The sequence below is a fragment of the Shimia sp. Alg240-R146 genome (genome assembly GCF_947331465.1).
Lineage (GTDB): Bacteria > Pseudomonadota > Alphaproteobacteria > Rhodobacterales > Rhodobacteraceae > Shimia.
Map to the genome: position 1 here is coordinate 1 of NZ_CAMZOK010000001.1, position 55,227 is coordinate 55,227.

Annotated in this window: 59 protein-coding genes and 1 tRNA gene (1 of these 60 only partly in view); 28 read left to right on the top strand and 32 right to left on the bottom strand. The window is 57.3% G+C overall.

Translation table 11 applies throughout. The annotated features are described in order from the left end of the window. Nucleotides 1–389 precede the first annotated feature (389 nt). From msrQ to PG871_RS00020, 4 genes are all read right to left on the bottom strand, one after another. Nucleotides 390–995, bottom strand: coding sequence for a protein-methionine-sulfoxide reductase heme-binding subunit MsrQ (gene msrQ / locus PG871_RS00005; protein ID WP_270724967.1), 606 nt, complete (start codon nucleotides 993–995; stop codon nucleotides 390–392). A gap of 4 nt (nucleotides 996–999) precedes the next feature. Continuing rightward, the gene (locus tag PG871_RS00010; RefSeq protein WP_270724968.1) at nucleotides 1,000–1,230 is read right to left on the bottom strand and encodes a GDCCVxC domain-containing (seleno)protein; all 231 of its coding nucleotides are present in this window, start codon (nucleotides 1,228–1,230) and stop codon (nucleotides 1,000–1,002) included. A gap of 2 nt (nucleotides 1,231–1,232) precedes the next feature. Next, a complete protein-coding gene (gene msrP / locus PG871_RS00015; protein WP_270724969.1) occupies nucleotides 1,233–2,135 on the bottom strand; it encodes a protein-methionine-sulfoxide reductase catalytic subunit MsrP in 903 nt (300 codons plus the stop codon). A gap of 115 nt (nucleotides 2,136–2,250) precedes the next feature. Next, nucleotides 2,251–3,735, bottom strand: a complete 1,485-nt coding sequence (locus PG871_RS00020) for an FMN-binding glutamate synthase family protein (RefSeq protein ID WP_270728620.1) — start codon at nucleotides 3,733–3,735, stop codon at nucleotides 2,251–2,253. A gap of 321 nt (nucleotides 3,736–4,056) precedes the next feature. On the opposite strand from PG871_RS00020, the gene PG871_RS00025 reads away from it, so the two are divergent. Continuing rightward, the gene (locus PG871_RS00025; protein ID WP_270724970.1) at nucleotides 4,057–4,815 is read left to right on the top strand and encodes a hypothetical protein; all 759 of its coding nucleotides are present in this window, start codon (nucleotides 4,057–4,059) and stop codon (nucleotides 4,813–4,815) included. 64 nt (nucleotides 4,816–4,879) lie between these two features. Here the strand turns inward: PG871_RS00025 and adhP are convergent, their stop codons facing one another. The 3 genes from adhP to clpB form a co-directional block, all read right to left on the bottom strand. Further along, the gene (adhP, locus tag PG871_RS00030) at nucleotides 4,880–5,899 is read right to left on the bottom strand and encodes an alcohol dehydrogenase AdhP (RefSeq protein WP_270724971.1); all 1,020 of its coding nucleotides are present in this window, start codon (nucleotides 5,897–5,899) and stop codon (nucleotides 4,880–4,882) included. A gap of 213 nt (nucleotides 5,900–6,112) precedes the next feature. After that, nucleotides 6,113–6,595, bottom strand: a complete 483-nt coding sequence (locus PG871_RS00035; protein WP_270724972.1) for an RICIN domain-containing protein — start codon at nucleotides 6,593–6,595, stop codon at nucleotides 6,113–6,115. Between the two features lie 211 nt (nucleotides 6,596–6,806). Continuing rightward, a complete protein-coding gene (gene clpB, locus PG871_RS00040) occupies nucleotides 6,807–9,422 on the bottom strand; it encodes an ATP-dependent chaperone ClpB (protein ID WP_270724973.1) in 2,616 nt (871 codons plus the stop codon). 269 nt (nucleotides 9,423–9,691) lie between these two features. Here clpB and PG871_RS00045 point away from each other — a divergent pair, with 269 nt between their 5' ends. The 3 genes from PG871_RS00045 to pyrF all read left to right on the top strand — a co-directional run bounded on the left by PG871_RS00045 (nucleotide 9,692) and on the right by pyrF (nucleotide 11,490). Then, on the top strand, nucleotides 9,692–9,952 hold the full coding sequence (locus PG871_RS00045; RefSeq protein ID WP_270724974.1) for a hypothetical protein: 261 nt from the start codon (nucleotides 9,692–9,694) through the stop codon (nucleotides 9,950–9,952). A 45-nt stretch (nucleotides 9,953–9,997) separates the two neighbouring features. Beyond that, the gene (locus PG871_RS00050; RefSeq protein ID WP_270724975.1) at nucleotides 9,998–10,699 is read left to right on the top strand and encodes a methyltransferase; all 702 of its coding nucleotides are present in this window, start codon (nucleotides 9,998–10,000) and stop codon (nucleotides 10,697–10,699) included. A gap of 71 nt (nucleotides 10,700–10,770) precedes the next feature. Beyond that, a complete protein-coding gene (gene pyrF, locus PG871_RS00055) occupies nucleotides 10,771–11,490 on the top strand; it encodes an orotidine-5'-phosphate decarboxylase (protein ID WP_270724976.1) in 720 nt (239 codons plus the stop codon). A gap of 9 nt (nucleotides 11,491–11,499) precedes the next feature. Here the strand turns inward: pyrF and PG871_RS00060 are convergent, their stop codons facing one another. Beyond that, on the bottom strand, nucleotides 11,500–11,931 hold the full coding sequence (locus tag PG871_RS00060) for an NUDIX hydrolase (protein WP_270724977.1): 432 nt from the start codon (nucleotides 11,929–11,931) through the stop codon (nucleotides 11,500–11,502). Between the two features lie 25 nt (nucleotides 11,932–11,956). On the opposite strand from PG871_RS00060, the gene PG871_RS00065 reads away from it, so the two are divergent. Both PG871_RS00065 and PG871_RS00070 read left to right on the top strand, forming a co-directional pair. Further along, nucleotides 11,957–13,210 carry a DNA polymerase IV gene (locus tag PG871_RS00065; protein ID WP_270724978.1) on the top strand — a complete coding sequence of 418 codons (1,254 nt, stop codon included), beginning with the start codon at nucleotides 11,957–11,959 and terminating at the stop codon, nucleotides 13,208–13,210. A 9-nt stretch (nucleotides 13,211–13,219) separates the two neighbouring features. Continuing rightward, nucleotides 13,220–13,684, top strand: coding sequence for a GNAT family N-acetyltransferase (locus PG871_RS00070; protein ID WP_270724979.1), 465 nt, complete (start codon nucleotides 13,220–13,222; stop codon nucleotides 13,682–13,684). Nucleotides 13,685–13,702: 18 nt separating this feature from the next. Here PG871_RS00070 and PG871_RS00075 read toward each other — a convergent pair whose 3' ends face one another. After that, nucleotides 13,703–14,653, bottom strand: a complete 951-nt coding sequence (locus tag PG871_RS00075; RefSeq protein ID WP_270724980.1) for a cation transporter — start codon at nucleotides 14,651–14,653, stop codon at nucleotides 13,703–13,705. An 86-nt stretch (nucleotides 14,654–14,739) separates the two neighbouring features. After that, nucleotides 14,740–15,606 (bottom strand): N-formylglutamate amidohydrolase, encoded by an 867-nt coding sequence (locus PG871_RS00080; protein WP_270724981.1) that lies wholly within the window; start codon nucleotides 15,604–15,606, stop codon nucleotides 14,740–14,742. A 144-nt stretch (nucleotides 15,607–15,750) separates the two neighbouring features. On the opposite strand from PG871_RS00080, the gene PG871_RS00085 reads away from it, so the two are divergent. Beyond that, nucleotides 15,751–15,825, top strand: a tRNA-Val gene (locus PG871_RS00085). 79 nt (nucleotides 15,826–15,904) lie between these two features. Then, entirely contained in the window at nucleotides 15,905–16,030 is a 126-nt protein-coding gene (gene ykgO / locus PG871_RS00090; RefSeq protein ID WP_054004448.1) for a type B 50S ribosomal protein L36, read from the top strand. 79 nt (nucleotides 16,031–16,109) lie between these two features. Here ykgO and PG871_RS00095 read toward each other — a convergent pair whose 3' ends face one another. The 11 genes from PG871_RS00095 to PG871_RS00145 form a co-directional block, all read right to left on the bottom strand. After that, a complete protein-coding gene (locus tag PG871_RS00095; protein ID WP_270724982.1) occupies nucleotides 16,110–16,409 on the bottom strand; it encodes a hypothetical protein in 300 nt (99 codons plus the stop codon). 80 nt (nucleotides 16,410–16,489) lie between these two features. After that, on the bottom strand, nucleotides 16,490–16,783 hold the full coding sequence (locus PG871_RS00100) for a hypothetical protein (protein ID WP_270724983.1): 294 nt from the start codon (nucleotides 16,781–16,783) through the stop codon (nucleotides 16,490–16,492). 162 nt (nucleotides 16,784–16,945) lie between these two features. After that, complete coding sequence (locus PG871_RS00105; RefSeq protein WP_270724984.1) at nucleotides 16,946–17,371, bottom strand: hypothetical protein; 426 nt, start codon at nucleotides 17,369–17,371, stop codon at nucleotides 16,946–16,948. A gap of 350 nt (nucleotides 17,372–17,721) precedes the next feature. Continuing rightward, complete coding sequence (locus tag PG871_RS00110) at nucleotides 17,722–18,942, bottom strand: phenylacetate--CoA ligase family protein (RefSeq protein ID WP_270724985.1); 1,221 nt, start codon at nucleotides 18,940–18,942, stop codon at nucleotides 17,722–17,724. Nucleotides 18,943–19,083: 141 nt separating this feature from the next. Further along, the gene (locus PG871_RS00115) at nucleotides 19,084–19,902 is read right to left on the bottom strand and encodes an ABC transporter ATP-binding protein (protein ID WP_270724986.1); all 819 of its coding nucleotides are present in this window, start codon (nucleotides 19,900–19,902) and stop codon (nucleotides 19,084–19,086) included. Nucleotides 19,903–19,975: 73 nt separating this feature from the next. Then, nucleotides 19,976–21,259, bottom strand: a complete 1,284-nt coding sequence (locus PG871_RS00120; protein ID WP_270724987.1) for an ABC transporter substrate-binding protein — start codon at nucleotides 21,257–21,259, stop codon at nucleotides 19,976–19,978. 75 nt (nucleotides 21,260–21,334) lie between these two features. Next, complete coding sequence (locus tag PG871_RS00125; RefSeq protein WP_270724988.1) at nucleotides 21,335–22,411, bottom strand: branched-chain amino acid ABC transporter permease; 1,077 nt, start codon at nucleotides 22,409–22,411, stop codon at nucleotides 21,335–21,337. After that, entirely contained in the window at nucleotides 22,411–22,668 is a 258-nt protein-coding gene (locus PG871_RS00130) for a hypothetical protein (RefSeq protein WP_270724989.1), read from the bottom strand. Before PG871_RS00130 ends, PG871_RS00125 begins: the two co-directional genes overlap by 1 nt. A 5-nt stretch (nucleotides 22,669–22,673) precedes the next feature. Then, a complete protein-coding gene (locus PG871_RS00135; RefSeq protein WP_270724990.1) occupies nucleotides 22,674–23,702 on the bottom strand; it encodes a branched-chain amino acid ABC transporter permease in 1,029 nt (342 codons plus the stop codon). A gap of 41 nt (nucleotides 23,703–23,743) precedes the next feature. Then, nucleotides 23,744–24,559 carry an ABC transporter ATP-binding protein gene (locus tag PG871_RS00140; protein WP_270724991.1) on the bottom strand — a complete coding sequence of 272 codons (816 nt, stop codon included), beginning with the start codon at nucleotides 24,557–24,559 and terminating at the stop codon, nucleotides 23,744–23,746. After that, a complete protein-coding gene (locus tag PG871_RS00145) occupies nucleotides 24,556–26,526 on the bottom strand; it encodes an AMP-binding protein (protein WP_270724992.1) in 1,971 nt (656 codons plus the stop codon). Before PG871_RS00145 ends, PG871_RS00140 begins: the two co-directional genes overlap by 4 nt. Nucleotides 26,527–26,723: 197 nt before the next feature. Between PG871_RS00145 and PG871_RS00150 the strand changes: the two genes are divergently transcribed. The 3 genes from PG871_RS00150 to PG871_RS00160 all read left to right on the top strand — a co-directional run bounded on the left by PG871_RS00150 (nucleotide 26,724) and on the right by PG871_RS00160 (nucleotide 29,901). Further along, on the top strand, nucleotides 26,724–28,637 hold the full coding sequence (locus PG871_RS00150; protein WP_270724993.1) for a PAS-domain containing protein: 1,914 nt from the start codon (nucleotides 26,724–26,726) through the stop codon (nucleotides 28,635–28,637). Between the two features lie 7 nt (nucleotides 28,638–28,644). Then, on the top strand, nucleotides 28,645–29,355 hold the full coding sequence (locus tag PG871_RS00155) for a response regulator transcription factor (protein ID WP_270724994.1): 711 nt from the start codon (nucleotides 28,645–28,647) through the stop codon (nucleotides 29,353–29,355). A 153-nt stretch (nucleotides 29,356–29,508) separates the two neighbouring features. After that, nucleotides 29,509–29,901, top strand: a complete 393-nt coding sequence (locus PG871_RS00160; protein ID WP_270728624.1) for an MAPEG family protein — start codon at nucleotides 29,509–29,511, stop codon at nucleotides 29,899–29,901. A 115-nt stretch (nucleotides 29,902–30,016) separates the two neighbouring features. On the opposite strand, the gene PG871_RS00165 is transcribed toward PG871_RS00160, so the two are convergent. After that, entirely contained in the window at nucleotides 30,017–30,889 is an 873-nt protein-coding gene (locus PG871_RS00165; protein ID WP_270724995.1) for a LysR family transcriptional regulator, read from the bottom strand. Nucleotides 30,890–30,989: 100 nt separating this feature from the next. Between PG871_RS00165 and PG871_RS00170 the strand changes: the two genes are divergently transcribed. Next, nucleotides 30,990–31,271, top strand: coding sequence for a DUF1330 domain-containing protein (locus PG871_RS00170; protein ID WP_270724996.1), 282 nt, complete (start codon nucleotides 30,990–30,992; stop codon nucleotides 31,269–31,271). Between the two features lie 70 nt (nucleotides 31,272–31,341). Further along, nucleotides 31,342–31,569 (top strand): WGR domain-containing protein, encoded by a 228-nt coding sequence (locus tag PG871_RS00175; RefSeq protein WP_054004397.1) that lies wholly within the window; start codon nucleotides 31,342–31,344, stop codon nucleotides 31,567–31,569. On the opposite strand, the gene PG871_RS00180 is transcribed toward PG871_RS00175, so the two are convergent. Further along, entirely contained in the window at nucleotides 31,566–32,765 is a 1,200-nt protein-coding gene (locus PG871_RS00180; RefSeq protein WP_270724997.1) for a hydantoinase/carbamoylase family amidase, read from the bottom strand. The two genes, PG871_RS00175 and PG871_RS00180, sit on opposite strands and share 4 nt — an antisense overlap. 174 nt (nucleotides 32,766–32,939) lie before the next feature. Between PG871_RS00180 and PG871_RS00185 the strand changes: the two genes are divergently transcribed. After that, complete coding sequence (locus PG871_RS00185; protein WP_270724998.1) at nucleotides 32,940–33,599, top strand: histidine phosphatase family protein; 660 nt, start codon at nucleotides 32,940–32,942, stop codon at nucleotides 33,597–33,599. Between the two features lie 127 nt (nucleotides 33,600–33,726). After that, nucleotides 33,727–34,923, top strand: coding sequence for a tetratricopeptide repeat protein (locus tag PG871_RS00190; RefSeq protein WP_270724999.1), 1,197 nt, complete (start codon nucleotides 33,727–33,729; stop codon nucleotides 34,921–34,923). Nucleotides 34,924–34,946: 23 nt separating this feature from the next. Here the strand turns inward: PG871_RS00190 and PG871_RS00195 are convergent, their stop codons facing one another. After that, nucleotides 34,947–35,126 (bottom strand): zinc-finger domain-containing protein, encoded by a 180-nt coding sequence (locus PG871_RS00195; RefSeq protein ID WP_270725000.1) that lies wholly within the window; start codon nucleotides 35,124–35,126, stop codon nucleotides 34,947–34,949. A 108-nt stretch (nucleotides 35,127–35,234) separates the two neighbouring features. Between PG871_RS00195 and PG871_RS00200 the strand changes: the two genes are divergently transcribed. After that, the gene (locus PG871_RS00200; RefSeq protein ID WP_270725001.1) at nucleotides 35,235–36,167 is read left to right on the top strand and encodes an ABC transporter ATP-binding protein; all 933 of its coding nucleotides are present in this window, start codon (nucleotides 35,235–35,237) and stop codon (nucleotides 36,165–36,167) included. A 25-nt stretch (nucleotides 36,168–36,192) separates the two neighbouring features. Here the strand turns inward: PG871_RS00200 and PG871_RS00205 are convergent, their stop codons facing one another. Then, entirely contained in the window at nucleotides 36,193–36,654 is a 462-nt protein-coding gene (locus PG871_RS00205) for a DUF1203 domain-containing protein (RefSeq protein ID WP_270725002.1), read from the bottom strand. A 95-nt stretch (nucleotides 36,655–36,749) separates the two neighbouring features. Then, the gene (locus PG871_RS00210) at nucleotides 36,750–37,382 is read right to left on the bottom strand and encodes a TetR/AcrR family transcriptional regulator (protein ID WP_270725003.1); all 633 of its coding nucleotides are present in this window, start codon (nucleotides 37,380–37,382) and stop codon (nucleotides 36,750–36,752) included. A gap of 162 nt (nucleotides 37,383–37,544) precedes the next feature. On the opposite strand from PG871_RS00210, the gene PG871_RS00215 reads away from it, so the two are divergent. The 8 genes from PG871_RS00215 to PG871_RS00250 all read left to right on the top strand — a co-directional run bounded on the left by PG871_RS00215 (nucleotide 37,545) and on the right by PG871_RS00250 (nucleotide 46,616). Next, on the top strand, nucleotides 37,545–38,726 hold the full coding sequence (locus PG871_RS00215) for an acyl-CoA dehydrogenase family protein (RefSeq protein ID WP_270725004.1): 1,182 nt from the start codon (nucleotides 37,545–37,547) through the stop codon (nucleotides 38,724–38,726). Nucleotides 38,727–38,736: 10 nt separating this feature from the next. After that, nucleotides 38,737–39,852, top strand: coding sequence for an acyl-CoA dehydrogenase family protein (locus PG871_RS00220; RefSeq protein ID WP_270725005.1), 1,116 nt, complete (start codon nucleotides 38,737–38,739; stop codon nucleotides 39,850–39,852). Nucleotides 39,853–40,001: 149 nt separating this feature from the next. Continuing rightward, nucleotides 40,002–40,877, top strand: a complete 876-nt coding sequence (locus tag PG871_RS00225; RefSeq protein WP_270725006.1) for a branched-chain amino acid ABC transporter permease — start codon at nucleotides 40,002–40,004, stop codon at nucleotides 40,875–40,877. Nucleotides 40,878–40,882: 5 nt separating this feature from the next. Then, nucleotides 40,883–41,968, top strand: coding sequence for a branched-chain amino acid ABC transporter permease (locus tag PG871_RS00230; protein WP_270725007.1), 1,086 nt, complete (start codon nucleotides 40,883–40,885; stop codon nucleotides 41,966–41,968). Beyond that, entirely contained in the window at nucleotides 41,965–42,735 is a 771-nt protein-coding gene (locus PG871_RS00235; RefSeq protein WP_270725008.1) for an ABC transporter ATP-binding protein, read from the top strand. Before PG871_RS00230 ends, PG871_RS00235 begins: the two co-directional genes overlap by 4 nt. Continuing rightward, nucleotides 42,735–43,508, top strand: coding sequence for an ABC transporter ATP-binding protein (locus PG871_RS00240; protein ID WP_270725009.1), 774 nt, complete (start codon nucleotides 42,735–42,737; stop codon nucleotides 43,506–43,508). The genes PG871_RS00235 and PG871_RS00240 overlap by 1 nt, the downstream gene beginning before the upstream one ends. 22 nt (nucleotides 43,509–43,530) lie before the next feature. Next, a complete protein-coding gene (locus PG871_RS00245) occupies nucleotides 43,531–45,414 on the top strand; it encodes an AMP-dependent synthetase/ligase (protein WP_270725010.1) in 1,884 nt (627 codons plus the stop codon). Between the two features lie 47 nt (nucleotides 45,415–45,461). Continuing rightward, on the top strand, nucleotides 45,462–46,616 hold the full coding sequence (locus PG871_RS00250; protein ID WP_270725011.1) for an ABC transporter substrate-binding protein: 1,155 nt from the start codon (nucleotides 45,462–45,464) through the stop codon (nucleotides 46,614–46,616). Between the two features lie 90 nt (nucleotides 46,617–46,706). Here the strand turns inward: PG871_RS00250 and PG871_RS00255 are convergent, their stop codons facing one another. Next, nucleotides 46,707–47,525 (bottom strand): sulfotransferase family protein, encoded by an 819-nt coding sequence (locus PG871_RS00255; protein WP_270725012.1) that lies wholly within the window; start codon nucleotides 47,523–47,525, stop codon nucleotides 46,707–46,709. Between the two features lie 146 nt (nucleotides 47,526–47,671). On the opposite strand from PG871_RS00255, the gene PG871_RS00260 reads away from it, so the two are divergent. Further along, a complete protein-coding gene (locus tag PG871_RS00260; RefSeq protein ID WP_270725013.1) occupies nucleotides 47,672–49,249 on the top strand; it encodes a DUF5928 domain-containing protein in 1,578 nt (525 codons plus the stop codon). Between the two features lie 84 nt (nucleotides 49,250–49,333). On the opposite strand, the gene PG871_RS00265 is transcribed toward PG871_RS00260, so the two are convergent. The 5 genes from PG871_RS00265 to PG871_RS00285 form a co-directional block, all read right to left on the bottom strand. Then, nucleotides 49,334–50,320: an adenosine kinase gene (locus PG871_RS00265; protein ID WP_270725014.1), complete on the bottom strand. Its 987-nt coding sequence runs from the start codon at nucleotides 50,318–50,320 to the stop codon at nucleotides 49,334–49,336. Further along, entirely contained in the window at nucleotides 50,317–50,961 is a 645-nt protein-coding gene (gene nth, locus PG871_RS00270; RefSeq protein WP_054004380.1) for an endonuclease III, read from the bottom strand. Before nth ends, PG871_RS00265 begins: the two co-directional genes overlap by 4 nt. A 49-nt stretch (nucleotides 50,962–51,010) precedes the next feature. Further along, on the bottom strand, nucleotides 51,011–51,784 hold the full coding sequence (locus tag PG871_RS00275; protein ID WP_270725015.1) for an ion transporter: 774 nt from the start codon (nucleotides 51,782–51,784) through the stop codon (nucleotides 51,011–51,013). Between the two features lie 88 nt (nucleotides 51,785–51,872). Continuing rightward, complete coding sequence (locus PG871_RS00280; RefSeq protein WP_270725016.1) at nucleotides 51,873–52,721, bottom strand: sterol desaturase family protein; 849 nt, start codon at nucleotides 52,719–52,721, stop codon at nucleotides 51,873–51,875. Further along, nucleotides 52,718–53,263: a TetR/AcrR family transcriptional regulator gene (locus PG871_RS00285; protein ID WP_270725017.1), complete on the bottom strand. Its 546-nt coding sequence runs from the start codon at nucleotides 53,261–53,263 to the stop codon at nucleotides 52,718–52,720. The genes PG871_RS00280 and PG871_RS00285 overlap by 4 nt, the downstream gene beginning before the upstream one ends. Nucleotides 53,264–53,404: 141 nt before the next feature. Here PG871_RS00285 and PG871_RS00290 point away from each other — a divergent pair, with 141 nt between their 5' ends. The 3 genes from PG871_RS00290 to PG871_RS00300 all read left to right on the top strand — a co-directional run. Next, nucleotides 53,405–54,262, top strand: a complete 858-nt coding sequence (locus PG871_RS00290; protein WP_270725018.1) for a bifunctional helix-turn-helix domain-containing protein/methylated-DNA--[protein]-cysteine S-methyltransferase — start codon at nucleotides 53,405–53,407, stop codon at nucleotides 54,260–54,262. 126 nt (nucleotides 54,263–54,388) lie between these two features. Further along, nucleotides 54,389–55,042 carry an OmpA family protein gene (locus PG871_RS00295; protein WP_270725019.1) on the top strand — a complete coding sequence of 218 codons (654 nt, stop codon included), beginning with the start codon at nucleotides 54,389–54,391 and terminating at the stop codon, nucleotides 55,040–55,042. A 90-nt stretch (nucleotides 55,043–55,132) separates the two neighbouring features. Then, a protein-coding gene (locus tag PG871_RS00300) for an NADPH-dependent FMN reductase (protein WP_270725020.1) crosses the window boundary here: on the top strand, nucleotides 55,133–55,227 show its 5' end (the start). Its footprint extends 445 nt past the window's final position; only the first 95 of its 540 coding nucleotides appear in the window; it begins with the start codon at nucleotides 55,133–55,135; the stop codon falls past the right edge of the window.

Here is a 55,227-nt window from a genome sequence, read left to right on the forward strand (position 1 = left end):
TTGTGCGCCTCAGCGCCGCCGGTGAGGGGGGTTCTACGGTTAGTTCACGATACCCGCAAGCGCTTTTTTGAAGTTTTCTGCGGTTTTTTGACAATTTCTTGAATATTGTTTAAAAACAAATAGTTACGGCTGCAATTTTTTGCTTAGCTCTCGCAAATTCCGGAATTGGTTGCGTTAACCATTTGCGAAATGGCCGGTTTCTTGAGTTATCCACAGACATCTTCGCAGAAAGCCGGTGTTTGCGCTGACAAAAACCTCGGAATCGCGGTGAATCGGCCCCGATTCCGAGTCGGGAGCGGAATCATCTCCCCGAATCCGAGTCGCGAGAAGGCTGCAAACCCCACATCTGCATTCCATCGGTATCGCGTCGGCATCGCGTCGGTGTGGTTTCAGCTGGTGCGGGTCTGACGGGAGCGACGCGGCACCATGCGCCATGCCAAAAGTCCGACAACTACACCGACATATATAAGAGGCTCATACTGAAAGCCGCGCGATTGCATCAGGTAGTGTGCGACACCCAGCAGCGCAGCCGGATAGGTAAGCTTGTGCAGCTTGCGCCACCGTGCGCCAAGTTTGCGAACCGACCACGTGTTCGATGTTAGGGCCAGCGGTATCAGCAGAAGCAGCCCCGCCATACCAACCGTCACATAAGGTCGTTTGAGAATGTCGGCCCAGACCTGAGACAGGATCTGAACGTCCAGCACCAGCCAGACCATGAAGTGCAACAATATGTAGAAGAAGGCGACCACGCCGATCACCCGACGAAGCGGCAATAGAGAAACACCGGACAAAGACCGAAGTGGCGTGACGATCAGGCCAAGTACAATCAGTTGAAGGCCGGTCTTGCCAAGCGCGTGCTCCATCGCTTTGACGGGATCAACGCCAAGGCCGCCAGTCAGACCACTGTACAACAGCCCTACCGGATAGATTGCCGCCGTTACATATAGTGCCCATTTCGGAATGCGGCGGATCAAAGTGTTGATCTGGTCTTTCATAAAATCAGTTGGCCTGTTCTTCTCCGGCGTTGCAATCTTCGCCCTTCTGCACTGGCGGGCATGGCGCGGTGCCGTAGGAACAGAAAACGCAGCAATCGCCGGGCAAGGGCTTTAGGAGTGCCTCGCACTTTGGGCACTCCAGAAAAAATTGGCACGCGTCCTCGGGCATCTGGTGCGCCTCTTCGTGGCCGCACTCAGGGCAAGTCACATTGGATATGAGGATCAGATGGCCCATGTTCAGTAGTTTTTGGCAAGGTCCATGCCCTCGTAAAGGCTAGCGACCTCTTCTTCATACCCGTTCATCATCAAAGTGGGGATGCGCTTGGCAAAGAGACCGCCGCCAATAGGGCGCTCGGAAGCTTGCGACCAGCGCGGGTGGCTGACCTCGGGGTTCACGTTGGAATAAAAACCATACTCCGAAGCGGCCGCTTTGTTCCAGCTGGTGGGTGGCTCTTTGTCTGTCAGCGTGATGCGCACAATCGACTTGATGGATTTGAACCCGTATTTCCAAGGCACCACCAAACGAAGAGGCGCACCATTCTGTTTGGGGATGTCCTTGCCATAGATGCCCGTCGCCATAATCGTCAGCGGATGATTGGCTTCGTCCAGACGCAGGCCCTCGACATAAGGCCAGTCAAGAAACGGCGCTTGTTGCCCGATCATTTCATGCGGACGATAGAGCGTTTCAAAGGCGACGTATTTGGCAGAGGATTGCACACCCGCCAGATCAAGCAGATCCTTAAGCTCAAATCCGTTCCAAGGCACCACCATCGACCACGCCTCTACACAGCGGAATCGATAGATGCGCTCTTCGACGGTCATCTTGGACATGATGTCGGCGAAGTCATAGTCGCCGGGATTGTCGACCATGCCATCAATCTTGATCGTCCAAGGGGCGGTTGTCAGACGGTGGGCATGTCTGGCGGGGTCTTCTTTGCCGGTGCCGAATTCATAGAAGTTGTTGTATTGGCTAATGACGTCCAGATCTGTCGGCGTCAGATCAGCAGCGGCCTGTGCCTTGGGCGCAATGGCCGCGAGACCCAAGCCTGCCATGCCCGCCATAATCTGGCGGCGGTTCAGAAAGGCGGACCGAGGGGTCACGTCGTCATGTGTCAGTGTATTTTTCCAGCGATGCGCCATTGGTGTCTCCTATACCCTTGCCTGTTCTTAGCGTGACGGGATGGCGCTGCGCCACACACTTGGTCTCACGATGGTGTGGGGCAATTGAAATGTTTCGGCTGTCGGGCGTGGTCCGTCACCCCTGCCCCGGCCTTGGGAATATCTCGTTCATCGGTACAGACCGCCCGTTGGGCTGCACAAGCCTCACATGGCGGCGGCGCAATTCGCGCGGCTCGGACACGCCCACGGAATGGGCGATGATTTCGACTTCTTTTATGACCGCTTTGGCGTACCGTGCGACGCGGGTGTATTTGCGTTCCACCACCAGACCTTTTTGAAAGCGCGGATCATGGGTGGTGATGCCGGTGGGGCAGGTGTTTTTGTTGCATTTAAGCGCTTGAATACAGCCCAGCGCGAACATGAAGCCGCGCGCAGAGGTCACAAAATCCGCGCCCGCCGCCAAAGCCCACGCAATGTCGCCGGGATTGACCAGTTTGCCGGATGCGATGAGCCGGATGCGATCATTGAGGCCAAATTCTTCACGCAGGTTGGCCACCAAGGGCAGGGCCTCGCGCACCGGCATGCCCACAAGATCAATCAGCGGCATTGGCGCGGCACCTGTGCCACCTTCGCCGCCATCAAGCGTGATAAAATCAGGCGCTGCATCCGCGCCGCGCCGCGCAATGGTGTCAAAGAACTGCCGCATGGTTTCCTCGGACCCGACGACAGTTTTGATCCCTACGGGTTTGCCGGTGACCTCGCGAATATGGGTGATCATGTCTAGGAGATGATCAAAGGTGTCGATCTCTCGGTGGCGGTTGGGGGAAATGCCGTCTTGGCCGACCTGCAGGCCACGAATGGCCGCGATCTCTTCGTTGACTTTTTCGCCCGGAAGGATGCCGCCTTTGCCGGGCTTGGCGCCCTGGGCCATTTTGATTTCAAACATGCGCACGGAATCATGAGCCGCCATCTCGCGCAGCTTGTCGTCGGACAGGTTGCCATCCGCATCGCGTACGCCAAATTTGGCGGTGCCGATCTGATAGACAATGTCGCAACCGCCTTCGAGGTGGAACGGCGACAGGCCGCCCTCGCCGGTATTGAGCCAGACGCCGGCCTCCTTGGCGCCGCGCGACAGAGATTGCACCGCCGGTTTGGAAATCGCGCCATAGCTCATGCCGGAGATGTTGAAAATTGACGGCGCAAGGAAAGGCACGCGCGCGGTGGGACCGATCTGAAGCGGTTCGGTGCTGGCGTATTGATCATCCAGCGGCGGAAACGGGTCGTTCACAAAGATCGGCGTGCCGGGCACAGCCAAGTTGCGCGTGGACCCGAAGGCAACGGTGTTGCCTTTGCCCTCACCCGCGCGGGTGACCCACTCACGTTGGGCGCGGTTAAACGGCAACTCTTCGCGGTCCATGGCAAAGAAGTATTGCCGGAAGAATTCACCAAGTTCGGAAAACAGGTGCCGGAAGCGGCCAATAACCGGATAGTTGCGCCGGATGGCGTCGCCGGTTTGGCTGCGGTCGATAACAAAGAGTACGGCCGCAACGGCAATCAGCAGACCGAAGACCAGAACAAACAGCAGGCCGAGGAAATTGACGACGTCAAAGGCAGTTTCCATGGTGGTGTCCATCGGCGATCTCCGGTTTGGCTTGTTTGGGCGAGAGTGGAACGCGCAAGGCCTGAGGGCAAGTCACGAATGGGTAACTGCGACGTTGGGCAAATGTAGCAGGTTGGTCCGCCTGGCCGATGGCTTAATCAATATGGGCACCGCAAATGAGCCCCCCTACGCGTTGTGATTACCGAAAACTCCGCTTTGAGGCCTAACGCAACCGTGCGAAGGCTGGCATGCGCTGGTTCGGGCGGCTACTGTTCGGGGCGACACTCGGACAACGCCAACTGGTCCGGTTGGAACGTCACCGGTTGCGAGGATTTCAGGCACATGCGGCAACGTATTGCGGATTACACCTGTCTTTTGACCTGTTTGCGTGGCGGAACGGCGCCGTTGGTCAGCTTTGTGCATGTCCCTAAGGCAGCTGGCAGCTCGATCAACTCCCATCTGCAACACTGGTCGTCTCGGGGGCTGACACATGTAGAGCGGTTTGAGTCTGGCCATCGCATATTTGACCGCGCAATGGCACGAGCGGATTGGATTAGCGGCCACTTGTCCTGGGAAAAGATGCAAGGGCTGACGCAACGTGTCGCACCGGGGCGGCAAGTGCGATGGTTTGGCGCGATGCGCGATCCCGTTGATCACGTGGCGGCGCATTACAATTGGATGATCGAAATACGTGCCCGCGGAGAGCGGTTTTATGCACCGCACTCTTCAGGGATAAAGGCGGCGTCGGACAGCATCCGCAAGACGGACCACACCGACCCCGGGGCCGTCGTGGCGGCAGTCGCCTCAACCCCCGCGCTTTTCGCTAATCTGCAAAGCCGTTTCCTGATCGGAGACGATATCGCCCCCGACCATGCGGAAGCCGAACGCCGATTGGCAGGGTATGAGCTGATTGTGCCGATCGCGGATTTGGAACAGTTGGCGCAGGTGATGACCGGCAAACGACCGCGGGCAAACACACGGGCCAACGTCAGCCGGTGGCATTTTGATCGGGCTGTGTTTCAGGATCCGCAGGTGCAAAACTTCCTGCGTGAGTTTAACGCTCGGGACGAAGCACTCTTTGACAGAATCAGTGCGCGATGACGGGCCTTCGCTTCACAGCACGGCCGCGTTGGTAGCACGCGGCCGTTTCGCAACTTTCCGGAACTTAACCGATCTCCATCACCACGCGGCCATTTATCTGGCCTTTGACCATGCGATCGAAAATGTCGTTCACGTTGTCCAAAGGTTCTGTTGTGTAATGCGCGGCCACCTTGCCCTCGGCGGCAAACTGCAGCGATTCCGCCAAGTCCATACGCGTACCAACGATAGACCCTCGGATGGTTTTGCGGTTCAGCACCGTGTCAAAGATCGACAGCGGGAAGTTCTCGGGTGGCAGACCCACAAGGCTCATTGTGCCGCCGCGCCCCAACATACCAACGCCTTGCTCAAAAGACTTACCCGCAACAGCGGTGACCAGCACACCTTCGGCACCGCCGCCTTTTTGCACTTCGGCAACCGGATCGGTCTTGAGTGCGTTGATGGTCATATCCGCGCCGAGTTCCGTAGCGAGCTTTAGCTTGTCATCGCTGATGTCCACGGCAATGACATGCAGCCCCATCGCCTTGGCGTATTGCACCGCCATGTGGCCCAAACCACCTATGCCGGAAATCACTACGGTCTGCCCCGGGCGGGCCTCGGTTTCTTTCAGCCCTTTGTAAACGGTCACACCGGCGCATAGCACCGGCGCGGCAGGGGCAAAGCCGACGTTGTCCGGCAGATGGCCCACGTAATTCGGGTCTGCCAAGACATAGTCAGCAAAGCCGCCATTCACGCTGTAGCCCGTGTTTTGCTGACTGGTGCAAAGCGTTTCCCAACCGCTCATGCAATGTTTGCAGCAGCCGCATGCGGAATAGAGCCACGGGATGCCCACCCGATCGCCCTCTTTCACATTCGTCACTCCGGCGCCAACTTCGGCCACGGTGCCGACGCCTTCGTGACCGGGAATGAAGGGCGGCTGAGGTTTGACCGGCCAATCGCCATGCGCGGCGTGCAGATCGGTGTGGCACACGCCGCTGGCGGCGACCTTCACGACAATCTGGCCGGGGCCAACTTCGGGTTTTTCAACTTCGCAGATATCCAGCGGCTTGCCAAATTCGCGCACCACCGCAGCTTTCATCATGGGCATGACCCGTCTCCTTCACCAAGGGTCCGGCGCACTCTGCGCGGACCAGACGAAAAGCGCGTTTCGTTTCCTGTTTGAAAGATAGTCCCAACCATCGACGGTTGCTATGCGTGGGCTGACATACCCGCATTGCGTGGCACATCATCGCCAGTTTCCGGCAAACGGCCGCCTGATTTTTAGCGCAAACGATCGCTCAAAACTAAATATCGGAACTCTTTAGAGGCCGGTGCGCACGGCCCAAGTTTGATGGGTGGCCAAATCGGCATCACACGTCTGCAAGGTCATCGCCTTGATCTGGTTTTGCTTACTGCGTCCAAAACGAGTGTCTTCTCCAACCGTCAGGCAAAGTTCTTGTGCCGAGGCCGGAGTGATGACCCCGTCACCGGAGAAGACAAAGCTTTGCTTCGAAGAACCGTCGCAAGCCGCAAGCGAAACTGTGGCCCCGACTTCGACACCGTCGATCTGCGCGCAGACATCAAACTTCGGCATGTAAAGCTGACCGTCAGCGAAACGGTCCGTCTCAAAGATCTGGTCCACAAGAAGCCCGCCCAAGGGGCTGTAGCATGTGTGCCCCTGCAATCCATTGGCGGGGTCAGCCGAGGCGCCCTTGCCACCGGCGATATCGACGCAATAGCCGCTCTGAATGTTGTCGAGCATATCAACCAGATAGATTTCGACCTCTTCGGCCGAGGCGGACACTGAGACGAGCGAAAACGCAAGAGTTGCGCCGGTTAGGGGAAGGAGAGACTGGTTCTTGGAATGCATTCCAATTCAAAAAGCTACCAAACAAAAAACAGCACAAGGTTCGCACTGTTTAGCCTGAAACGCACGGCTTTTGAATTTCCGTCGCAAAGATCCAAACAAAAGGCGGGGAATGCCCCCGCCTTTGCCGTCAGTCAAAGTGTTTGGATTAATGCACCACTGCATCGTCCGGTTTCGGATTGTCGGTCGAGCCGACTCGATCCCCGATCAGCAAGCCTTGTGCCCCAGCGGTGACAGGGATGGTATCCCCGTCTTTGATGTCCCCAGCCAAAAGCGCTTCGGCCAATGGGTTTTGCAGGGCGCGTTGAATGACGCGCTTCAAAGGGCGGGCACCGAACACCGGATCGTAGCCTTCATCGGCCAGCCATTTTTTGGCGCCGTCATCCAGTTCGAGACCGATCTTGCGACCTGCAAGACGTTTCTTGAGCAGTCCAAGCTGGATTGTGACGATGCCGTCCATATCTGCCCGTGCGAGACGGTCAAAGATGATGGTTTCGTCCAGACGGTTCAGGAACTCGGGACGGAAATGCGCGCGCACGGCGTCCATCACGTCGCGACGGGCGTCAGATGCATCCGCGCCTTCGGGCAACTGGCTGAGCGCTTGCGCGCCAAGGTTGGACGTCAGGATGATCAGCGTTTGTTTGAAGTCCACGGTGCGGCCCTGACCATCGGTCAAAACGCCATCATCAAGCACTTGCAGAAGCACGTTGAACACATCGGGGTGTGCTTTTTCGACCTCGTCAAACAGCACCACCTGATAGGGGCGACGGCGCACGGCCTCGGTCAAAACACCACCTTCGTCATAGCCAACATAGCCGGGAGGCGCGCCGATCAGACGAGCGACGGCGTGCTTTTCCATGAACTCGGACATGTCGATGCGCACCATGGCGTTGTCGTCGTCAAACAAAAATTCGGCGACGGCTTTGGTCAGCTCGGTCTTGCCGACGCCGGTTGGACCCAAGAACAGGAACGACCCAAGAGGGCGGTTTTCATCATTGAGGCCCGCACGCGCGCGGCGCACGGCGTTGGAAAGGGCAGTCACGGCGGAATGCTGACCAATCACGCGGCGGTGCAGGTCGTCCTCCATGCGCAACAGCTTTTCACGTTCGCCTTCGAGCATTTTTGTGGTCGGAATGCCGGTCCAACGCTCGACAACCTGCGCGATCTGTTCAGGGCGCACGGCCTCTTCAACCGTCATTTCGCCTTCTGCGGCTTCGGCGTCCTCCAGCTTTTTCTCCAGATCGGGAATCACGCCGTAGGACAGCTCACCTGCGCGGGCGAGATTGCCCGCACGTTTGGCGATGTCCAGATCCGCGCGGGCCTGATCCAGCGATTCCTTAATGTCACGCGCCGAGGCCAACTTGTCACGGCCCGCCTGCCATTTGGCGGTCATTTCGGCGGATTTATCCTGCAGATCGGCGAGGTCTTTTTGCAGCGTTTCCAGACGATCTTTGGAAGCCGCGTCATCCTCAAGCTTGAGCGCCTCTTCCTCGATCTGCAATTGCAGGATCTGGCGGTCAAGTGCATCGAGTTCTTCGGGTTTACTGTCCACTTCCATGCGCAGGCGCGACGCCGCCTCGTCCACAAGGTCGATGGCTTTGTCGGGCAGGAAGCGGTCAGTGATGTAGCGGTGGCTTAGGGTAGACGCCGCAACCAGCGCGGAGTCAGAGATCCGCACACCGTGGTGCAGTTCGTATTTCTCCTTGATGCCACGCAGGATCGAGATGGTGTCCTCGACTGTGGGTTCTTCGACGACAACCGGCTGGAAACGCCGCGCGAGAGCTGCGTCTTTTTCCACGTATTTACGGTATTCATCCAGCGTGGTTGCACCAATACAATGCAGCTCACCCCGGGCCAGCGCCGGTTTGATCAGGTTGGCGGCATCCATTGCGCCGTCGGTTTTACCCGCGCCAACCAGCGTGTGCATTTCATCGATAAAGAGGATGATCTCGCCGGCTGCTTCGGTGACTTCGGTCAGAACCGCCTTGAGACGTTCTTCGAACTCACCGCGGTATTTGGCACCGGCAATCAGCGCGCCCATGTCGAGCGCCAGGAGTTTTTTGTTCTTGAGCGATTCCGGCACGTCACCGTTGATGATGCGCAGGGCCATGCCTTCGGCAATCGCGGTTTTACCCACGCCCGGTTCGCCGATCAGAACGGGGTTGTTCTTGGTGCGGCGCGACAGAACCTGCATCGCGCGGCGGATTTCATCGTCGCGGCCAATGATCGGGTCGATTTTGCCCTCGGCGGCGCGATCCGTCAGATCCTGCGCGTATTTCTTCAGCGCGTCATAGCCCTCTTCGGCGGAGGCGGAATCAGCGGTGCGGCCTTTGCGAATGTCGTTGATAGCGGTGTTCAGCGCCTGCGCGGTCACGTCGCCCGAGACAAGAGCGTCTTTGGCTTTGGATTTTACCATCACCAGCGCCATAAGGATGCGCTCGACAGGTACAAAACTGTCGCCAGCTTTCTTGGCGATGGCCTCGGCCTCGCCCAGCACTTTGCCGGTGGCGCTGTCCAGATAGGGTTGACCGGTGTCGCCCGACACTTGCGGCAATTTGGTGATCGCGGCATCCACAGCTTCGCGCACACGAACGGGATCACCGCCGGCGCGTTTGATCAGGTTGGCTGCCAGCCCCTGTTCGTCGTCCATCAATGCTTTGAGAAGGTGTTCCGGGGCCAGCCGCTGATGGCTTTCCCGCATTGCAATGGTCTGTGCCGCCTGAACGAAACCACGCGACCGTTCCGTGAACTTGCTCAAGTCCATGGGTTTTCTCCTTTTTCCAAGCGCCCTTATATTGGAACGCCCGCTTGGCGGCACGTCCCGTTTGTGGGCCTCATGAGGAATGTGGGGAAGCCTGCCACCGGTTTCAAGAAACATCCCAAATGTTTGCGCGCACATTGTGTCAGGGCCCGGCCCCGCAAGGCAAAAGGGGGGGGGAACAAATGGCTTAAAGAAACCTTAACTCACGACCATTTTCGCCCCATTTCTGGATCAGTGTAACCAGTGACGCAGTGTATAAAAGGGGCCGCACCATGTATGTGACCGACATTCAAATCTCCAATCCGACGTATCGCCAGACCCTTGGCGAATTGTCTGCCGTTGTTTCGCTGAGCAGCGAAGAACGTGACGTGCAATTGCATTGTAACGTGCCCGCAGCCGAACAGCGCCGCGAAGGCGAAGGACGTCTGGCATTGATCCGCGAAGCTTTGCGCCAGATCAGCCGGATGCCGGAAATGCGCACTGGCCGCGAAAAATTGTCGTTTGCACCCGGGTTGATGCCACTCGACAGCTGATTTGTGAGACTGGACAGTGCGCGTTCAAGCAGTGACACTGGCAAAATGAGCACACTGTCCGATATCCGCGCGAGATCGAAATGGCGCGACATTCTTGAAGGCCAGCCGCAACATCTGGGGCTGGCTATTTTGTTGTCTGTGGGCGCCTGTTCCCTGCTGAGCCGTCCGGAAGATGCCCGCCGCTTTCTGTTGCTGACATCCGCAGACTGGGCCATCGTGTCGATTGCTCTCGCACTGTTTCATCAGGTTCTGGTCGCGGCGGTTTTCCGTCTGCAGCTTCATCGCGGCGTTCTTTCACGGCTATTTGGCGAGCGTGACCTGGCGACCTGGACCAAGGTATTTATGCCCTTCCTTATTGTCCGGCCGCTAACGATTATTGTGGCAGGCTGGGCCGACACCACATCGCTCAACGAACCCCGATGGGCAGAATGGTTGGTCGGCGCGGTGTTGCTTGGGCTGGCGGTGTGGGTGATGCATTCTGTGTTCACACATTTTACAATCCGCCGCGCAGTGGGCGGAGATCATTTCCGCGACGAGATCGCGGCCATGCCAATCGTGCGCGAAGGGGCGTTCAAATACACCAGCAACGCCATGTACGGTGTGGCGTTTTTGGGGCTATGGGGCATCGCACTGTTGTTTGACAGTTGGAACGCGCTGGTGGTGGCGTTTTTTCAGCACTGCTATATCTGGGTGCACATGTATTGCACCGAAAAGCCCGACATGGAGTGGATCTACGGCAAGCGCTGAGGGTTGCGGGTTGATCTTGAGGGCAGTATTGATCCGGCAATTTGCCCCACAGCCCGTATCGGAGAACCCCAATGACCGCAGATGACCGCCTGATCGTCGCCCTTGATGTGCCCAATGCCCTTGAGGGGTTGAAGTTGGCCGAGACCCTTGGGGACACCGTGTCGTTTTACAAAATCGGACTGGGCATGTTGACCACCGGCGGGTTGGCGTTGGCCAATGAGTTGAAGGCGGAACACGGCAAACGCATCTTTCTGGACATGAAGCTGTTTGACATCGGCGCCACGGTTGAGGCCGCGGTGCGGGGGCTGGCGCAGTTCGATCTGGATTTTCTGACGGTGCATGGCGATCCGCATGTGGTGCAGGCCGCCAAACAGGGCGCGGCGGGCAGTGATATGAAAATCCTCGGGGTCACGATTTTGACGTCTCTGGACCGCGAAGATCTGGATGGGTGCCTGATCAAGGACGGCGCAGTTCAGGATCTGGTGATCGAACGCGCCGGACTGGCGCTTGAGGCCGGTGCCGATGGCGTGATTGCCAGCCCGCAGGAAGCCGCACTGATCCGCGCGCTTCCGCAAGCACAAGACCGTTTGATTGTCACACCAGGCGTGCGGCCTGCTGGCGCTGCTTTGGGCGATCAGAAGCGGGTGGCAACACCGGCCAGCGCGGTGCGCGATGGCGCAGACCACATTGTGGTGGGCCGTCCGGTCTGGACGGCGGCAGACCCGCGCGCAGCTGCGCAGGCAATTGTTTCGGAGTTGTCTTCTGCGCAGGCGCAGCGCCCCAATCTCTGATACCGCCTGTCAGCAGTTTGCAAGGTAGTCGGCCAAGCGCGCTTGGAAATGGGGAATGGCACGCGGATGGGTAAGGTACTCGTCCGGCGCCATCAAACGCCAACTCTGGCCTTCGTTGCCAAGCTGGATATCAGCCGCGATTGCCGCCGGAAGCTGTGCCGCAAAAAACCACGTGTGGTGGTCGATCCTGAAATAACGGCGCGCCCAGATGAGCGACTTGGGGGAGAGTGCCAGCCCAAGCTCTTCTCGTGTTTCGCGCAACGTGCACGCCACAGCGTTCTCAGTACCTTCGCGACCGCCACCGGGGAAATCCCAATGGTCCGGCCAAGGAATGGAGGGGATGTCATCGCGCAGAAGCGTTACGAGTTGGTCACCCGCAAAAATCAGCAACTTGGTGCCGCGAAACGCCGTGTCTGTCAAAGCTTGACCTGTTATACTCATCACTCAATCACTTGCGTAAAAATGTATGCCGTCACTGTGCCGCGACTGTCTTAAGACTCTAGAAACCGGACCGCGCTGTGAGCGGTGCGGCAGCATGCGCGTGGTTAGTCACCCCGAACTGTTCACACTCTCTATAGCGCATATGGACTGTGATGCCTTTTATGCAAGCGTTGAAAAACGCGATAACCCCGAGTTGGTAGACAAGCCGGTGATTATTGGCGGCGGCAAACGCGGTGTTGTGTCGACGGCCTGCTATGTGGCGCGCATTCGCGGTGTGCGCTCGGCCATGCCGATGTTTCAGGCGCTCAAGCTGTGCCCGGATGCCGTGGTGATCAAGCCGCGGATGTCGGTCTATGTCGAGATCAGCCGAGAAATTCGCAAGCTGATGGACGAGATGACACCGGTGATTGAGCCTTTGTCGCTGGATGAGGCTTTTATGGACCTGTCCGGCACGGAGCGGCTTCATGGGGCACCGCCGGCGGTCATGCTGGCGCGGCTGACCAAACGGATGAAAGACGAGTTGGGCATCACCGGATCAATCGGGCTGAGCCACAACAAGTTTCTTGCCAAGGTGGCCAGCGATTTGGACAAGCCTCGCGGGTTTTCGGTGATTGGCGAGGCTGAAACCGCGGACTTTCTGCGTGACAAGCCCGTGCGCCTGATCTGGGGCATTGGGCCGGTGGCGCAAGAAAGCCTTGATCGCGCGGGCATACGCACGTTCACCGATCTGCTGCGGTGGGAGCAGGACGATTTGATCGCGCGTTTTGGCAACATGGGCTATCGGCTCTGGCATTTGGCGCGTGGGCAAGACAAGCGACGCGTTGCTACCAATGCCCCAATGAAAAGCATCAGCAACGAGACCACGTTTTTTGAGGATACAGCAAACCCGGATGTGCTGGATGGACATATCTGGCGGTTGGCGGAGAAAGTCTCGGACCGTGCCAAGGCCAAAGATCTGGCAGGGCGGGTGGTGACGCTCAAGCTTAAACGCGCCAATCACAGCGCGATCAGCCGTCGGCTTAGTTTGCGGGATGCAACGCAGATGGCCGACACCGTGTATCGCACCGCGCGGGGATTATTTGAACAGGTTGGGGATCAGGGGCCATACCGATTGATCGGGGTCGGGCTGGCCGATTTGGTGCCCGCTGAGCGTGCCGATCTGTCCGGCGACCTGCTGGATCCTCAGGCGGGTCAGCGCGCCAAGGCCGAACGCGCGACCGATGAAATTCGCAAACGGTTCGGCTCGGATGCGATTCTCAAGGGGCGGTCGATGCGATGAGAGCTTATTGTGACTGATTGCACTCTTCGCCCTGCCCGCCCGGACGACGTCACCCATCTATGTGCGCTTGCACAGGAGGTGATCCGGATCCGATACACGCCCTTTCTGGGGCAGGAGATGGTCGAAGGCTACATCAACAGCGGCGACGCAGATGGCGAGATTACGCAAAACCTGAACCACCTTATCGTAGCCGAAGTCGAAGACGTCATTCTTGGGTTTGTGGTCTGTTTCGACGACCTGGTGCACCTGCTGATGACGCGGCTGGACCAACAGCGCAATGGCGTGGGGTCACAACTTTTGGCCCATGCTGAAGATGCAATTGCGGTGCGCGGATATAGATCTGCGAGACTGGAGACCTTCACAGCCAATTCTCAAGCCCGGCAGTTTTACGACAAGGCCGGGTGGCAAGAGATTCGGTTTGGCGAAGTCGAGGGCCTTGGCGTGCCATTGGTTTTTTTGGAAAAGGACCTGTGATTTGACCCCTGCCCCAACTTAATCCGGAACCATGCCTTCGGGCCAGCTTCGGGCATATTGCGAAATACACAACAACACATCCGCACCCGGCAGGATCGCACGCACGTTTGCCAGCATTTCGAGATTAAGGCGGTCGACCTCTTCTGCTGCGATGGGCTGTTGCGGATTATAGTACACACTCACCGTATATGTCCGCCCAAGCTTGACCACGGACACATCCAGCACCGCACCTGGCAAATTGGCTGTGCTAGGGCGTAAGGCGCGGCGCACCTTTGCATAGATTTCAGGCTTTGCAGTAACGCCAAGCAACTCTCCCATACCCGACCCAAGATCACGCCACACCTGACCAACGGCCAACAAACACAAGAAGAACACCACAATAGAATCGCCGATTGGGGCAATCGGCGCGAGCACCCCATCACCGTAAAAATAGATAATGCCGAGACCAACTGCCGTACCAACGGTCAGCCCGCCATCTATGAAGGCCGCTTTGGATTCCAGTTTGAGGATTTCGCTGACCTTGCCGGTCTTGGTCCAAGTGCGAGTGTGGACAAACCACAGTGCGAAACAGGTCACACTGATCACAAGGAAATAGATAAGCATCGGCTCATAGTTCAGTTCTGCAATTGGCGCCCCGTTCAGGTAATTAACAATATTCATCACCGCAGATCCGGCTGCAAACAAGATCAGACCAATCAAAGAAAGCGAGCGGAAGGTCACAAACACCGCCTCATCCGCCGCATAACCAAGAGGGCGAAACCGATCCGGCGCCGCGCCCGTGTTCTGGCCAATCTTGCGCCCGATCAGTGCCGACACCAAAGCGATGATCGAAAACATGCCATCCATCAGAATTGCCGTGGAATTGGACAGAATGGCCGCCAAAATGCCGGAAGCCCCCATGAAAAGACTTCCCACCATTGCCATCGTCATCGAACGGGCTTCTAGGCTTTTTACAGTTTTACTGTCCATTGGAGCGCCTCCATTGTGTGGTTTCCGAACGCTAAGCAACGTACCCCTTTTTGTCAGCGACGCAGCGCTCAGAAAGGTGCTGATAGTTATTCCGCAGCCAAAGGCAGTCCATGCGTAGGGCGCCCAATGGCCGCAACGTCCGCGATCACCTTTGCCAGGCGCGCCTTGAGCGGCTCGAAACCCTCATGCGGGGTGATAGTGGCCTCGTCCATATAAAGCGAACGGTCGATTTCCACTTGAATGGCGTGTTGCCCACGCGCGGGGCGCCCATAGGTCTGGGTTACATACGCACCCGCAAACGGAGAGTTACGCGCCACTGCAAAGCCCTCGGCCTCAAAGGCTGCGGTGATTTCATCGACTATTTCGCAATGCGCCGCAGCGCCAAACCGATCCCCGAGCACAATTTCCGGGCGTCGCGTGCCCGGGCGCAGGGAGGCATCGACTGCCTCGCGTGGCATGGAATGACAATCCACCAGAATCGCTTTGCCAAAGGCAGCACGGGACTCATTCAGCAGCGATTGCAGAGCCTCGTGATACGGTCGCCAAAAGCTGTCGATACGTTCACCGGCTTCGGCGCGTGTCATTTTACCATAATAAATAGGGCGCCCATTGGCCACGACCCGGGGAATCACACCAAGGCCGGACGCAACGCGTGGGTTGTGGTTGAATTTGCGCACTCCTTCGATCACCGCAGGGTCAAGTTCATCCGCAGCGCGGTTCAAATCGAGAAAGGCGCGCGGCGCGTGGGCGACAAGAAGCGGCGCACCAAAGGCAGGCGCACAGTCAAACAAGTCATCGACAAAAGCATCTTCGGAAGACCGAATGGTGTGGCCATCCAGAAGCGACTGACTGACGAACCAATCCGGGTATTGGTTGCCGCTGTGCGGAGAAGCAAAAACCACCGCGGAATCGCGGGTATTAGGCGCATTAACTGTAAACGGGGCTTGTTGCATTGCGTCTCCTGTCACAAAAATATAGGCACAAAAATATATGGGCCGAAAGCCCTTGATCCCCCCGCCGACTCCTTTTATAGACCCCGCTACCGGCGCGGTTTTTTCCGCGCCCCCTTTTGTTGGGGGGCCTGGAATGTGTCGGATGGGTGATTAGCTCAGCGGTAGAGCACTTCGTTGACATCGAAGGGGTCACTGGTTCGATCCCAGTATCGCCCACCATGAATTCACCGCTTTGGCCGAGGTCGAAGCACCCGCAACCCAGAGGCGCACGCCGCGCCGCGACATGAGGATAAAGGCTATGAAAGTCAAAAACTCGCTCCGTTCGCTCAAGAACCGGCACCGCGACTGCCGCATTGTGCGCCGCAAGGGCCGTGTATACGTGATCAACAAGACCCAGCGTCGTTTTAAAGCGCGTCAGGGCTGATTGACTGGGCCTTACGGCCCGTCTGATCGCTGAGCTGAAGAGCCGCCCCGTGGGGCGGTTTTTTGCGTTTGGCAAAAGCTTAGCGGTCGCTGCCCACCTGTTTGCTGATCGCGCGTTCGATTTGAATGAATGTACTTTCGGTGATGAAGCCGGGCTGTGTCTCGGATTCCGGCGGAACGTAGACGGGGCCAAAACCAGCGCGATGGGCACGTCGGCTGCGTGTCGAAAAGCGGAAGCATCGACGCGACCCTTCGGCCCAACAGGTGCGGCCATCCACCAAGGGAATCAATCGCTGGGATTGCGCCAAAGAAGCCGTTGGCAGAACGGGGACAGCCAGAGCGGCAATCATAAGCAGGGTTGAGAGGCGTTTCAGGGACATCGAAAATACCTTTGGTGGTTACGCCTTCAGGTTACGGCTGAAGCACCAAAAGAGTCCAAACACGAAGCGATGAGGTATACTCAACGCCCGAAGGCCTGCCCACCGACCTGCTTACTGATGGCACGCTCAATGGCGATGAAGCCGCTTTCGGTGATGAAGCCGGGCTTCACTTCCAAATTGGCCGGCACCCGCGCATTGCCAAACCCCGCCCGCGTGGCGACGTAGCGACTCTCGTTGTAGCGAAAGCAGCGGTTTGACGTTTCCGACCAGCAGGTGCGTCCGTCAACCAAGGGAATCAGACGCTCCTGCTGCGCATTGGCAGGCATAGGGGCGGCGAAAACAGAAACGGCAACAACGAAAGACAGGCGGGACATAAAAGGCTCCTTTGGAGGGAACAGGCATGGGCTGTTTGCATGACACGCAGAGATTAGCTGCGGATGGCTCCGAGGTCTACTTTGCGGAAAATGACGGAAATTGAATGGGCGTCTGCGATGCGGGGCAGAGCTGAAAATCGATTGGAAATTGAAAAGGCGATATTATCGGATGGCGACGTTAAGCAGCTCATCTATTGACTTTGCCTTAATTTCCATCGCCTTCAACATTTCACCCTCGGACCGAAACAAACCTACTTTCAGGTTGTCGACCTCAATTTGCACACGTCTGAAGTGCTCCTGAGCCAAGTCGAAACCAAGATCTGTTGGAGCGAAAATGAAGTGCGACGTTTGTTCTGCATTGATCTCGTAATACGCGGTAGATCTCAGCGTTTGCGCATCCAAACTCTCAACATCTAAATCCGTGCCCTCTACCGCTGAGAGGTCGGTCACTTCTAGCATTCCTGGCGCAAAATCAGGGTGTTCAAGCGTGTTAAACGTTGCTTGCTCTAGTTCTCGGGTATCCACAAAGCCCCAAAACTTAGTGTAAACTAAGTTCAACTCTTTATGCACCAACACCTGAAAGCTCATGTGAAGATGGAATGTTTAACGCAGCAATTCGTCAACCCCTAAATGTCTCTGATTTGGGTCGATGCTGTAACAAGCCACTTTGCGCTTTTCGCCGTCGTTCGGCGCAGTTGCCAACTTGGTCCGCTATCGGGCGCTGTCGGTAACGTTGCAAACCTCACTTCCTGCGCGTTGCCAGCATTGATTGAGCGCGCACCATTTTGCAGAGTTGGGCTCAAGGCCGTCGTTCGCGGCGTGGGCCTTTCGCATCAGCTTTCCAGCAAAACCGCCGCTGCCAAACAAAAAGACCCGCCCAAACTAGGGCGGGCCAAGTGACGACATGGTCATGCGCCATGCCGCGCAACGGAAAATCCTCAGTCGTATTTGCGCTGATCTTCGATCACGATGCCGTCCTTGGGCAGGCTGCCCGGGGCGACGATCTCGACGATGCCCTTAAGCTTCAGCGCGTCCGCCACGGAGGCACCGTAAGCGTCGGCGGCGTCGGCGGGTGACTCGATCTGCACGGTCATCACATCCATCTCGCCGGAACGGGTGGCAATCACACGCGCCTTGGTGACTTCGTCGTGTTTGGCCACAAACGCCGCAACCTGCTCGGGGCGGACAAACATACCTTTGATCTTTGCGGTCTGATCGGCACGGCCCATCCAACCCTTGATGCGCATGTTGGTCCGCCCACAAGGGCTTTGCCCGGGAAGGACGGCGGAGAGGTCGCCGGTGGCAAAGCGGATGAGCGGATAATCAGGGTTGAGCGTGGTGACGACAACTTCGCCAACTTCGCCCGGCGCAACAGGCGTGCCTGTGCCCGGCGTGACGATTTCCACGATCACACCATCGTCGATAATCATGCCTTCCATGGCGTCGGATTCATAGGCGATCGAGCCCAGATCGGCGGTGCCATAACCTTGCAGACATTTGATGCCGCGATCGGCGTATTCCTGACGCAGAGACGGGAACAGCGCGCCGCCGCCGACGGTGGCTTTGGTGATGGCGAGCTTTTCGCCCATCTCTTCGGCCTTATCGAGGATGATCTTGAGGTAATCCGGCGTGCCGGCGTAGGCGGTGGTGCCAATATCGGCGGCCGCGCGGACCTGCATTTCGGTCTGGCCGACACCGGCAGGCAGCACCTTGGCGCCCACGGCACGTGCGCCGCTTTCAAACATCATGCCTGCAGGTGTCAGATGGTAGGAGAAGCAGTTTTGCACGATGTCATCCGCACCGATGCCAACAGCATGCAACACGCGACCAAAGCGGAACCAATCGGATGTGTGGCCACCGGGTTCATAGATCGGGCCCGGCGATTGAAACACGTGCACGAGGTTCGGGTTTTTCAGGTTGGCAAAGCCACCAAGTGGACCGTTGGCTTTTTGGGCAGCGCCCAGTTCGGATTTACGCAACACCGGCAAAGTCGCGAGCGCCTCTATTGAGGCGATTGACGCCGGATCAACATCGCCAAGAGCGTTTGCGTAACCGGGCAGCGCCATTGCGCGGGTGATCTGTCGCGGCAGTGCCTCGGCCAAATCTGCTGCGCGCTGGTCTGCGCTGCGGGTTTCCAACTCGTCAAAAAAGCGGCTCATGGTGCCATCCTTTGTGTGTCACAAGCCGCGTTTCGAGCGGCAAATAGAGGACGTGCCGCGCCTGCGATCACCGCGCGGAACAAGTTTCATTCAATTGCCCTGGATGGGCGGGCGGGCGCAAAAAACAGCGCCCAGAAAGCCTTAGCTCAGCCAACGTTTGCGGCGGCGATAAGAGCGCACGTCGCGGAACGACTTGCGACCCTCCTCAGACATGCCGAGGTAAAATTCTTTTACATCAGGGTTTTCGCGCAGTTCTGCCGCTGGGCCATCCATCACGACGCGACCGGATTCCAGAATGTAGCCGTAATGCGCAAAGCGCAGCGCCACGTTAGTATTCTGCTCCGCTAGCAAGAAGGTCGCGCCTTCCTTTTCGTTGAGGTCTTTGACAATGCCAAAGATCTCCTCAACCAATTGCGGCGCGAGACCCATAGACGGTTCGTCCAGCAGAATACATTCCGGCTTGCTCATCAGAGCACGGCCAATTGCGACCATCTGTTGCTCGCCGCCCGAGGTATAGCCCGCCTGCGATTTGCGGCGTTCTTTCAGGCGTGGGAAATAGGTGTAGACCATCTCTAGATCTGCGCTGACTTGACCACCGCTGCGGGTATACGCGCCAGTCAGCAGGTTTTCTTCGACGGTCAGGTGTTCAAAGCAGTGACGGCCTTCCATCACCTGGATCACACCTTTTTTCACAAGCGCCGCCGGATCGAGCTCGGCGATGGGTTCGTTGCGATACGTGATCGAGCCTTTGGTGACTTCGCCGCGCTCGGAGTGCAACAGGTTCGAAATCGCCTTTAGCGTTGTAGTCTTGCCCGCGCCGTTGCCGCCAAGAAGGGCAGTGATGCCGCCCTTGGGCACGCTCAGGCTTACGCCTTTGAGCACGAGGATCACGTGGTTGTAGATCACTTCGATGTTGTTGACCTCAAGAAGTGTCTCTTCGGTGCGACCAGCGTCAAGCATGTGCGTTGTCTTTCGTCTCGTGGGGTGATGTGTCCCGGCCGGTTGCCGGCCGGGACGATCGTTTCAAAGCGCCTTAGTTACAGGCGTTTTCGATGTTGTTTTCTGCTGCATAAGCACCGGAATCTTCTGCGATCAGCGCGCCGATCACTTCCATGTCGGTTTCTGCAAAGTCAGAGATCAGCGACCAAGTCTGGCTTGCCGCATCCCACTGAGTCACACCAACGAGACCGGGGCCGCCGTGGTTTTCGCAGGACACGTCGAAGGACGGACCGAAGTTTGGCATGCCGAGGCTGGCCATCTTGTCTTCAGTGATCGACAGAGCTTCCATACCATCACGCATCTGACCTGCGTTGATGTCGGCAACGCCGTGGATTTCTTGAGCGGTTTTCACAGCTTCTGCTGCGAGCATCGCCGCGTACATGCCACGGTTATACAGAACGTTGCCGATCTGATCGCCGGCACCAGCCGCTTTGCCTGCATCGACAACGTGCTTCTGGATGTCTGCAAAGATCGGGAAGTCACGACCAACGTTGTGGAAAGTCAGAGCTTTGTAGCCGTTGGCTTTGTCGCCAGCGGACAGAACGTCATGCTCTGCACCGGACCACCAGATGCCGATGAAGTTTTCCATTGGGAAGCGGATGTTTGCGGCTTCCTGAATGGCAACTTGGTTCATCACGCCCCAGCCCCACATCAGAACTGTGTCAGGCTTTTCACGACGGATCTGCAGCCACTGGGATTTCTGCTCCTGACCGGGGTGGTCAACAGGCAGAAGGCTCAGTTCAAAACCGTGCTTCTTCTGCAGCTCTTCGAGCGTGCGGATTGGCTCTTTGCCGTAAGCGGAGTTGTGGTAAACCAGCGCGATTTTGTGACCGTTCAGGTCGCCATCGTTTTCAGCCAGCAGATAGTTGATCGCGCCGGATGCACCGTTCCAGTACGTGCCTGGATAGTTGAAGGTGTGGCTGAACACTTCGCCGTTGGCGGCAGATGTACGGCCATAGCCCATTGTGTGCATCGGGATGTTGTCAGCAGTCGTTTTGGGGATCAGCTGATAAGTGATGCCGGTGGACAGCGGTTGATACACCAGAGCGCCTTCGCCCTTGGTGGATTCGTAGCATTCCACACCTTTTTCGGTGTTGTAGCCGGTTTCACATTCCAACAGACGAGTTGGAACGCCACCGATACCGCCGTCACGCTCGTTCAGCAGCGTGAAGTAATCGGCGTAGCCATCCGCAAACGGGATGCCGCCTGCGGCGTATGGGCCAGTGCGGTAGCTCAGCGATGGGAACACGAGGTCCGCCATTGCCGGAGCGGCTGCCATTACGGCGGTCACGGCCATGGTTGCTAGTTTCATCTTCATCGGGTTTCCTCCCTTGGTTTATTCCGATGTGTGCCGAGGCCTCCCCGCCCCGGAATGGTTGGTTCTGGCCCCGCCTTAGTGCGGGAAGGGCCACAACCGCAGTTTCTGTTTCGTCACGCGCCAGAGTTGGGCAAGGCCGTGTGGTTCCAGGATCAGGAACAACACGATCAGACCGCCCACGATCACTAACTGCAGGTGAGCCACGATGTCAGTGGGCCAACCCAGCATGTCCACGCCTACCACCTTCAGCACCACGGGGAGCAGCACGAGGAAGGCAGCGCCCGCGAAGGAGCCGAAGATCGAGCCCAGACCACCGATGATGATCATAAAGAGCACGAGGAACGATTTGTTGATGCCAAAGACTTCGCCCACTTCGACGGCGCCAAGATACAGTGCAAAGAACAGCGCGCCCGAGATGCCGACAAAGAAGCCAGAGACCGCAAAGGCGCTGATCTTGGCCTTGAGCGGGTTCACCCCGATGATCTCAGCAGCAATATCCATGTCACGGATCGCCATCCATTTGCGTCCAGCCATGCCGCGCGTCAGGTTACGAGCAATCAGCGCGCTGAGCACCAAAAACACGAGGCAGAACAGATAAGCCGCCCAGGCTTCGGTGTTGGGGCCGGTCACGGGAAAGCCGAACACGGTGCGTTCCGGTGCGTTGATCTGACCCGATGCCGAGTAGTTGTAGAACCACGGCACCCGGTTAAAGAGCCACACCAAAAAGAACTGCGCCGCCAGTGTCGCCACCGCGAGGTAGAAGCCTTTGATGCGCAGGCTTGGCAGGCCAAACATAACGCAGACAAAGGCCGTCACGCCGCCGGAAAGCAGCACGTGGAAGAATATGTTGATCTCTGGAAAGCCGGTCATAAACTTGTAGCAGGCATAAGCCCCCACAGCCATGAAACCGCCTGTGCCGAGCGACACCTGTCCGCAATAGCCGACAAGAATGTTCAGGCCGATGGCCGCGATCGAGTAGATCAGGAACGGCAGCAGGATCGCGTTCGCCCAGTAATCGTTGATCAGGAACGGCACCACCAGAAAGGCAAACGCCAGCACCACGTAATAGCCTTTGCGATCAATTTTGATCGGGAAAGTCTGGTTATCCGCGGCGTAGTTGGTTTTGAAATCGCCAGCTTCACGATAGAACATCAGGCGGTCTCCTCGTTGTATTCTTTTTCAAGGTGGGACCGGTCCGCCCGGTTCCGTTGTTTGGCATATCCGGTGCGCTCTGAGTGGTGCACCAGTTGGAAGTAGGCCCAGATGCCCGCTGCTGCGCCCAGTGCCGCTAGAACAGCCGCGATGGTCATCTGTTGACCGTTGGCCGGGTCGGAGGTCAGGGCAAGGAACCCGAAGGCCCAGAAACCTGACCATGCGATCACGTTGAGAATGGCAATCAGCTTGGGCATCTGCGTCACACCCTTTCGATGATCTTTTCGCCGAACAGACCTTGTGGCCGGAAGACGAGGAAGACGAGAGCGAGCACATAGGCAAACCAGTTCTCGGTTGCGCCACCAAGGTTGATGATGCCGCCAAAACACTGGCCGATACCGAAGCAGTATTCGAACATTTTCTCACCGACACCGATGATCAGTCCGCCAACAATGGCGCCCGGGATCGAGGTAAAGCCGCCCAGCATCAGTACCGGCAGAGCCTTGAGCGCGATCAGAGACAGCGAGAACTGCACGCCCGATTTGGCGCCCCACATGATGCCCGCAACCAGCGCGACAAACCCCGCGAGCGACCAGACCAGAACCCAGATGAAGTTCAGCGAGATGCCGACCGACAAAGCGGCTTGGTGGTCATCGGCCACAGCGCGCATGGCGCGGCCCTGTTTGGTGTATTGGCTGAACGCCACCAGCGCGACCACAAGGACAATGGCTACAATCGCCGCCGAGATGTCGAGGTTGTCGATAAAGAAACCAACGCCCCAAGCATTGTAGGCTGCTTCGTCAATCGCGAGGTTCATACCCTGCGGCAAGCAAAGTTCACCTGGAAGACAGAAGGTCAGCGTTTTGATCTCGGAGTTCCACATCAGGTCTGCAAACCCTTCGAGGAAATAGGCCAGACCAATGGTCGCCATAAACAGAATGATCGGCTCTTGGCCCACCAGATGGCGGAACACGAATTTCTGCACGGCCCAAGCCAACAGGATCATCACGCCTACAGTCAGGATCAAGGCCGCAAACGACGGCACGTTCCATCCGAAGTGGTGAATGTGCGTGCCGAATATGGCGTTGATCAAGTGCGCGAAGGGTATTTGGCCGTTCTGGATGCCCACAAGGGTCATCGCCGCGAACAGCGCCATGACGCCTTGGGCAAAGTTGAAGATACCGGACGCTTTGTAGATCAACACAAAGCCCAGCGCGACGAGCGCATAAAGCACGCCAGCCATGAGGCCGTTTGCGAAAACCTCTGACGCAAATACGATTTGTTCAAGCATCTGAGACGCCTCCGGTTTTTACTTGGATATCAAAGAGGTGATTAGTCATGTGCCACCCCCAGATAAGCGTCGATGACGGCTTGGTTGTTGCGCACTTCGGTTGGGGTGCCGTCGCCGATCTTTTTGCCGTAGTCCATGACCACAACCCGATCCGACAGATCCATAACCACACCCATATCGTGTTCGATCAACGCGATGGTCGTGCCAAATTCGTCGTTCATGTCGAGAATAAAGCGCGACATGTCCTCTTTTTCCTCAACGTTCATGCCCGCCATCGGCTCGTCCAACAGCAAGATCGACGGCTCAGCCGCCAAGGCCCGCGCCAGTTCGACCCGTTTCTTCAAACCATATGGCAAACGGCCAACTGGCGTTTTGCGGATCGCTTGAATTTCAAGGAAGTCGATAATCCTTTCGACGGCCTCGCGGTTTTCCGTTTCTTCCCGCTCGGCTTTGCCTTTCCAGATCGCCTGACCCAACAGTCCGGTTGTCATCTGGCGAATACGGCCGGTCATAACGTTGTCCAGAACCGTCATCCCTTCAAACAGCGCGATGTTCTGGAATGTACGCGCGATGCCTTGTTGCGCGACCTGATAAGGACGCATTGGCGGACGCTTGGCGCCCTTGTACCAAACTTCGCCTTCTTGCGGCACATAGAAGCCCGAGATCACGTTCAGCATCGACGATTTTCCAGCGCCGTTGGGGCCGATAATCGCGCGAATTTCGCCTTCTCGGATGTCAAAAGAGATATCCGTGATCGCCTTTACCCCGCCAAAGCGCAGTGTGATGTTTTTCATTTCCATCACGGTCGGGCCGATGGTGCGACCGTCATCTGTGACGTAGCTGTCCTGCGTGCTCATTCTGCGGCTACCTTTGCTGCGGTTGAGACTACAGCGGCGTCGCGCAGTTCCAGCGTGGCGCTGATGCTGCCCTTGCGGCCGTCTTCATAAGTAACTTCGGTGACTGTCGAGACTTCGGAGGCCCCGGAATACAGCGCGTCGATCAGGTCTTTGAACTTGTCAGCCACGATCACGCGACGCACTTTGCGGGTGCGGGTCATTTCGCCGTCATCCGCATCCAGTTCTTTATGCAACACGAGGAAACGGTGGATCTGGCAGCCTGCCAACATCGGATCAGCCGCAACAGATTTGTTCACGGTCTCAACATGTTCACGAATGCTGTCGAGCACTTTGGGGTGTCCGGCGAGTTCCTGATAAGACGCATACGCAATGTTGTTGCGTTCCGCCCAGTTGCCCACCGCCGTCAGGTCAATGTTGATAAAGGCCACACAGCGGTCTTTGCCGTTGCCAAACAGAACCGCCTCAAGAATGTCGGGATAGAACTTGAGTTTGTTCTCGACATATTTCGGCGCGAACATTGACCCATCGGCCATTTTGCCAACGTCCTTGGCGCGGTCGATGATGCGCAGGTGACCAGAGTCTTCTTCGAAGAAACCAGCGTCACCCGTGGCAACCCAGCCTTCGGCGTCTTTGGTCGATGCTGTGGATTCGGGGTTATTGTAGTATTCAACGAACGTGCCAGGGCTGCGGTAGAAAATCTCGCCGTTGTCGGCAATTTTGATTTCCACATCGGGGCTCGGTACACCAACGGTATCCGCCCGCACCTCGCCATCAGGCTGCGCGGTGATGAACACGGTAGCCTCGGTCTGACCGTAGAGCTGTTTCAGGTTGATGCCGAGCGAACGGTAGAATTCAAAAATCTCCGGTCCGATCGCCTCACCCGCAGTGTAACCCACACGCACCCGGCCAAAGCCAAGCGTGTCTTTGAGCGGGCCATACACCAAGAATTCGCCAAGTTTGTACTTCAGCTTGTCCATGCCACCGACGGGCTTGCCATCAAGAATGTCGCCGCCAACTTTCTTGGCGTGCGCCATAAAGTGTTTGAACATGCGACGCTTCATTGGGCTCGCGTCTTCCATACGGATCATGACGCTGGTCAGCTGTGTTTCGAACACGCGTGGTGGTGCGAAATAATACGTCGGGCCAATCTCGCGCAGGTCGGTCATCATGGTGTCTGGCGATTCCGGACAGTTCACACAGAAACCAGTCCAGTAGGCCTGACCAATCGAGAAGATGAAATCACCCACCCAAGCCATCGGCAGGTAGGCCAGAATTTCTTCGCCAGCGCCGAGGTTGTCGAATTCCGACGAGTTCTTGGCGCTTTCGATCACGTTGCGGTTGGACAGGACAACGCCCTTGGGCTTGCCGGTTGTACCCGATGTGTAAAGCATCACGCAGGTGCTGTCATAAGTCAGCTTGGCGCGACGTTCGTTCAGGTCCGTGATCCATTCGTCATAGGCCGCACGGCCCTGATTTTGGATGTGGCTGAATTCATGCAGCGCGTGGTGGTCGTACTTCCGAAGACCGCGCGGATCAATGTAGATCATATGCTCGAACTGATGCAGGCTGTCCTGAATGTCGATGATCTTGTCGACCTGTTCCTGGTCTTCAACGATGGCGTATTTCGCGCCGCAGTGGCCCAGGATGTATTCCATCTCGTCGGCTGCACTATCGTTATAGACCGGCACCGGCACGGCACCCACGGATTGTGCGGCCACCATTGACCAATAGAAATATGGGCGATTGCGGCCGATAACGGCAACAAAATCACCCTCGGCTACACCAAGGTTGATCAACCCAAGTGCCAAAGCCTCGATTTCTTTTTCTGTGTCTGCCCAAGTCCAGCGCTGCCAGATGCCGAACTCTTTTTCCCGATATGCGTCTTTGTCCGCAAACAGGGTGGCGTTCCGCTGCAAGAGCGCCGGGATGGACGCGAGTCCACCGGCCGCCTGTGACGACTGTGCCAAATTGTATTCCTCCCATTCGCCCGCCGATGCGGGCCAAAACCGCCGAAACGATTCTTCACCTCCTAAGGTGCGTGTTTCAAATTCGTGGTCAACTTTTTCCTGAACATTTCTTAATCCTTACGAATTGTAACAAGGCACATTTCTCTCTTTGACACCCGATGGACGAGTGCTAGCGATAAAGAGGAAAGGACACCTCTATGCCGCCCCCACCCAGTAAAATACAGGACATGACGGCCGCTGGCCTCAACCTGATCAAACAGGCGCTGTCGATCTATGACAGCGACTTGAAACTGGTGGTGGCCAACACACGGTTCCGCGAAATGTTTTCAATCCCGCGTGCGCTGACGCAACCCGGTGCGGCCTTTTCCGACACCATCAGGTTTTTGGTGGAAAACGGCGAATACGGGCATGTTCCTGAAGACACAGTCGAAGACTTCATCGCCGAACGGGTCGAGCGTGCGCTTGATTTTGAACCCCACTACTTCGAACGCAAACGCGCCGATGGACGCTGGGTGAGCGTCGAAGGATCGCCCTTGCCGCAAGGTGGCTGGGTGGCGGTTTATACCGACATCACCTCGACCAAGCGGCAAGAGGCCCTATTGCGGTCCCGCTCTGAGGAGCTCTCGGACCAACTGCTCCAGCACGCCGAGGAATTATCTGCCACCAACCGCGAACTCGAGGCCACCGTTCAAACGCTGGAAGAAGTCAAACGCCAGCTGATGGAAAGCGAAGCCCGCATGCGGCTGACGGCCGAAATGATGCCCGCCCACATTGCGCACCTTGGACCGGACCGGATCTATACCTATTCCAACCGCCGCCTGAGCGCGGTGATACCTGGGCGACCGTCTGACATTGTCGGGATGCACGCCAGCGAAGCTTTGGGGGCAAGCGCTTTTGAGGCGATTAAGCCCCATATGGATCGCGCCTTTATGGGCAAAGCATCGGTGTTTGAGTTCAATGAACATCCAAGCACACGCCGTATTCGCGTGGCATTCACACCGGACGACACCACCGGCGACACGCACGGCGTTTATGTGCTGTCGATGGACGTGACCGAGGAAACCCAAGCCCGGGTGGCCTTGCAACAAACGCGGCGGCGCGAGATCGCAGCACAGATGACCAGTGGCCTTGCCCATGATTTTTCCAACCTGCTGACCATCATTTTGGGCACGCAGGGAAAGTTGTCCAAAATCACGCTGCCTGACGACGCACAAGCATTGGTCGAGGCCACACTTGGAGCCGCGCGACGGGGTGGCAAATTGTTGGATCAACTGGCCAATGTGACAGGCCCGCGTGTGCCGCGGCTGGAACCAACCAACATGCGCGCCTTCCTGTCCGATCTGGAAACACTGGCACGGCCCACGTTGGCCGCAGATGTGACCCTGATCATTGAAAGCAGCATACCAGAAGGCACCGTGATGCTGGATCCTGCTATGTTGCAGGACAGTCTTGTGAATCTATTGCTAAACGCCCGCGACGCCTGTGGCGGGGCGGGCACCATTCTGCTGATTGCAGAGTTGGTACAGAACACCTGGGTGCAGTTCACCCTGCGCGACACCGGAACAGGGTTCAGCGACGAAGCCTTGATGCGCGCATTGGACCCGTTTTTTACCACCAAAGGTGCCGGTGGCAGCGGTTTGGGCCTCGCCATGGTTTACGACATGACCAAGCTTGTGGGCGGAGACATCAAGATCGGCAATACAGACACCGGCGGACAGGTGCGGCTGCGGCTGCCTTTGCGCAAAGCGATGCAGGGCACCTCACCGGGTCTTGTGCTGCTGGTTGAAGACAACCTCGACCTTCGGGGGCTATTTCGCGACATGCTGACCGACATGCAGCACACGGTGATCGAAGCCGCCAGCGTCGAAGAAGCCCGCCTTCTGCTGGAACAGGTGCCCGACATCTCGCTGGTGCTGTCTGACATCTCGCTGGAGGGCGATGCCACCGGTGTTGATCTTGTCCGTTCCCTGCGCAACGATGCCATACCAGCCTATCTGATGACCTCCTTGCCGGTCAGCGATCCGCTCTATATTGCGGGCGCGGCCCGCGCGCCTGTGTTGTCAAAACCGTTCACCGGCGACCAGCTTGACCAATTCCTGCATCCGAAGTGAGACAAACATGACCGCCCCGCTTGTCACTATCTTAGACGATGAACCTGAAATCCGCCGCATTCTGGCGGACGCTTTGGAGGACGCGGGGTTTCGCACCATGGGGTTTTCCCGCGCCACCGAGTTTGAGGCCATGTTGAAAACCACCACACCGGACGTTTGTCTGGTAGACCTCGGCCTGCCGGACAAGGATGGTTTGACGCTGGTACACCGCCTTGCACTAGAGGTCGGCGCAGCGGTGATCATCATTTCGGGCCGCGCACAGGTGCAGGACCGGATCACCGGTCTGGAACTTGGCGCGGATGACTACATCATCAAGCCGTTTGATCCAACCGAGGTGGTGGCACGCGTGCGGGTGCGTTTGCGCAAGGACCGTGTCACGCCCAAAGATTCTGGACCGGCGAACACCGCCGTCTTCAACGGCTGGACCGCTTATTTCGACCGCTATGTTCTCGAAGACGAGTCCGGCGGCGAAACCACCTTTTCGCACGCCGAAAGCGAAGTGCTGCGGCTGTTTCTGGAAAGCCCCAAGCGGTTGATCAGCCGCGCCCAGATGCAGGAAATCCTTGGCGGCGCGGCGGGCGAAAGCTTTGATCGGGCGATGGACGTGCGCATCTCGCGCTTGCGCACGAAATTGCGCGAAGACCCGAAAAACCCGCGCCTCATCAAGACCATTTATGGTGCCGGATACATCTTTCTCGGTGACGTGGCCTGGCGGTAAAGACCACCTGAAATCTCCATCAATATCTGGGTCTTACCCCACAATATGCGGTTTTCGTAGATTCCTGCCACAAAATGAGCTATGGTCGTCTTATTGTTTAGTGGCGATGCAGGCCACACTGGCCTGCGGATTTAAGAGGTTGGCGACGTGACCATGCTTGAGCATTACACCGCTTTGACCGCCCTTTGGGTTGGTGTCGCATGGGCTCCCTATATCGTTGATAGACTTCTGGTCAGGGGCATAATGGGAGCCCTTGCCAATCCAAGCCCCGACGCAATCCCGCAATCAGCCTGGGCCCAGCGCGCAAAATGCGCACACAAGGTGGCCATCGAAGCCTTCCTCCCCTTCGGTGTATTGGCGCTTATGGCAATGATGCGGGCTCCCGACGATGTTTATGCAGGTACGCTGGCGATGGTCTTTTTCTACGCCCTCGTTGCACACTATGTGATCTATCTGCTGGGCATAACTGTGCTGCGCACCTTGGCCTTTGTCGGCGCCGCCGGCGCGACCGGTTTGATGGCGCTGCACGTGTTGGGGGTCACCTAAGAAATCTCACGGATCACTCCCGCCTTCCCCGCAGTCCAGACCATCGGCTGCGGGGCTCTTTTTTGGGAAAATTCCATCAGCCGAACGTGGTTGAATGGCAGCACGTTATCAAACGTCAGGCAACAAATTCGCCGCGCCGCGCCCTGAATTCCGGCACCAACATGTCGCGAAAAGCTTTGACTTTGGCGCTGGGCCAAACGTCAGGATGACCGACAAGCCAGATATCCATATATGATTGTGGCTCCAATGCTGGCACCTGCACCAATCCCGGAGTGTGGCGCCCTAAAAACATAGGCATCCGCACCACGCCAAGACCCGCGACCGCCGCCCCGATCATCGCCGCCATATCGTTGCACGTCAGGATCACGCGGCTGTTGGGGAACCGCGCCTGAGCTGCCTTAGGCACCTGCGCGTATTGCTCATAAATGATCCAGTCGACCTGAGCCTCAGGCCCTATGGCCATGCGTTCGGCCCAAATCGGTGCCGCGAAACTCGCCGTTTCTTGGGCTGCCATGCGCAAACCCGTCAACGTGTCGCCTGGTGAACTGCTGATACGCACGGCCAAATCAGCTTCGCGGCGGGCTAAATCCGCCAGTTCATTGTTTGCCTTTAGGGTCACGTCTACCTTCGGATGCGCCGCGACAAACCGCTCGATCACTGGCGCGATGAATGGCCCGATCATCAGCTGCGGAGCCGTCAGTACCAGCCGCCCGGAAAGGCGTTGATCCCGCCCCTGCAATTGCCGCATCATATCGAGCTCGCGCTCTTCCATGCCGCTGGCGTGTTCCGCCACCCTGAGGCCAGCCTCGGTGGGTCGATACCCATCGGCCAAGCGCTCAAACAAAATGAGGTCCAAGGCCGCCTCCGCCCGCGCCACACGCCGTGCCACGGTAGTGTAGTTCACGCCAAGGCTTGCGCCCGCCGCAGCAAGCGAGCCGCCGCGTATCACGTGTAAAACCGTGCGAAGATCGTCCCAGTCTGTCGTCATGACATGCAGTATTGCATGCCTAATGTGCAAATCCACGCGTTTTTGCAAATGCGCGAAAAGCCTAGGTTGGTTACACCACCAACCCGCAGGGAGATTTCCAATGATTTACGCCTACGCCAAATTGACCGTCACCAATCCCGAAGCCCTGGCTGCCTACCGCGACAAAGCTGGCGAAGCTCTTGCCCGCCACGGCGGCAAGGTGGAGCAGGCCAGCGGCGCGACTCTGGCCATTGACGGCACGCCGGACATGCCCGACGTGGCCGCGATCCTGTCTTTTCCCGACAAAGACAGCGCGCTGGGCTGGATCAATGATCCGTCGTTGGCTGACGTACACGCGCTGCGGCGCAACGCGGGAGGATCCGACATCGTCCTGCTGACCTAGGCGAGACTTACCTAAAGTCCCCGATATAGACCCTATTGCGCCGAGAATCGCGGCGCAGTAGGATTCAGTCATGGCCATCTGCATCCTATACAAGCCATCCCGCAAAACCCGTCCGCGGTTCTACCGCGTCGAGATTGCAATGAACCTCTTTGAGGAAGTCTCGGTCATGCGCGAATGGGGTGTTGCCGGCGGTCAGGGACGGTCAATGGTCAGCGTCTTTGGCAATCTGCGGGAGGCGTCCAACGCCGCCGACAGCTATCGCCGCCGCGCGCAACGACGTGGGTATCAGCGCGACTAGTTCGACAGCCGCGCCACAGCCCGCGCCAACACGTTCAGACCGGTCACAAGATCCGCCTCATCGGTGTCCTCTGTAAATGCGTGACTAATCCCGCCAATTGACGGCACAAAAAGCATGGCCACCGGCATCAACGCAGAGACACAGGTTGCGTCATGCAGCGCGCCGGACGGCATTTCGCGCCATTTCGCTGGCGCTTCCGCCTCCGCAGCGTCGATAAGCGCCGCTTTCAAACGGCTGTCCATCGCGACGGGATCCAGCGCCCAATAATCGCTGATCTCTACGCCAAGTCCACGCGCCTCGCCTACCTCTCGCGCAATGTCACGGATGATTGCTTCCATCGTGTCCAGCCGCACCGGGTCGCGGTCGCGCCATTGCATCGAGAACCGCACCTCACCGGGCACAATTGAACTGGCGTTTGGATGCACGCTGATATGTCCATTGGTCCAAACCGTGCTGTCGCTCACAACCGGAACAAAGGCCGCATTGATCCCGCTGATACACGCCACCAATCCCTGCACTGCATCACGGCGGTAATGCATCGGTGTGGTCCCTGCATGGTTCTGATCGCCGGTGAATGTGATGTTGAGATCGCGAATGCCGACGATGTCACTCACCACCCCAATTGCCTCACCCGACTGATCAAGCCACGGCCCCTGCTCGATGTGCATCTCGATGAAACCCGTGAAAAGGGCCGGATCGACAAATCCATCGGCCAGATGCTCCACAGCTGCCCGCGCCTCGCCAAAGGTCACCCCGTCGAAATCCTTGAACCCGTCTGCAGTTTCCAACGAAACCCCACCGGACCAAATCGAACTTGCCGTGGTGCCGCCAAAGCGGCCTTCTTCATCCTGAAAGGCGACCACCGAAACCGCTGGTCCGCCCGCCTCTTGCGCTGCCCGCGCCACTTCCAGCGCAGCGATCACGCCCAGCGCCCCATCGAGCCAACCGCCCTCCGGTTGGCTGTCTGAGTGTGATCCCATCAGCAAAGACGCGCCTTCGGCCAGCCCCCAAACCGATCCCGCCGGATCCACATGAGGCCGCAATCCCGCCGCCTCAAACTGGGCACACAGCCAAGCCCGCGCATCCAGATCAGCCTGCGAAAACGCCGGACGTATCACGCCTTTGCCAACACCTGCCGCGCCGAAACTGCGTAATTTGTGCAGGTCTTTCAAAAAACGTTCAGGTTGGATCTTCATATCGGCCTCCGAGCTTTCTGTTCCCAAAATACCGCCGCCGGAGGCGCCCGCAACAACAACCCTCGCGCAAGCCAAAAGTCGCCAACACCACCGCTGCAAAAAGCCCCTGCGTCATCCCCCTTTCCCCGATCGCGAAGGTGGCTTACTCAGGGCACACGTTAAAGGAGCTGCCGCATGCCGCATATCACTCTGGTCCGCCACGGGCAGGCCAACACCGAAGCCCGCGATGAAGAAAGCTATGACCGCCTGTCCGAGCTCGGTCACCAGCAGGCCGCATGGCTGGGCGGTCACATGCGCGCCACTGGCGATCACTTTCAACGCGTGTTCACCGGCGCCATGCGGCGACACCGCGAAACCGCATCCGGCATGCGGGCGCAGGATCATGCCGAAGTTGTCGAAGACCCACGCCTGAACGAATTTGCTTACTTCACGCTGAGCCAGCTGATGGAAGAGCAACACGGCCTAGAGGTTCCCACAGAACGCGAGGGATTCGTGCGTCATCTGCCGACAGTTTTGGGCGCGTGGGAACGTGGCGAAATCGAAGATGTGCCGGAAACCCACACAGAGTTCTCGACCCGCGTGCGCGATGCGATGGCTGAAATCGCTGCCGGTCAGGGGCGCGCGCTGGTGGTTACCTCGGGTGGTCTGATCGGAACCGTTTTGCGTCAAACGCTGGATCTCGATGTGTCGGGGTGGGCGCGCATGTGCCTTGCAATCCAGAACACGTCAGTGCACCGCTGGCAAATGGTGCTGGATGAGCCGCTTTTGGTGCAGTTTAACATGATCTCGCATTTGGAAGCACCAGACCGACAGCACGCACAAACCCATCTTTGATCGGTATTTGCCTTTTGGCGTGCGGACAGGCTTAAATGCACCATGACTCGCGTGGGCGCCTGAGTGGCGTTCCTAAATTTGCGGGGCGGGAGGGGATATGTTTGCACGATTTTTTGCAGCGTGCCTGATGGCTCTACTGAGCCTTGGCGCGCCTGTGACCGCATCCGAATGGCAATTCCTCTCGGCGGCTGACGCTGGCAGCGGCGAAGGCTCTGATCTGGCGCGCGTTCGGAAACAGGGACATGTCGCGGGCGTCATGCTTGATCTGGAGACAGACCGCTGGGTCATGATCGCGTCGATCCTGGCGTTTGAGGGTGACGCCCCTGTCGAAATGCGCGTGCTACGCAAAGGCGAGACCTTATCGCGGGCAATTCCGCAGAACCAACGCTCAAAAAACTCTTCGTCATTGTCAGGGCAGGAAACGCTGATCTTCTGGCTGTCAGAGCCTGAACTGGAATGGCTGATGTCCGGCAGCGAACTGCGTCTCAAGGTCGGTGACCGGTTTTACGCCTTTCCGCTTACTGGTTCGCGCACAGCGTTGTCACGTCTGATCGACACACTCACCCCGATGCGCGAAGCGATGGCCGACGACCGCCAACATAGCATGGGGCAGGCAATGTCGGATTGCGATCAACAGGCGGCGCACCCTTGGGATGACCGGCGCATGGTCGAGCATGGCATTGAGTGGGGCGACATGTATGGCGAGGTTGCGGTCGCTTCCTGCCGCGAAGCCGTGGCCCACGCGCAAGGCACTGAACGGGTGCAGATGCTTTATCAACTGGGCCGGGCGCTCGACAAAACCAAGGACCCCGAGGCGCTGCGGGTGCTGTTTGAAGCCGGAGAAAACTACGGTCACCCCATGGCGCTCAATCATCTTGCACTGCTGTATTGGGATGGTGATTACACCGACAAAGATCTGGTTCTCGCCGAGCGGTTTTTTCGCATGTCGCACGATCGTGGCAACGTGGTTGGGTCCTACAATCTTGCGCGGTTCTACCTGAAGGAACATGGCGATGAGGCGTCGCGACGCGACGAGGCTTATGATCTGTTAGGAGCCGCTGCGACGGACGGATATCCGCAAGCTCAGGAGCGGCTGGGCAAAGAGATCATGGCCGGAAAAATCGCCGGGCGGCCGGACTTTGAAGCGCTTTATTTTCTTGAGGAGGCCTCAGAGGCCGGACGCGGCGGCGCCAGCATGGCTCTCGCGGAAATATACCGCGATGGCACCTTGGTAGGTGCGGATCCAAAACAGTATCTGAAATACCTTAAACGCGCTGCTAGTCAGGGCAACGCGGCGGCCAAGAAAGCGTTGGGTGTCGAGTGATGCGTCACACCTGATCTAAGGCTTCACGCCTTATCGGCATGGTCCTTGTGCACAAATTTTGCGTCACAGTAGGGGCATTCCACCCAACCATGCTCCATCGGCATTTGCAGCCAGACGCGCGGATGACCCAAAGCGCCCTCCCCGCCATCACAGGAAATGCGATAGCTGTCCACGATCTTGGTTTCGGGGGCCTCGATGGTCATATCTGGGTCGTCCTTGACAAAATTACTGCGCCGCCCGCGGTTGTAGGGTCCGGCGGCTTTGGATAAGCACGGATCATAGGGATTGCGCAGCGAGGAGCAAGAGCGGCCATGACCCAGAACGCCATCGAAATCGCCGGGCTGCAAAAGACATACCGCGGCGGGCGCAACGAACCTGAGAAACACGCTCTTAAGGGTGTGGATCTGAGCATTCCCGCAGGCTCGATATTTGGCCTTTTGGGACCCAATGGCGCGGGTAAATCCACTATGATCAACATCATGGCGGGCCTTGTGACAAAAACCGCAGGTTCGGTACGCATCTGGGGGTTTGATCAGGATGAAAACCCTCGCCAATCCCGCGCTGCGATTGGGGTGATGCCGCAAGAGTTGAACCTCGATCCTTTTTTCACACCGCGCGCAGCGCTGGAGGTTCAGGCCGGACTTTATGGCGTGCCGAAATCCCAACGCCAAAGTGACGAAATTCTTGCAATGGTTGGCCTGTCGGACAAAGCCGAAGCTTATGCGCGCACCCTTTCTGGCGGCATGCGGCGGCGCCTTTTGTTGGGCAAAGCGTTGGTGCATCATCCGCAAATTCTGGTTTTGGACGAGCCGACGGCTGGCGTGGACATCGAATTGCGTCAAATGCTGTGGGCAAACATCCGAAAACTAAACGCCGAGCGTGGCATGACCATCATTCTCACAACGCACTACCTTGAGGAAGCCGAGGAGATGTGTGACGAAATCGCGATTATCAACCACGGTGAAATGGTGGCACGGGACAGCACCGCAAACCTACTTGGGCAGATTGACAGCAAATGCATGGTGATTGACCCCGTAGAGACACCCGTCCGACTGCCAGAATTGGCCGGAGTCGATGTGGCTCAGCGGGACAGCGGCGCACTTGCCCTGACCTACCAAGCAGGTGCCACCAGCGCCGAAGACGTTTTGCGCGCAGTGCGCGACGCGGGCATTGCGATAGCTGACGTGAAGACAGAGCAAGCCGATCTTGAGGATGTTTTCCTCAAACTGACAAAATCATCCTGAACCTTAGGGTGGATCCTACGCTTGCTCACGACGGCGACCCCACCCCCTCAATACGCAGCAGATAACAATTGTTCTTGGCGGAGCGGGCGTGCACATAGGCGACCCGATCCTGCGCAAGAATGCTTTGCGCCTCTGACGCGACGCTGGATTTTTCTACGATAGCACCGGTGCCATAAACGATCCGGTGATCTTCTGAATACCCTTTTATCAGATAGGTTGGTGATGTGCTCAGCACATCCGGAGACGTCGCTGGATCGGCATGTGCCTTACATTCATCCGCGCATAGGAAAATTGGTCCGGTTTCGGCATAGGGTTGTTTTTCAGGAAACGGGCAATGCGCGAGAACCAGCATACCCGCGCCCTTTGGGATGTTTTTCAGACAATGACGACAAGGCGCCCCGTCGCCGTCAGACGTCTGGTGTTCCGCAGTCCTGCCATAGGCATCAGCGCCCCCCCGTTGATAGGCACGCGCTTGGGGTGTGGGCATTGGCATATAGTGCAACATGGGAACCTCCGTCTGAATGATGACATCAGCCTGGATCAGGCCCCGCTCTCAAGCGACCCGAAACCTGCGCAAAGGCCTCAGCGCAGCGCAGCGACGGCCATGTCGGAGAGTTGCTCTGTCAACTTTGTAAGAAAGTCTGCCGGCTCATCGGCCCGCGGGCTGTACCAAAACACCGGCGCGTTGATCAGCAGCAGCAAGGATTGCAGCGTCACCGAAAGGTTCTGTTGGCGAAAGCTGCCATCCTTCATGCCGGCGCTGAGAATCCCGCGAAAGATGTCTTCGTACTGGCGTCGCTCCACGCGAATCCGCTCGAACAACTCCCGCTCGAGGGCCGTTGTGGATTTTTGGTTGATGCCGACGTAGGACTGAATGATCACCTTGTGATACGGCAACGTCCGCAGAATTTCCGGGATGTGAAGCGCGATCATCCTGCGCAGGTTGATTTCGGGGCTGGTCGCGGGATCAACCGCAGGCCCAACGACGTCATGCACAAAATCAGACGCGCGCAAACAAACTTCCGCCAGCAACACTCCCTTTGAAGGAAAGTGGTGGTAAATCCGACCCTTAGTGGATCCTAGATGGCGCGCGACGTCGTCAATTGACGCGGCATCCGCACCCAAGCGCATAAAAACTTCGGCCGCGGCATCCAGGATTTCGCCCTTGGATTTACTCATCGGTTTCTTGGCAAGTTGCGCCGACTGGCCCGACATTCACTCATTCCCTTCGCGGCTTTCCCTTGCGTGAGGCACGTCGGCTGACGTGACGTCGCAGGGGCGGCCTTCGTTGACAGCATACTCGGTAGTATGTTTGCATCACAAATGCAACGCCGATGCCCCATGACTCGGGTGCGCGGCGCAGGGAGGAATTACAAGATGACGGACCTGGACACTTTCCGGGAAGAAACGCGCGTTTGGCTGGAGGCAAATTGCCCCGCCGAGATGCGCGAACCGATGGGCGAAGACGACATTTGCTGGGGCGGACGTTCGTTCGAATTCAGCTCCCCAGCGCAGAAACAGTGGCTGGATGCGATGGCTTCCAAAGGTTGGACTGTGCCTGCATGGCCCAAGGACTGTGGCGGCGCGGGTCTCTCCGGTGCAGAGCAGAAAGTGCTCTCCGAGGAAATGAAACGCATAAATGCGCGGCCACCTCTGCAAAGCTTCGGCATCTGGATGCTTGGCCCTGCCTTGTTGCAATTTGGATCGGACGAACAAAAACGCCATTACCTGCCACAGATTGCGCGAGGTGAAGTGCGCTGGTGCCAGGGGTACTCCGAGCCTGGTGCCGGATCGGACCTTGCCAGTTTGCAAACCAAAGGCGTCGACAAGGGCGATCACTTTGAAGTCACCGGTCAAAAGATCTGGACCTCATATGCTGATAAAGCTGACTGGATTTTCTGTCTCGTGCGCACTGAGCCTGACGAGAAGAAGCACACCGGCATATCCTTCCTGTTGTTTGACATGGAAAGCGAAGGTGTCACCACCAAACCGATCAAGCTGATCTCCGGCGCATCCCCGTTCTGCGAGACATTCTTTGACGCGGTCAAAGTGCCAAGCGAGCAGATCGTTGGCGAGCGTGGCCAAGGTTGGACCATCGCGAAATACCTGCTGACGCACGAGCGTGAAATGATTGGCGGGTCCGATTCGGCGATCTTTGCAAAATCCGACCTGATTTCTGACGCGGCACAGGCCATCGGCTTGGATGATGCGGGGCGTCTAGATGATCCGATGATGCGCGCCGATCTTGGCAAGTTCATTGTCGATGAAATGGCCTTTGACGCCCACGTCGCCATGACCCGCGCCTATATGCGGGCCGGTAACGAGTTGGGCGCGCGGTCTGCGGAGTTGAAATACCTTGGCACCGAACTCAACAAACAGCGCCAGTCGCTGCGAGTAGCCGCGGGCGGCGCGGATGATCTGGTGTGGGAAGGTGCGTCCAACGACGCCGGCCAAGCGGCCAAGGACTGGCTGCGCTCAAAAGCAAACAGCATCGAAGGCGGAACGTCTGAGGTCATGCTGAGCATCCTGTCCAAAGCCATTCTGAAGATGCCGGGTTGAGGGGTTGATCATGGAAATTTTGAACGAAGATATGGGCCTTGTGGCCGAAAGCGCCTCTGGCCTGCTGAGCAAATCCCACCCGATCACAGCCTTTCGCGCGTTGCGCGACAGTGGGGTGGCGCTTGGCTACGACAAGGCCATCGTTGGCGAAATGGCCGAGATGGGCTGGATGGGCATCGCGTTGCCCGAAGAGGTGGACGGGGCTGACTTTGGCTTCCGCGCAGCGGGACTGATTGCCGAGGAAATGGGTAAAAACCTGACGGCGGGCCCGTTTGTGTCGACCGCGGTGCTGGCCGCGACCGTTCTGCGCACCGCAGGCGGAGACGCTCTTGCGCAATGGGGTCCTCGTATCGCGGGCGGCGAGGCCGTGATCGCTTTGGCAATGGATGAAGGCGTCAAACACCGCCCTAACCGTATTGTCACAACAGCAACCAAAGGCGCCGATGGCGTCACGTTGAATGGCCGCAAGAGTTTCGTGGTGGATGGTGTTGACGCAGATCGTCTGATTGTCGCCGCCAAGTCAGGCGACTCGTTGATGTTGGTGATGGTTGATCCGCAGACGGCGGGCGCCTCGGTGACATCGCAGGTCATGTTGGATCACCGCAACGCTGCTGTGGTCACGCTCGACAATGCAACCGTGCCAGCCGAGGCCATCTTGGCAGAAGGCGATGCGGCGCGGCTCGCTTTGGGAGCGGCTCTGAACGCTGGGCGCGCCGTATTGGCGGCCGAACAGTTGGGCGTTGCCCGCGCGGCGGCCGAGCAAACGTTTGAATACCTGCGTACGCGCAAACAATTTGGCGTTCTCATCGGCATGTTCCAGTCGCTGCAGCACCGCGCGGCGGATCTGTATTGCGAGCTGGAACAAACCGCGTCGCTGGTGGCCGAAGCGCTCAACGCGTTGGATCAGGGTCGTGATGACGCCGAAGCGCTTAGCCGCGCGGCCAAGGCGAAAGCCGCACGTCTCGGGCGTCAAGCCACCGAGGAAGGTGTGCAAATGCACGGCGGAATCGGCATGACGGACGAAATGGATTTGGGTCTTTTTATGAAGCGTGACCGGGCACTTACCGAGTTTCTGGGCGACGCGGGCCACCACACGGAATGGCTTCTGCGACAGCGCGGCATCTAAGAAGTTGCCCTTGACGGAAACGTAAAGGGCGTTTTGCGTGACGTAACGGCGCCAAGACCTATGGAGGGGTCACGACGCTTGACGGCAGGGAGGCGGGTCGGAACACTGACCAGCAATAAATGCCGGAAAACCGGCAATGGGAGGAAAAATTGGAAGTTTTGCAACTGCTCGTCAGCGGGCTTGCGAACGGCTGTGTATACGGCCTGATCGCGCTCGGCTTCGTGCTGATTTACAAGGCGACCGAGCAAGTGAATTTCGCGCAGGGCGATTTCATGATGCTGGGCGCTTTTATCACGTTGGGCCTTACGAACGCCCACTATATGGGCCTGCCCTTCTGGGTGGCTGCGCCGCTCGCCATCGCCATCATGGCGGTGCTGGGATATCTGCTCGATTTCTTCGTGTTGCGTCACCTGTTTGGCCAGAGCCAGACCGCGGTCGTAATCCTGACCATCGCTCTGGGCTTTGTGATCCGCTTTATCGCAGGCCTAATCTGGACCCACGAGCCGCAGACACTGGAAAGCCCTCTCGCGATTGGCGACTTTAACGTCGGCGGCGTGGTTCTTGGCATGGCGGATGTGGCGGTGATCGTTGTGACTGTTCTGCTGACCTTCTTCCTCTTTCAATTCTTCCAGCGCACCAAACTGGGGCTAGCGATGCAAGCTGCGTCGCAAAACCAGATGGCGGCCTATTTCATGGGCATTCCGGTCAAACGCGTGCAGGGCATGATCTGGGGTCTGTCCGGTGCCGTTGCCGCCGTGGCGGGCATCCTTTTTGCCTCCAAAGGGGCCATTGATCCGAACGCGGGCCTTTTGGGCATCAAAGCCTTTGCGGCCGCGGTGATTGGCGGCTTTGGCTCACTTCCAGGTGCCTTGATGGGCGGCCTGATTGTGGGGGTGATTGAACCCTTTGCCTCCCGCTACTTCCCCGCGGGCTACAGCCAGATTGCGCCTTATGCGCTGCTGTTGTTTGTTCTGGTGTTCCGTCCACACGGCTTGTTCAGTCAAGTCCGCACAAAGAAGGTCTGAAGCACATGCGTATTCATTTTAAGACCTCTTACGAGCATGACATCCGACTGTTCCCCGATTGGTGGAGTTTCTTTGTCTATGCCATCCTGATCGCAATCGCCGTGGTGCTGCCATGGTTGATTGACGACTTCTTCATTGGCGAAGTCACCAACGTATTGATTTGGGCCATCGCCGGTCTTGGTTTGATGATGCTGACGGGGCAAACCGGTCAGGCTTCTCTCGGCCACGCGGCGTTTCTGGCGCTGGGCTGTTACTCTTGTATCATCTTCATGGAGCAGGGCCTGCCTTTCCTGATCGCCTTTCCGGCGGCAGGTGTCCTAACTGGCGTCATCGGCACGATCATCGCTATTCCGGCGATCCGTCTTCACGGCATCTATCTGGCGATTGCCACGATGGCTATTTCGATCCTCGCGGATGACATCATCGTTTTGATGGAGCCGATCACCAATGGTGTGTCAGGCAAATTCGCACCCGTGATCAACATCTTTGGCATCGAGATCGAGCGTTGGACGACGCCGGACCGGTTCTATTGGTTGGTTCTGGCGGTGACGATCATCTGTACGCTGATCTATCGCAATATCCTGCGTTCACCTTTGGGACGTGCCTTTGCCGCCGTACGTGACAGCGAAGTCTCCGCAACCGCAATGGGCATCCATATCTCTCGTACCAAGGCGATTGCCTTTGGGTTTAGCTGCGCAATCACCGGCTTGGCGGGCGCCTTAATGGGCTTTTACGCGGGTGCCTTTAACAACGAGACCTTCTCGATTGTGATCTCCATCACCTTGCTGATGATGATCGTAATTGGTGGTCTGGGGTCAATCCACGGTGCGTTCTTTGGCGCGGTTGTTGTGGCGTTCCTGCCGCAATTCCTGTCGATCGCCAAAGAAACCGTGATTGGCGGCGGTGTTGCCATTCCGGGCCTGGAAACCGGCGTGTTTGGCATGATCCTGATCCTGTTCATCCTGTTTGAACCTATGGGCATTTACGGCCGCTGGATGAAAATCCGCATTTGGTTCGAACTGTTCCCCTTTGCGCGCAAAGACATGTTCAAGCGCCAGAAGAGCTACTTGAAGACGGAGCGCCTGAGATGAGCAACCTGCTGGAAATCAACAACGCGACGCTCAAATTTGGTGGCGTCACCGCAGTGAACGATCTGACCTTTTCCGTCGAAGAAGGCGAAGTCTATGCCATCGTGGGCCCAAACGGGGCGGGCAAATCGACTGTCTTTAATCTGATCTCGCGGTTCTATGACCCCTATGCGGGTTCGCTCACTTTCGACGGCAACAACCTGTTGGATCGGGACGCGGATTCGGTGGCCGATCTGGGCATCGCGCGTACCTTTCAGAACATCGAGCTGTTTGACCACGCGACCGTTCTGCAAAACCTTTTGGTCGGGCGGCATCGCCATCGCAACACCAACCTGCTGCAGGAAATGCTGTTCACGTCCAAAGTGCGGCGCGAAGAGAAAAAGCATCGCGAAGCCGTAGAGGAGGTCATCGATTTCCTCGACCTGCAGCCCTATCGCGACAAGATGATCGCGGGCCTGCCCTATGGCGTGCGTAAGGTTGTCGAACTGGGCCGCGCACTGGCCTCTGGGCCGCGGCTGTTGCTGCTGGACGAACCGGCCTCGGGTCTTTCCGTGGAAGAAACACAAGACATGCGGTGGTGGATTGACGACATCCGCAAACAGATGGGGATCACCGTATTGATGGTGGAACATGACATGGGGCTGGTGAGCGGCGTTTCCGACCGCGTTCTGGCGCTTGCAGATGGGGCCAAACTGGCCGAAGGCACGCCAGCGCAGGTCCAAAGCGACCCAGCGGTGATCGAAGCCTATCTTGGCGCGGGAGCAGCATAATGGCCGAAACGCTCCTAGACATTAAAAACATCGAAAGCTTCTACGGGCCGATCATGGCCATTCGGGGCGTGTCGCTGAAGGTGGAAAAAGGTCAGGTTGTGACCGTGCTTGGCGCCAATGGCGCAGGCAAATCCACTCTGTTGAAAACCATCTCCGGCATCATGGACCCTGAAAAAGGCCAAGTGGTCTTTGACGGGCGTGAAATCCAAGGCATGGAGCCACACAAGGTTGTCAGCCAAGGCATCGTACATGTGCCGGAAGGCCGCGAAGTCTTTCCGCTTTTGACCGTGGATGAAAACCTGTCACTTGGCGCTTATACGCGCAGCGACAAAGCCGAGGTCGAGAAAGACCGCCAGATGGTTTTTGAGTATTTCCCGATTCTGGCCGAGCGCCGCAATCAGGAGGCTGGCACACTGTCCGGTGGTCAGCAGCAGATGCTCGCGATTGGTCGTGGCCTGATGTTGCGCCCTAAAATCATGCTGTTGGACGAGCCATCATTGGGTCTGTCACCGCTTCTGGTGCAAGAGATCTTTGCCATCCTCAAACGCCTGAACAAAGACGAAGGCGTGACCATGATGCTGGTCGAGCAAAACGCCAAAGTGGCGCTTGAACTCGCGGACGTGGGCTATGTGATGGAGGTCGGCCGGATCGTTATGGACGACACGGCGGACCGTCTGATGGAGAGCGAGGACATCAAGTCGTTCTACCTCGGCCACCAGGAAGAAGGCGCACGCGGCGAACGTCGTTGGAAGCGCAAGAAGACATGGCGTTGATCGGACGCAGGGAGGACATGCAATGAACGTGCACACAAATGCCGACCAGATCGAGATCAACGGCGTCATCGTATCCGCCACACCGGGGCAGCGCCCCGCGCTTGTGGATGGCTGCGACACCGTGGTGGGTCTGTTTCAAAAACGCTGTGAACAGCTGGGCGATCGCACAGCACACCGCGAAAAAGACTTCGGAATCTGGCAAAGCTACTCGTGGAAAGACTATTGGACCCACGCCAAATGGATCGGTCTGGGCCTGCGCGCCCTCGGTCTGGAGCGCGGCGAAGTGGTGTCGATCCTGTCGGAAGACCGCAAGGAATGGCTTTATGCCGACATGGGCATCCAATGTGTCGGCGGCATCGCGTCCGGTGTTTACACAACGGATTCCGCCAGCCAGTTGGAATATTTGCTGCGCGACAGCGGCAGCCGGTTCCTGTTTGTGGAAAACGACGAACAGCTCGACAAGTTCCTGGAGATCGAGGAGCAGGCTGACCAAATCGAAAAGGTCATCATTCTCGACCCAGATGGCCTACACGATCTGCGTCACGAAAAGTGCGTCTTTCTTGACGAGCTTTATGATACCGGCAAAGCCTTTGACGCGGAGAACCACGGATTCTTTGAGGATGAGATCGCCAAAGCCAAGCCCGAAGACACGGGTCTGCTGATCTACACTTCCGGCACAACTGGCGCCCCTAAAGGCGCGATGTTGTCTCAGGAGAATGTGATTGCGGGCTGTGTTTCCGGTGCGCACGCCCTGCCCACTCATGATGACGACGAGCAGCTGTGCTTCCTGCCGCTCTGTCACATTCTGGAACGCAACGTGTCGGCCTATTTCCCGATTGCGGGCAAATCGACGGTGAACTTTGCCGAAAGCACTGAGACCGTCTTTGACAACCTGCAGGAAGTCTCACCGGCGCACTTTACTGCTGTGCCGCGCGTCTGGGAGAAAGTCTATTCCCGCGTTCTGGTGCTGGCCCAAGAAGCAACCCCAATCGGGCGTCTGTGTTTCAAACTGGCAGTCAGTGCCGGTCTGAAACGCGCCGATTACCTTTTGGATCGCAAGCCCGTGCCAATTTGGACCAAGATCAACTACGCGATCTGGGATTTCCTCGTGTTGCGCAACCTGCGTCGTATGCTGGGCATGGACAAGATGCGCCGCGGCGGTACTGGCGCGGCGCCGATCTCGCCGGATCTGATCCGCTGGTATTGGGCCATCGGGGTTCAACTTCTCGAAGGCTACGGCATGACGGAAAACGCTGGCATCGCCTCGATCAACCTGCCTGATGACAACAAAATCGGCACCGTTGGCAAAGCGGTTCCCGGTTTTGAAGTGCGTATTGCCGAAGACGGTGAAATTCAAACCTACGGGTTGAACAACTTCCAAGGCTACTGGCGCAACAACGAAAAGACGGTGGAAACCTTCACCGATGACGGGTGGCTGCGCACAGGCGATGTGGGCAAGGTGGACGAGGACGGTTTTGTGTCGATCACTGGTCGCCTCAAGGACATCATCATCACGGCTGGTGGTAAAAACATCACTCCGGCCGAAATCGAAAGCCGCCTGAAGTTCAGCCACTACATCTCTGATGCGGTGGTGATCGGCGATGCGCGCAAATACCTGTCGTGCCTGATCATGATCGATCAGGAAAACGTCGAGAAGTTCGCGCAGGACCTGAAGGTGCCATTCTCTGATTTTGCCTCGCTCTGCGCGGCACAAGAGGTGGTCGATCTCATCAAAAAGGAGGTTGATGAGGTCAACAAAGAATTCGCCCGTGTCGAACAGATCAAGGATTTCCGCCTGATCAACGTTCTGCTGACGGCGGAAGACGAGGAGCTCACCGCGACCATGAAACTCAAGCGCAGCTTTGTGGAGAAGAAACACGCGGGACTTATTGAGGAAATGTACTAAGCTGAATTTATTGTGGCTCAAGACCACTTAACCAACGGGAGGAAAACATGAAAAAACTGACGACCGCAGTAGCGGCGAGCGCGATGGCGCTTACGTCAACAGCCTGGGCCGAGACCCAGGGTGTGACAGACACCGAGGTGGTATTCGGTTCGGTCAACGACCTGTCCGGCATCTTTGCCGCAGTGGGCGTTCCAGCCGTAAACGGTGCCAACATGCGCTTTGACGAGGTCAACGCCGCAGGTGGTGTCCACGGCCGCATGATCAAGTTCGTTGTGGAGGACAACGGCTACCAGATCCCGCGCGCCATGCAGGGCTACAACAAACTGCTGAACCGCGACAAAGTCTTTGGCATGTTGCTGTCGCTTGGCACACCCATGAACATCGCGGGCTTCAAGCTTCTTGACCCCAAAGGCATCCCGAATATCGGCCCGCTGTCTTCCGCGCGTCAGATGCTGCAGGATCCGATCGACAACAAGTTCATCGGCTTTTCCAGCTATTGGGATCAGGTTCAGGTTGGCGTGAAGTACCTCGCCGGCGAATTTGACGCCAAAGAGATCTGCACCATGTATATCCCGTCCGACTTCGGCAAAGAGATCGCCGAGTCGACCAAAGACGTGACTGCAGGCCTCGGCCTGACACTGGGCGGCGAAACCACTCACAAGCCGGACGAGCTCGATTTTGTTGGCTCGCTGACCAAACTCAAAGCGGCTGAGTGTGACGTGATCACAATGGCTCTGGGTGTGCGTCAGGGCATCACAGTTGTTGGCACTGCCAAGAAACTGGGCTGGACCGACGTCAAATTCCTTAACACCTCTGCTGGCTTCCTTGAGCCGGTTGCCATGGTTCCAGGCGGCGTGACCGACGGTCTTTATGCGGCTGCAGGTTGGGTTGATCTGTACTCTCGTGCCGCTGAGCCGGTCGCGGGCAAGTTCATCGCGGACTACAAAGCCAAATACGACCAGCCAGCCAGCGGTTTCGCGATGCTGGGTTATTCCGGTGCCGACACAGTTGTGCGCGCTCTGGAAGCAGCAGGTCCTGATCTGACCCATGAAAGCTTCCAAGCTGCCATGGAAAGCCTTGAGTACAAAGACGAGCTGACCGATGCCATGGTTAAATATGGCGCAGGTGATCACCAAGGTGTGGACGAAGTGACCATCTCGGTCGTCGAAGGCGGCGGCTGGAAGCTGGTGTCCCGCCAGTAAGCTTCGGCTGAAAGAAACAAAATGCAGAAGGCGGGCTTTTGGGCCCGCCTTTTTCACATTCACTAGGTCGCCTTGAGACGGCTTTAGCGCTTAGTCACCTAGTTTGGCGTGGACCTCGTCCAGATCGATCTCCCCGATGGGCATCTTGTTACCCGGGTTTTCGAAATCGTATTTGAACAGGTGAAAGTCACGCTTGTAGATCTCGTAGACCAAATGCATCGACAGATCGTCGAAGTAGTCCTCAACCGGATGCGCACGTTTGGGGCCGTGGCCCTCGCTTTCGTTGAACCGGGGAATGCCCGAAAGATCAATCGCATGAGCAGGCTCGATATTATCAAGCACCTCCTGCATCCCGTCGTTGAATTTTTCGGTCCAAAGGATTTTGTCGTATTGCCCGCCGTTCACGATAAAGGTCGACACGTGACCTGACATTGCAGACCAGTGAATGTCGGGATCCATCGGGCGGCGCCAGCGAATGGTGTCGCGCGCAAACAGTAGAAACCGACGAAAGCTCTGGATCTGGTCAAACTCCTGTTTGCCATCCTCGCCACCCACTTCGATGCCGTATTTCTGGATCAGCATAGGCACGAGATTGCCGCGATAGCGTTTGCCGTTGCGCTGAATGCCGCAAATTTTGTCAAAGAACGACGACAGAATGCGGGTGTAGGGATTGCGCACACAGGTAAACGCATATGATTTGTGCGCTTGCACGTTGTCGATGATCGGCTGATGACTTTCTTCCAGTGCCCACTTGTGCAACCCGCCTTTAGCGTCGTGGATGTCACCGTCAAAGAACTCGCCGTGATCCGAATAAAACATGATCTGGCCTATGGTAGAGCAAGCGCATTTTGGCACCACGCGGTACACCACGCTTTCACTCTCTGTCATCCATGTTCCCGGAAAACCCATCTCACTCGCCTCCTGAAATCCGCGGTTGTTACCGTCGGTAGTCGCCTGTCAGAAATAAAAAAATCCTAACAAAGCCTGTTTATTCAATGCGTCTTCATCTTTAAATGGATAAAACCATATCGTCAAAGAGGGGATCACAGAAGTTCATGGCACGGATTGCGTATATTTTGCTGTGCCACAAGGATCCTGAGGCGATTATCAAGCAAGCCGAGAGCCTGACGGCAACCGGCGACTACATATCCATCCACTTTGATGCGCGCGCCAACCCAGACCACTACAAGGCCATCACAACCGCTTTGGGGAGTAATCCCAACGTTGCCTTTGCCCACAAACGCATCAAATGCGGCTGGGGAGAATGGTCGCTGGTAGAGGCGACGCTTTATGCAGTGGAAACCGCGGTCGAGAAATTCCCGCGTGCGACCCATTTTTACATGGTGTCGGGCGATTGCATGGTGATCAAATCCTCGGAGTATATCCATAATTTTCTGGACGATCACGACGTCGATTTCATCGAAAGCTTTGACTATTTTGAAAGCGACTGGATCAAGACCGGCTGGAAAGAAGAGCGGCTTATCTATCGCCACTTTTTCAACGAACGCACGCAAAAACGCCGCTTCTATGCCGCTTTCAAACTACAGCGTAAACTGGGCCTGACCCGTGACATTCCGGCCGACATTCAAGTGATGATCGGCAGCCAATGGTGGTGCCTGCGTCGCCAAACCATCGAAGCTGTTCTGAACTTTACCCAGCAGCGCCGCGACGTGATGCGGTTCTTCCGCACCACCTGGATTCCGGATGAAACCTTTTTCCAGACCATCGTGCGCCACTTGGTGCCTGCCACGGAAATCCGCACGCGCACGCTGACATTCTTGATGTTCTCCGACTACGGCATGCCGCTGACGTTTTACAATGACCACTACGATCTGCTGCTCAGTCAGGACTATCTGTTCGCCCGCAAAATCAGCCCCGAAGCGATCGAACTCAAAGAACGACTCGGCGCGCTCTACGCGGAAAAAGACGTGAATTTCCAGATCTCTGCCGAAGGCCCGAGCCTGTTCAAATTCCTGACCGGCCGCGGCCGCGTCGGCAAGCGTTTTGCCAGTCGGTTCTGGGAAACCGAAAGCTCTTTGGGTCGGGATCGCGAATTGATGCTGCTGGTGTGTAAAAAGTGGCACGTTGCCAAACGGCTGTTGGAAAAGATCGGACAGGAAACCGACATTCCGACCATTGCTTATCTTTTCAACGAAGAAGGCACACCGCTGCCGGATCTGGGCGGCATTCAGTCAACACTTGGCAAACGTACGCGCCACCGCCGCGCTTTGATGCGGATGCTGTTTGACTATTACGACACCAACCGTTTGGTGGTCTGCCTTGATCCCTCCGCAATGGACCTCATGCAGGATTTCTTCGGGGATCGCTCCACCACGCGGATGATGGAGATCCAGTGCGAATTTACCGACGACTACCTCAGAGGCCACGCCACGCGGATCGGCCTTGCTGGCGAACAGACACCACAGGACACGCTGGAGCGGCTCATGCCGACGATCCGGCGTGACATCGTGAACGAAAGCGACCGCATCCGCGACGCTGACTTTGAAAACCTGATCCTCCTGCGCCAGGCCGACAATGTGTCTGACCACATACACGCGCTGGAACAGTTCCTGACCGCTTCGCCCGAAGCCGCGGAGAAAATCGCGCGTACCGATTATCTTTTCGCGGATTGATTTAGCTCGCGAACGCTCGCGCCCCTTTGGAAACTACAGCTGCGCTGTTGTCCCCAAAGGCGCCACCGCGCAGCAGTTGCTGGGTTAACCCAACAACGCCTCTTTGCGGAACAGCTCTTTGACGTCCACTTCAGGACGCGCGCCGTAATGGCTGATCACTTCGGCGGCTGCAACACAGCCCATTCGCCCGGCTGTCTCAAGGCTTTGCCCCGTCGCCACGCCGTAAAGGAATCCGCACGCAAACTGATCACCCGCCCCAGTGGCATCGACCGGCACGATCTCATTGACGGCCACTCTGACTTCCTCATCGCCGGACAGCAGGACCACGTCTTTGCCTGAACGGGTGCACACCACCATGCCACAATCCCGCGCAGCCTGTTCCAAAGCCGCGGTCAGGTCGGTCTGATACAACGACGCCCATTCGTGCTCATTTCCGATCACAAAATCCAGCTCTTTCACCAGCCGCCGGAAGTCGTCGCGGTGACGCTCGACGCAGAAAGGATCAGACAGCGCAATGCCCGCTTTGCCGCCGCCATCGCGGCACAGTTTGGCCGCGCGTTCAAACGCCTCTTTGCCTTTGGGTTTGTCGTAAAGATAGCCCTCAAGAAACAGCAACTGCGCCTGACCTGCCACATCGTCGGACACATCTTCCGGCCCCACCTCAGAAGAAATCCCAAGATAGGTGTTCATCGACCGCTCTCCGTCGGGTGAAACAAAGATCATCGAGCGTGATGTCGGCAGATCGCCACCCGCAACCGGCGGGTTCACAAAATCTGTGCCATCGGCTTGCATTTCTTTGGCGTAAAACTGGCCAAGCGCGTCATCGTGCACCCGTCCGATAAAAGCCGTCGAAAGACCCAAGGCGCCCAATCCGGCAACCGTATTCGCCACCGATCCACCCGGCGCCTGCGTACGGTTGGTCATGCCGGCATACAGCATTTCGCCACGCTCTTTTTCCACCAGTTGCATGATGCCTTTCTGAATCCCCATCAGATCCAGAAAGCTGTCATCGGATTGGCTGATGACGTCGACGATGGCGTTGCCGATGCCGACAACCTGATATTGTTTCATAAATTTTTGTCCTCGAACTGACAGAGATCGCGAATTAGGCAATTGCCACACATGGGTTTGCGCGCCTTGCAGACATAGCGTCCGTGCAGGATCATCCAATGATGCGCGTGCTGTTGAAAGTCTACAGGGATATTGTCTTCAATCGCACGTTCCACGGCGACCACATCCTTGCCCGGACACACGCCCGACCGGTTGCCAAAGCGATAGATATGCGTGTCCACAGCCTGTGCCGGATAGTTCCACCACATGTTGAGCACAACATTGGCGGTCTTGCGCCCGACACCCGGCAGGCTTTCCAGCGCCGCGCGGGAATTGGGCACCTCGCCATCGTAGTCTTCCGCTAAGATCTTGCTCAGCTTCATCACGTTCTTGGCTTTGTTGCGATAAAGGCCAATGGTTTTGATGTGCTCAATCAGTTGCTCTTCACCAAGATCAAGCATCTTCTGCGGTGTGTCCGCCACCTTGAACAGATCTTTGGTTGCGCGATTCACCCCAACATCTGTGGCCTGCGCCGACAAGGCGACTGCAACGACCAACGTATAGACGTTGACGTGGTCCAGTTCGCCCTTGGGCTCGGCCTCTGCGGCTTCAAACCGGGTGAAAATCTCTCGGATCGTATGATAGTCAAGTTGCTTTGCCATAGGTGTTTCTAAAGCATGAGGGCCCGCATCGCGCAAGCTTGCGGCCGCGTCACACCTTGTCTTTCAGCATCGCCTCAATCTTATCAAGCCGCGTCAGAACTTCGTCACGGTAGTTTCCGGTCTCTTCTTCGGCTTCGACATGGTGCGCGTCCTGCATAGAATTCACCACCAGACCAACCACAAGGTTGAGCACCACAAATGTCGTCAACAGAATGAACGGCACAAAGAACATCCACGCATAGGGATAGACCTCCATCACGGGACGAACGATGCCCATCGACCAGCTTTCCAGTGTCATGATCTGAAACAGCGAGTAGCCTGAACTGCCCAACGTGCCAAACCATTGCGGGAAAGAGGCGGCGAACAATTTGGTCGCCATAACTGCGCCGATATAGAATATCAGCGCCATCAGCAGAAACACGGAACCCATGCCCGGAAGCGCGTTTAGCAGCCCTTCAATCACGCGCCGCAACGACGGCGCAACCGACACAACGCGCAACAAGCGCAGGATGCGGAGCGCCCTCAAGACGGACAAACCGCCACCAGACGGCACCAGCGCAACGCTGACAATCACCAGATCAAACAGGTTCCAGCCGTTTTTGAAAAACTGACCGCGGTGCACGTAAAACTTCGCCAAAATCTCGACGACAAAAATCGCCAAACAAATGTCGTCCAGAACAAGCAACACAGGCCCAATCGCCGCCATGATCGGTTTGGACGTCTCCATACCCAAAATCACTGCGTTGAACAGGATCACACCAAGGATGAAGTTGCTGAATGCTGGGCGGTCGATGAACGCGCCGATCTTGTTTCTCAGGTCCATGCGATCCCTCTTTTTGCGCGGCACTCTTGAGGACTTCATATGTGAGGCGCGCGTCCTTTCGCAAGACGCGCACCTGATATTCGCTGCTTCAGGGATCAGGTTTCCACCCAGGCGGGCCAAACAATCGACCTCGCAGCTCGCGCCCGGTCTTGGCGTTTTTGACATCGCGCCATAGTCCGGGGATCTCAGAGAACCAGACCTTCACAGGTTTCTGGCTATCAAAATCAGTGGTCAGCCCGTAGCGCGGACGTTCTTCCTCAACCTGAAAACTGCCAAACATTCCATCCCAGATGATCAGAATGCCCGCATAGTTTTTGTCCAGGTACTTGGCATCGCTGCCGTGGTGTACCCGATGATGGCTAGGGGTGTTCAAAACCCACTCAAGCGGCCCCAGTTTGCCAATCAGTTCCGTGTGCAACCACGTTTGATAGCCCAGCACCACGATCACGCTGCCCAGCACCACATCCGGGCTGAACCCGATCAGAACCAGCGGGATGTGCATGATCAGCGACCAAAGGCTTTCGAGCGGTCCAAACCGCACGGCGGTCACGATGTTATAGTCGCGGCTGGAATGATGCACCGCGTGCTGTGTCCACAACAGCCGTACCTGATGCGCAATGCGGTGTTCCCAATAATAGGTAAAATCCGCCAGCAAGAGCGCCACCAGAAGCCACGGCCATGTCGTGGGGATTGACCACGGCACAAATTCAAAACTGACCACATAGAGCGCGGCATAAGCGCCGGTCATCAGGACAACCTCGACCAGCAAATAAGGGATCTGTGTGCTGGCGCTGGCGATCATTTCCAGCAGAGTTTTGCCTTTGAGCGATCCTTTGAACCATGCCTCGGCAAGTTCAATCAACAGGATCGCAGCACCGATGACGAAAAACACATCATCAATTTGTCCGGCCAGTTCCATAAAACTGTCAGGAGTCATTTTGCGCCTCCCACACCAATTGTCAGTGTGCGCCAAGCCAAATCGGCGGCTTGCTTGTGTGTGGCCTCTCCGGTTTTGACCATTTCCCAAGCCGCATAAAGCAACGCATCGAAACTTTCGGCAATCCAGGGGCTGGGGACATACGCGGCAAAGCCACCTTCGGATTTGGCCTGATCAATGGCGGCAATCATCTCCGCCCTTTGACGTTTGGACTCCGCCGCCAATTGTGGCGTGTCCGCGACTGGTCCGGCTTCCAGAAACCGCGCTCTGTTTGCCAATGGAATCATCGCCGAGAGCCCCAAACGCAACGCGTCGGTGTAGCTTTCAGCATCAGTCGCCGCCGCCTCAAACGCCTCGTCGAGTTCGCGCATGGCCTGCATGGCCAAGGCGCTCATTAGCTCATCCCGACCACTGAAATGGCGATGCAATGTCGCGCGGCCCACGCCGGCCTCTAATGCGACATCGGCCAACGTCGCTGTTGGTGCATCCTCAAAAACTGAAAACGCCGCGTCCAGAATAGCTTCTATAGTTTTCTCAATCATCAAATCCTCCAACAAGGCCTTGTGTCTGAATGAGACATAAGTGTCTCAATTGAGACTTCAATGTCAAAACTAGAAAATCCGCAAGATTCGGGTCGATCGAAGCATCCGCAAGCTCTACTTTGACATCAAAGGAGAGCTGTCATGAACGACATGAGCGAAGGCTATCATTACAACGTCATGCGCCGCGCGATTGAGCTGATCGACGCGCACAGCGCCGAAGGCGGCGAAGGTCTGTCGCTTGATGATCTGGCCCGCGAAATGGGCATGAGCCCCGCGCATTTCCAGCGACTCTTTACCAAATGGAGCGGCGTCAGCCCAAAAAAATTTCAGCAATACCTGACCCTTGGCCACGCCAAAGTGCTGCTGCGCGACCATTTCACAACATTGGAAACTGCAGGCTCTGTGGGTTTGTCAGGATCGGGTCGCTTGCACGATCTCTTCCTGCGGTGGGAAGCCATGAGCCCCGGCGAATACGCCCGCAAGGGTGCAGGGCTCACCATCTATTGGGGATGGTTTGACAGCCCGTTTGGCCTTGCCTTGGTGATGGGTACCGACAAAGGCTTGTGTGGTATCGGTTTTGCCGCCGAGATGGGCGAAGAGGCGGCGATGGAAGATCTTGCGTCGCGTTGGCCCAACGCCATTTTCGTCGAGGACCCGATGTTCCTGCGCCCGTGGGTTCTGGCTGCGTTTCAGGCTGAAACAGGCGATCTGGACAAAGTGCCCGTCTATATGATCGGCACCAGCCTGCAGATAAAAGTCTGGGAAGCCCTGATGCGTATCCCGTCAGGTGAAGTCACCACCTATTCGGAAATCGCCCGCGCCATTGGCAATCCGCGTGCTGTGAGGGCCGTGGGCACTGCGGTGGGGCGCAATCCGGTAAGCTGGCTGATCCCATGCCACCGCGCAATGCGCAAATCCGGCGGATTGGGCGGCTATCATTGGGGCGTACCGGTCAAACGTGCGCTGTTGGCCTATGAGGCCGCGCGGGCCGAGGCTTGACCGCTTAAGCGCGGCGGTCGGCGTGTTTTCGCCTACAATTCGCGCGAGAGCCTTGGGACACGTGGCTCAATGTCTTATAAATTTGGCAAAAGCCGACACAATCGGCACCAATTTTGAGGCAACGAGATGAAAAGATTTACCCTGACTCTGTGCGGCGCGTCGCTTGTGGCGCTGACCGCCTGTACCGATCCCGCCTATGTCACTGGCAGCGCGGAAGACCGCGATGACCACCGCAACACCAAAAGTGGCGCCATCTTTGGCGGCATCCTTGGTGCCGGTGTCGCCGCTGTCACCGATGGCAACCCGCTGGTGGGTGCCGCCATTGGCGCAGGTGCAGGCGCACTGATTGGCAACCAACTCGACAAACAAGCCGCGGAGTTGCGCGAAACGCTGGATGACGACGTGCGCATCGAAAACACCGGCGACCGACTGATCCTGACCATGCCGCAAGACATTCTGTTTGAGGTCGACAGCGATGTCGTGAGCTACAGCCTTGAGGACGATCTGTTCAAAGTCGCGACCAGCCTGAACAATTATCCTGATACAACCGTGCAAATTCTTGGCCACACCGACAACACCGGCTCCGCAGCCCATAACCAGGGACTGTCGCAGCGCCGCTCCAATGCGGTGGCTGACGTGCTGATGGATGGCGGTGTGCCGTTCGGGCGCATCGAATCCATCGGTCGCGGCGAAGACCAACCGATTGCGTCCAATCTGGACGACGAAGGGCGTCGCCAGAACCGTCGCGTGGAAATCGTGATCCTGCCCAACGCAGTCTGATCTGCGCGAAAGGTGAAAAAGAAAAGGCGTCGCTTGTAAGCGGCGCCTTTGTTGTTACTTATCAAGGGCGAACAGAAAACAGGAACGTTCATGCCCCATGCCTTGCTTGGCCTGTCCGGCGCGTTGCGCGCAGGCTCCACCAATTCCGCCCTTCTGCGGGAAGCTGCCCGCCTTTACGGCGCTGA

What these genes read in the sequence shown, in the direction of transcription:
- PG871_RS00110 (WP_270724985.1), bottom strand. Translation starts at nt 18,942, where the DNA reads ATGAGCCGCTTTTTTGACGAGTTGGAAACCCGCAGCGCAGACCAGCGC.
- PG871_RS00205 (WP_270725002.1), bottom strand. Translation starts at nt 36,654, where the DNA reads ATGCCCACACCCCAAGCGCGTGCCTATCAACGGGGGGGCGCTGATGCC.
- PG871_RS00120 (WP_270724987.1), bottom strand. Translation starts at nt 21,259, where the DNA reads ATGAAGATGAAACTAGCAACCATGGCCGTGACCGCCGTAATGGCAGCC.
- PG871_RS00265 (WP_270725014.1), bottom strand. Translation starts at nt 50,320, where the DNA reads ATGAAACAATATCAGGTTGTCGGCATCGGCAACGCCATCGTCGACGTC.
- PG871_RS00170 (WP_270724996.1), top strand. Translation starts at nt 30,990, where the DNA reads ATGATTTACGCCTACGCCAAATTGACCGTCACCAATCCCGAAGCCCTG.
- PG871_RS00280 (WP_270725016.1), bottom strand. Translation starts at nt 52,721, where the DNA reads ATGACTCCTGACAGTTTTATGGAACTGGCCGGACAAATTGATGATGTG.
- PG871_RS00195 (WP_270725000.1), bottom strand. Translation starts at nt 35,126, where the DNA reads ATGACCATCGAGGCCCCCGAAACCAAGATCGTGGACAGCTATCGCATT.
- PG871_RS00130 (WP_270724989.1), bottom strand. Translation starts at nt 22,668, where the DNA reads ATGCCCAAGCTGATTGCCATTCTCAACGTGATCGCATGGTCAGGTTTC.
- PG871_RS00200 (WP_270725001.1), top strand. Translation starts at nt 35,235, where the DNA reads ATGACCCAGAACGCCATCGAAATCGCCGGGCTGCAAAAGACATACCGC.
- PG871_RS00235 (WP_270725008.1), top strand. Translation starts at nt 41,965, where the DNA reads ATGAGCAACCTGCTGGAAATCAACAACGCGACGCTCAAATTTGGTGGC.
- PG871_RS00140 (WP_270724991.1), bottom strand. Translation starts at nt 24,559, where the DNA reads ATGAGCACGCAGGACAGCTACGTCACAGATGACGGTCGCACCATCGGC.
- adhP (WP_270724971.1), bottom strand. Translation starts at nt 5,899, where the DNA reads ATGCCCATGATGAAAGCTGCGGTGGTGCGCGAATTTGGCAAGCCGCTG.
- clpB (WP_270724973.1), bottom strand. Translation starts at nt 9,422, where the DNA reads ATGGACTTGAGCAAGTTCACGGAACGGTCGCGTGGTTTCGTTCAGGCG.
- msrQ (WP_270724967.1), bottom strand. Translation starts at nt 995, where the DNA reads ATGAAAGACCAGATCAACACTTTGATCCGCCGCATTCCGAAATGGGCA.
- PG871_RS00060 (WP_270724977.1), bottom strand. Translation starts at nt 11,931, where the DNA reads ATGAGTATAACAGGTCAAGCTTTGACAGACACGGCGTTTCGCGGCACC.
- PG871_RS00210 (WP_270725003.1), bottom strand. Translation starts at nt 37,382, where the DNA reads ATGTCGGGCCAGTCGGCGCAACTTGCCAAGAAACCGATGAGTAAATCC.
- PG871_RS00245 (WP_270725010.1), top strand. Translation starts at nt 43,531, where the DNA reads ATGAACGTGCACACAAATGCCGACCAGATCGAGATCAACGGCGTCATC.
- PG871_RS00215 (WP_270725004.1), top strand. Translation starts at nt 37,545, where the DNA reads ATGACGGACCTGGACACTTTCCGGGAAGAAACGCGCGTTTGGCTGGAG.
- PG871_RS00135 (WP_270724990.1), bottom strand. Translation starts at nt 23,702, where the DNA reads ATGCTTGAACAAATCGTATTTGCGTCAGAGGTTTTCGCAAACGGCCTC.
- PG871_RS00290 (WP_270725018.1), top strand. Translation starts at nt 53,405, where the DNA reads ATGAACGACATGAGCGAAGGCTATCATTACAACGTCATGCGCCGCGCG.
- PG871_RS00105 (WP_270724984.1), bottom strand. Translation starts at nt 17,371, where the DNA reads ATGAGCTTTCAGGTGTTGGTGCATAAAGAGTTGAACTTAGTTTACACT.
- PG871_RS00230 (WP_270725007.1), top strand. Translation starts at nt 40,883, where the DNA reads ATGCGTATTCATTTTAAGACCTCTTACGAGCATGACATCCGACTGTTC.
- PG871_RS00010 (WP_270724968.1), bottom strand. Translation starts at nt 1,230, where the DNA reads ATGGGCCATCTGATCCTCATATCCAATGTGACTTGCCCTGAGTGCGGC.
- PG871_RS00240 (WP_270725009.1), top strand. Translation starts at nt 42,735, where the DNA reads ATGGCCGAAACGCTCCTAGACATTAAAAACATCGAAAGCTTCTACGGG.
- PG871_RS00295 (WP_270725019.1), top strand. Translation starts at nt 54,389, where the DNA reads ATGAAAAGATTTACCCTGACTCTGTGCGGCGCGTCGCTTGTGGCGCTG.
- PG871_RS00155 (WP_270724994.1), top strand. Translation starts at nt 28,645, where the DNA reads ATGACCGCCCCGCTTGTCACTATCTTAGACGATGAACCTGAAATCCGC.
- PG871_RS00095 (WP_270724982.1), bottom strand. Translation starts at nt 16,409, where the DNA reads ATGTCCCTGAAACGCCTCTCAACCCTGCTTATGATTGCCGCTCTGGCT.
- ykgO (WP_054004448.1), top strand. Translation starts at nt 15,905, where the DNA reads ATGAAAGTCAAAAACTCGCTCCGTTCGCTCAAGAACCGGCACCGCGAC.
- PG871_RS00275 (WP_270725015.1), bottom strand. Translation starts at nt 51,784, where the DNA reads ATGGACCTGAGAAACAAGATCGGCGCGTTCATCGACCGCCCAGCATTC.
- PG871_RS00150 (WP_270724993.1), top strand. Translation starts at nt 26,724, where the DNA reads ATGCCGCCCCCACCCAGTAAAATACAGGACATGACGGCCGCTGGCCTC.
- PG871_RS00025 (WP_270724970.1), top strand. Translation starts at nt 4,057, where the DNA reads ATGCGGCAACGTATTGCGGATTACACCTGTCTTTTGACCTGTTTGCGT.
- nth (WP_054004380.1), bottom strand. Translation starts at nt 50,961, where the DNA reads ATGGCAAAGCAACTTGACTATCATACGATCCGAGAGATTTTCACCCGG.
- PG871_RS00285 (WP_270725017.1), bottom strand. Translation starts at nt 53,263, where the DNA reads ATGATTGAGAAAACTATAGAAGCTATTCTGGACGCGGCGTTTTCAGTT.
- PG871_RS00255 (WP_270725012.1), bottom strand. Translation starts at nt 47,525, where the DNA reads ATGGGTTTTCCGGGAACATGGATGACAGAGAGTGAAAGCGTGGTGTAC.
- PG871_RS00075 (WP_270724980.1), bottom strand. Translation starts at nt 14,653, where the DNA reads ATGGACAGTAAAACTGTAAAAAGCCTAGAAGCCCGTTCGATGACGATG.
- PG871_RS00115 (WP_270724986.1), bottom strand. Translation starts at nt 19,902, where the DNA reads ATGCTTGACGCTGGTCGCACCGAAGAGACACTTCTTGAGGTCAACAAC.
- PG871_RS00220 (WP_270725005.1), top strand. Translation starts at nt 38,737, where the DNA reads ATGGAAATTTTGAACGAAGATATGGGCCTTGTGGCCGAAAGCGCCTCT.
- PG871_RS00260 (WP_270725013.1), top strand. Translation starts at nt 47,672, where the DNA reads ATGGCACGGATTGCGTATATTTTGCTGTGCCACAAGGATCCTGAGGCG.
- PG871_RS00165 (WP_270724995.1), bottom strand. Translation starts at nt 30,889, where the DNA reads ATGACGACAGACTGGGACGATCTTCGCACGGTTTTACACGTGATACGC.
- PG871_RS00100 (WP_270724983.1), bottom strand. Translation starts at nt 16,783, where the DNA reads ATGTCCCGCCTGTCTTTCGTTGTTGCCGTTTCTGTTTTCGCCGCCCCT.
- pyrF (WP_270724976.1), top strand. Translation starts at nt 10,771, where the DNA reads ATGACCGCAGATGACCGCCTGATCGTCGCCCTTGATGTGCCCAATGCC.
- PG871_RS00065 (WP_270724978.1), top strand. Translation starts at nt 11,957, where the DNA reads ATGCCGTCACTGTGCCGCGACTGTCTTAAGACTCTAGAAACCGGACCG.
- PG871_RS00125 (WP_270724988.1), bottom strand. Translation starts at nt 22,411, where the DNA reads ATGTTCTATCGTGAAGCTGGCGATTTCAAAACCAACTACGCCGCGGAT.
- PG871_RS00020 (WP_270728620.1), bottom strand. Translation starts at nt 3,735, where the DNA reads ATGGAAACTGCCTTTGACGTCGTCAATTTCCTCGGCCTGCTGTTTGTT.
- PG871_RS00175 (WP_054004397.1), top strand. Translation starts at nt 31,342, where the DNA reads ATGGCCATCTGCATCCTATACAAGCCATCCCGCAAAACCCGTCCGCGG.
- PG871_RS00185 (WP_270724998.1), top strand. Translation starts at nt 32,940, where the DNA reads ATGCCGCATATCACTCTGGTCCGCCACGGGCAGGCCAACACCGAAGCC.
- PG871_RS00050 (WP_270724975.1), top strand. Translation starts at nt 9,998, where the DNA reads ATGAGCACACTGTCCGATATCCGCGCGAGATCGAAATGGCGCGACATT.
- PG871_RS00160 (WP_270728624.1), top strand. Translation starts at nt 29,509, where the DNA reads ATGCTTGAGCATTACACCGCTTTGACCGCCCTTTGGGTTGGTGTCGCA.
- PG871_RS00190 (WP_270724999.1), top strand. Translation starts at nt 33,727, where the DNA reads ATGGCTCTACTGAGCCTTGGCGCGCCTGTGACCGCATCCGAATGGCAA.
- PG871_RS00045 (WP_270724974.1), top strand. Translation starts at nt 9,692, where the DNA reads ATGTATGTGACCGACATTCAAATCTCCAATCCGACGTATCGCCAGACC.
- PG871_RS00080 (WP_270724981.1), bottom strand. Translation starts at nt 15,606, where the DNA reads ATGCAACAAGCCCCGTTTACAGTTAATGCGCCTAATACCCGCGATTCC.
- PG871_RS00180 (WP_270724997.1), bottom strand. Translation starts at nt 32,765, where the DNA reads ATGAAGATCCAACCTGAACGTTTTTTGAAAGACCTGCACAAATTACGC.
- msrP (WP_270724969.1), bottom strand. Translation starts at nt 2,135, where the DNA reads ATGGCGCATCGCTGGAAAAATACACTGACACATGACGACGTGACCCCT.
- PG871_RS00250 (WP_270725011.1), top strand. Translation starts at nt 45,462, where the DNA reads ATGAAAAAACTGACGACCGCAGTAGCGGCGAGCGCGATGGCGCTTACG.